Here is a 57,671-nt window from a genome sequence, read left to right on the forward strand (position 1 = left end):
AGAGTCGCCAAGTAATCAGACGTGCGATTCGTAAAAATCCGGATGCTGTTATTTGTGTAACAGGCTGTTATGCACAAACATCTCCTGCTGAAATTATGGCTATTCCTGGTGTGGATATTGTGGTTGGAACACAGGACCGTGTGAAGATGCTAGAATATATCGAACGTTTTAAGGAAGAAAGACAACCAATTAATGCGGTTGGTAATATTATGAAAAATCGTGTTTACGAGGAGTTAGATGTTCCTGCCTTTACAGACCGTACTCGTGCGTCTTTAAAGATTCAGGAAGGCTGCAATAACTTCTGTACGTTTTGTATCATTCCTTGGGCTCGTGGATTAATGAGATCTCGTGATCCAAAGGAAGTGATAAAACAAGCACAGCAACTAGTGGATGCTGGTTATAAGGAAATTGTATTAACTGGTATTCATACAGGTGGATATGGTGAAGATATGAAGGATTATAATCTTGCCATGTTATTAAAAGATTTAGAAAAAGAAGTGATCGGGCTTGAGAGACTAAGAATCTCTTCCATAGAAGCAAGTCAAATTACTGATGAAGTAATTCAAGTAATGAATGACTCTAACGTAATCGTTAGACATCTTCATATTCCATTGCAATCTGGTTCTAACACGGTATTAAAAAGAATGCGTCGTAAGTATACGATGGAATTCTTTGGCGAGCGCTTAAGTCGACTGAAGGAGGCCCTGCCAGGTCTTGCGGTCACTTCAGATGTGATCGTTGGTTTCCCTGGGGAAACAGAAGAAGAATTTATGGAAACTTATAATTTTATCAAAGAGCATAAATTCTCTGAACTGCATGTATTCCCATATTCTAAACGTACGGGTACACCTGCTGCTAGAATGGAAGATCAAGTGGATGAAGAAATTAAGAATGAACGTGTGCATCGATTAATATCATTATCTGATCAATTAGCTAAAGAGTATGCTTCACAATTTGAAGGGGAAGTACTCGAAGTGATTCCTGAAGAACGTTCAAAAAGCGGTGAAGGATTGTATGAAGGATATACAGATAATTATTTAAAGGTTATATTTAAAGGGTCAGAAGAAATGATTGGACAAATTGTAAAGGTGAAAATTACAAAAGCTGGGTACCCTTACAATGAAGGCCAATTTGTCCGTGTGCTTGATGAGTATGTTAGATCAGCAGAACAAGCAGCGATATAATGTTTGAATTGGAGTGTATATGATGAAAGAAATCGCGAAAATGATTGATCACACTTTGCTAAAAGCTGAAGCAACAAAAGCCCAAATTGAACAATTATGTGCTGAAGCAAAGGAATATCAATTTGCTTCTGTGTGTGTGAACCCAACGTGGGTGGCTTATGCTAGTGAGTTATTAAAGGGAACGGGTGTGGATGTTTGTACGGTCATCGGGTTTCCATTGGGAGCCAATACACCAGAAACAAAAGCATTTGAAACAACGAACGCCATTGAAAATGGTGCGACCGAGGTAGATATGGTTATCAATATCGGTGCGCTAAAAAATGGAGATGACTCTTTGGTTGAAAAAGATATTCAAGCGGTTGTTAACGCGGCAAAAGGAAAAGCTTTAACAAAGGTTATTATTGAAACATCTCTTTTAACAGAAGAGGAAAAAGTTCGTGCATGTAAGCTAGCTGTCAGTGCAGGTACTGATTTTGTCAAAACCTCTACAGGCTTTTCAACTGGTGGAGCAACGGTTGAGGACATTGCACTAATGCGTAAGACGGTTGGTCCTACAATTGGTGTAAAAGCTTCAGGTGGAGTAAGAAGTGCAGAAGACGCAAAAAATATGATTGAAGCTGGGGCAACTCGTATTGGAGCTAGCTCAGGCATTGCTATTGTAAAAGGATTAGTTTCAAATAGTGATTATTAAAAAATAAGAACATGCCAATTGGCATGTTTTTATTTTTTAGCATGTAATTTCGTAACAAATGTTGCAAAATGGCTGGCAAATGGAAGGACAAGTAAAGAAGAGATGACGTTAAATAGGACACTAATATGAGCTAGTTGTACATCGGGCTCTTGAGCTAAGCTACCTGCTATGCTTGCAAGATATGCGATGAATGGAAAAAAGGCAATCACGCCGATGACATTTAACCATATATGTGAATACGCACATAGACGAGCCTCCTTTCCCCCTCCGATACTTGCCACATACCCAGTGACACAGGTTCCTATATTCGCTCCAAGCATGACGGCTATACCAGCACCAATTGTAAGTAACTGACTCGAAAGGAACCCCATAATAATACCCGTCGTAGCAGAGCTTGAGTGAATAAGAGCTGTTATAATAGCCCCCACACCAACACTAAGTAAGTTGCTTTCATTCATATCAATAATCAATTGTTGGATGATTGGTAGACTAGATAAGGGCTTTGCTAGATATTTAAAGCCACTCATTGCCGAAAAAACCGTTGCCATTCCCAATAGTATCAAGCCAAAGGCATTTGCATTTTTATTTTTCGTGAAAATAAGGCAGGCTCCTAAAATAGCCATTGGTACAAGAAAAGAGTCGATTTGAAATGTGATAAATTCAGTAGTAAAGGTTGTGCCAATATTGGTTCCAAGTATGATCCCAATAGATTGGCGAAATGTTAACAGCCCAGCAGAAATCAACCCGATTGTCATGACCATGACAGCTGAGCTGCTTTGTAGAGCTCCCGTTATGATAATGGATGCTAAAAGGCCTTTCCAGGTGCGATCTGTTAATTTTACAAGCCATTTTTTTAGTGAATCCGCAGATAAATTAAATAATCCCGTTCGTAAAATGGTCATACCAAAAATAAATAATACAATAAAGATACAAAATAAAAGAACACTTAACATGCTTTTCCCTCCTCTTACATCTTTATTGCAAAGAGATGTGGGACATGCTAAGTATAAGTAGGAAAATATGATATTTTTAAAGTTTTATTCATAAATGGACAATAGCTAGTCGAATTACAGTTGACCTTGTTTCACTGTTATATTATAATTGCAAAGTACATGGAATTCCATGTTGTTTGTTGTAAGTGTGTTGTGTTCGGAGGGAGGGAAAGAGAATGTCTAAAACCGTTGTTCGTAAAAACGAATCGCTTGAAGATGCTCTTCGTCGCTTCAAACGTACTGTATCTAAGTCAGGTACTATACAAGAAGCTAGAAAGCGCGAATTCTACGAAAAGCCTAGCGTTAAGCGTAAGAAAAAGTCTGAAGCTGCTAGAAAACGTAAGTGGTAAGAGAGGGTGTGTAAATGAGTCTTCTCGAGCGTTTAAATAATGATATGAAGCAAGCGATGAAAAACAAAGAAAAAGATAAACTTTCCGTTATTCGGATGGTCAAAGCTTCGTTGCAAAATGAAGCTATTAAAACTGGCCAGGAATTATCCGAGGACGAAGAGTTAACTGTCCTTTCTCGCGAAGTAAAGCAACGCAAGGATTCCCTCCATGAATTTGAAAAAGCAGGTCGTGATGACCTAGTTGAGAAACTACGTACTGAATTATCGTATATAGTCGAATATATGCCAAAACAACTAACGGAAGAGGAACTTTCCGATATAGTGAAAGCGGCGATATTAGAAACAGGTGCTTCTACAAAGGCTGAGATGGGAAAAGTGATGGCAGTACTAATGCCTAAAGTAAAAGGTAAGGCTGACGGATCACTTGTTAATAAACTTGTACAACAACACCTTTCATAATAAACATGCTTTAAAGACTGCAGGGCTTCTGCAGTCTTTTTACATATACTTTGTATAAAGAAAATGATTAAGTTTTGAAACCTTCTTGCAGGATCAACCGTATACATACTATGCGTCAAGTGAGGAAGGAGGGAAATGGGTGAAGCTTTGTCGATGGATCATGGTCATTTCTTTTTTAATGGTAGGCATATTGTCAATCCTTCCGCTTAAAGGAGGAGCACAAGGCGAAACAGTGTATGTTGTACCTGTGGAAGAAACCGTTGAGAAAGGCCTTTACGCCTTCTTATCTCGAGCTGTAAAAGAGGCTGAAGAAGTAAATGCAAAGGCCATCATTTTTACAATCAATACACCAGGAGGCGCTGTTGATGCGGCAGGGAAAATAGGCCAATTACTGTCGGCAACGAGTATAAAAACCATTGCGTTTGTTGACAATCAAGCGTTATCAGCAGGTGCGTATATTTCACTCAATATGGATGAGATTTATATGGTGCCAAGTGGAACCATTGGTTCGGCTGCTGTCATTGACCAAGCTGGAAATGCAGCAGATGAAAAAGCGCAATCCTACTGGTTAAGTGCCATGAAAGCGGCAGCAGAACAAAGTGGACGGGATCCCATCTATGCACTAGCGATGGCTGATCGTGAAGTAGACATACCAGAGTATGGGGCACCAACTGGAAAGTTGTTAACATTGACTGCAGATCAGGCGGAGGAAGTAGGATATTCAGAAGGGACAGTTACTAGCTTAGAGGACCTACTTTCCGTGCTTAATTTATCTGACGCCAAGCTCATAGAAGTAGAAGAGAGCTTTGCAGAAAAAATCGCGCGTTTCATCACACACCCTGTTGTTGTTCCTATTTTGCTATCGATTGGCAGTCTTGGATTAATCCTTGAGTTATACTCACCAGGGTTTGGAATCCCAGGATTTATGGGTCTTTCTTCGTTGCTACTATTCTTCTACGGACATTTAGTGGCGGGATTAGCTGGTTTTGAAACATTGATCCTATTTGTTATAGGAATTGGACTCATATTGTTAGAGTTGTTTTTACCAGGTGGTATTGCAGGTATTTTCGGTCTTGCGGCCATATTGGCGAGTTTGTTTCTAGCCACAGATAATGTTGTCCATATGGGAATCTCGATTCTCATTGCATTAAGTATTTCTGTATTAGCATCGATCTTAATGGTAAAGGTGTTTGGTAAAAAGATGAAATTCTTTAGAAGAATAATCCTAACTGACTCCACTAAAAGCGAAGCCGGTTACGTTTCAAATAAAAATCGACCGGAGATTGTAGGGAAAGAGGGAATGACTCTCACAGCATTACGTCCAGCAGGTACCATTGTTTTAGATGATGAGCGCATTGATGTCGTTAGTGAGGGTAGTTTTATTGGAAAAGATAAGAGAGTCAAGATTGTAAAATCTGAAGGAGCTAGAATTGTGGTCAGAGAGATAAATGAACCATTGTCTAAGGAGGAAGAAGAATGATTTTAGGATCTGGAACGATATTTGTTCTTGTTTTAGTTGTATTAGGAATTGTTTTATTATCTGTATTACTTACGTTTGTACCAGTGATGCTCTGGATTTCAGCCCTTGCTGCAGGAGTTAAAGTAAGCATTTTTACACTGATTGGAATGAGATTACGTCGGGTTATTCCAAGTAGAGTAATCAATCCATTAATTAAGGCACATAAAGCAGGTTTGGATGTTACAACCAATCAGCTAGAAAGCCATTACTTAGCGGGTGGTAATGTAGATAGAGTGGTTAATGCATTGATTGCTGCACATCGTGCGAATATTGAATTATCTTTCGAACGAGCGGCTGCTATTGATTTAGCGGGTCGTGATGTACTAGAGGCTGTACAGATGAGTGTAAACCCTAAGGTGATTGAAACTCCATTTATCGCTGGTGTTGCAATGGATGGAATTGAGGTAAAAGCAAAAGCGAGAATTACCGTGCGTGCAAATATTGACCGTTTAGTCGGTGGTGCGGGTGAAGAAACGATTGTCGCTCGTGTTGGGGAAGGGATTGTTTCCACCATTGGTTCGTCTGACAATCATAAAAAAGTGTTAGAAAATCCAGATATGATATCACAAACCGTCCTATCTAAAGGTTTAGATGCGGGTACGGCATTTGAAATTCTGTCGATTGATATTGCGGACGTTGATATCGGAAAGAATATTGGTGCTGAATTACAAACAGAACAAGCGGAAGCAGATAAAAAGATCGCTCAAGCAAAAGCAGAGGAACGTAGAGCAATGGCAGTAGCTCAGGAACAGGAAATGAAAGCACGCGTTGAAGAAATGAGAGCAAAAGTAGTAGAAGCGGAAGCAAAGGTACCTCTTGCAATGTCAGAGGCGTTAACTTCCGGAAAAATTGGTGTGATGGATTATTTAAATATCCAAAACATTTCAGCTGACACGAGTATGAGAGATTCTATTGGTAAACCAGACGGAAATACGGATAAAAAATAATACAGTAATTGACGTAAAGCAAGGAGGTGTCCATCTTTGCAATTTCTATTGGAAAATCCCTTTATCCTAGTTGTATTGATCGGGATTATTTCCTCCTTCTATAAACAAATGAAGGGTCAGGGGGAAGACGACCGTCAAAAGCGTAAACAGCCAAAGCCTTTTCTTCCTGGGCAAACAAAAGAGAAATCAAAACCTTTCATCGACTTTGATTTTGGAGAACTTCAACAAAAGTTTGAACGTCCACAAAAGGAAAAGAAAGAACCTGTAGTAACACAAAGTTTAAGCACCAATCGAGTCCAAGAAGTAAGAAACACTTATCGAGAACAACAGTCTACTCCGGTTATGAAGGTAGACCGTCAAACAACGGGTAGATTAAATCAGCAGCCGAGAGCGGAAGTGGCAGTTAAATCAGATCATGACCTCCGTGTCTCGAGTCAGACTTTAAGGGATGCTGTTATTTGGTCAGAAATTTTGGGCCCACCTAAAGCAAAACAGGGATATCATCGAAAAAGAACGAATTCACACTACTAAAACAAGGCAGATTTGCTTAAAAAGTAGTGCTAGAACCCCCATTCATTTCATAAATATGAGATGAAAGGGGGTTCTTTTTTTATGGCTAAAAGGTGGGGGCAACGTGTAAGAAGCTGGATGACCCAAACAATGGATCTTCCACAAGATGTCATGATGGATTTACCCCGCATCACAATGATTGGTCAAATCCACATCTATATTGAGAACCACCGTGGCTTACTCACTTTCTCAGAGAAAGAACTAAGACTGCTTTTAAAGCAAGGGCAGTTGTTAATAAAGGGCAAGGCATTTGTCATTAAGACGATACTTCCAGAGGAAATTCTACTTGAAGGAAAAATTGAACACGTTATTTATCTTGAAGAATAAAAGTTTTAATTGAACTCGTCTGAAAGGTAAGGAGGCAGAATATGAAGAACCAATGGATTTACTACTATACGGGAATGGTATCTGTAAAGGTGACAGGAAAAGGCCTAGAAAGATTTATTAACACGCTAACAAGAGAGCAGGTTTCAATCTGGAGAGTAAAGCGTCATGGCGTAAACGCCATGAGCTTTGAAATAAAAGTGGAGGATGCCCACAAAATTAGGAAAGTTGTTAGGAACTCAGACTGTAAAATTGAGTTCCAGAGACGGACAGGCCTTCCTTTTTTGATAAAAAGGGCCATTAAAAATATTGGTTTTTTTATTGGTGCCTTTCTTTTTTTAATCGTTATTACCTTGCTTTCAAACATGGTATGGGGAATCGAAATTAAAGGAGCAGACCCAGCAACCGAATATAAGATACGAAAAACCCTTGATGAAATAGGAGTGAAAAAGGGGAAATTTCAATGGTCCTTAGGTACCCCAGATGCAATTCAAAAGTCGATTACAGATCGTATGGATGAGTTAACATGGATAGGAGTGGAGTTACAAGGGACAACCTACCACTTACAAGTAGTCGAAAAAAATGAACCTGAAAAACAACAGGAATACGGCCCACAAAATTTAGTAGCAAAAAAGAAAGCAACGGTTGTTGACTATTTTGTTGAAGAAGGGAAAACACTCGTTTCTCTCAATGAAGTCGTCTCTCCAGGAAAGGTTTTAGTGTCAGGTACGATTGGAAGAGAAGGAGAGGAGCAGCTCGTACCGGCAAGGGGAGAGGTTTTAGGTGAAACATGGTATTGGACAGAGGTTGAACTTCCTTTGTCAACGAGTTTCCAAGTGTACACGGGAAATGAAGTAAGAAAGCATGCAATAACTATAGGTGGATTTAACATTCCTATTTGGGGATTCACGAAGGTTGAGTACAAACAATCGGTTACAGAAGAAAATACGAAGCCAATTAAATTCCTAAAATGGAATTTGCCGATTTCTTACCATCAATCCACCATTCGTGAAAGTGAAAATGAGACAAGGGTATATACGGAAAAACAAGCATATACTGTCGCAAGAGAAATGGCTAGAAAAGATATAAAAAGTCTCCTACCTGAAGATGCTAAAATAAAAGGGGAAAAAGTTTTGCGCCAATTGGTCAAGAATGGTAAAGTTAACTTAATTATTCATTTTCAAGTGATTGAAAATATTGCAGAACCTCAACCAATTACTCAAGGAGACTCGGAATGACAGAAGAACTAAAAACGATTAGTGTAAATCTCGAAAATCCAAATGAAGCCATCGCTCTATTAGGTAATGCTGATGCAAATATTAAAATGATTGAGCAGGAATTGGGTGTATCGATTGTAACTAGAGGCGGAACCGTAAGTGTGTCAGGTTCAACTGAAAATGTTGAAATGGTTACAAGCATAATCAGCAATTTAATGTACGTTATTAGAAAAGGCATTAATATTAGCGGACGAGATGTCATGTATGCTATTCAAATGTCTAAAAAAGGTACATTGGAGTACTTTAAGGACATATATGAAGAAGAAATTACGAAAAATGCGAAAGGTAAGTCAATAAGAGTTAAAACTCTAGGTCAACAACAGTATTTAACAGCGATGAAGAAGCATGATCTCGTCTTCGGTATTGGTCCAGCTGGTACGGGAAAAACGTATTTAGCCGTGGTTATGGCAGTGAATGCATTGAAAAATGGAAATGTAAAACGAATAATCTTAACGAGACCAGCAGTAGAAGCGGGAGAAAGTCTTGGATTTTTACCAGGGGACTTAAAGGAAAAGGTTGACCCGTATTTACGTCCATTATATGATGCACTTCATGATATCTTAGGAACGGAGCATACACAGCGTATGATCGAACGCGGAACGATAGAAATTGCTCCTCTAGCTTATATGAGGGGAAGAACCTTAGATGATGCCTTTGTTATTTTAGATGAAGCACAAAACACAACCCAGGCACAGATGAAAATGTTCTTAACCCGACTTGGTTTCGGCTCTAAAATGGTCATTACCGGTGATCAAACACAAATTGACTTACCGAAAGGTGTGAAATCAGGTTTGATTACGGCAGAGTCCATTCTATCTTCGGTCAAGGGAATTTCCATTATTCACTTAGAACAAAGTGATGTTGTTAGACACCCTCTAGTAGGACGAATCATTCAAGCGTACGATAAGCAATCTAATGAGTAACCGTTCGAGTAGAAATCGAACGGTTTTTTCTTGTTTTTTGAAAAAGATGCATCTTCCCTGAAAAACTGTTATCATTTTACATATGTGGCATTTATTTTGTTTAGAGATAAGAATTGGAGGAGAGTCATAGTGGAAAAGATTCAACAACAGTTGATGAAAATTAGAGGCTTACTGGATCTACGAATTTTTCGGGTCTTGTTGTTCCTCGTCCTTGGCTTAGTCCTTTATGCCTCCATGTTTACCAATGTTAAGCCAGAAAAAATGGATTTACGCTTGTTTTCCATAGCGAATCAAACTGTAAGATCCCCAGTAACGATCTCTGATAAAGAGAGTACCGAAAAGAAAAGAGAAGAAGCTGAAGACAGTGTTCAAGATGTCTATTATATGAAAAAGGAAACAAATGAGAATCGAGTCGATTTAATCACCTCAATCTTCGATGCAGCAACGGAAGTAAAAAAGGAGCTGCAAGACCAAGTAAACGCTTCAGAAGGAATCTCTCAAGGGCAAGAAAGTGGGGATTCTGGTGCTCCATCAGACAATGAAGTTATCGACAAGATGAAGGGCAAGCTAACAGAGGAGGTTACAAGAAGTATTTCTGATTCTGTCTTGCTAGCACTTGTTCAGTCCTCCAAGGAAGAGCTATCCGTTGCCAAGGATGTGGCTATAACCGCTATCAATACGGTTATGAATCGGAGAATTCCAGCAGATGAAGTGGAAAATAGTAAGAGGCTTGTAGAAGAAGAACTGAAACTAACTTCCATGAGCAGTCAATTAAAAGCAGCTGTAATTGAATTAGGGCGATATGCTGTTGTTCAAAATGAATTTTTTGATTTAGAGGCTACTCAGGAGTTAAGAGAACAGGCGAAGGAAAGTGTTGAGCCCGTAAAGATATTACAAGGTCAAATCATTGTTGAGGAGAATCAGCTGATTAGTAGAGAAGTCTTCCGTCAGCTAGAGCTTGTCGGCCTCACAGACAATCAGCAATCAACATTGCCTTTTATCGGATTAGCACTTCTTGTTATGGTCATGATAATTGCTTTGTATTATTATTTTCATGAACTCAAAGTAAATGGAGATATGAAGCAAAATTACTTGCTTTTGTTTAGCATTATCTTTATTCTTTCAATCGTAATGTTAAAAGGAATTAGTCTTCTACAACAATTTGAGTTTTCAGATTTAGGTTATTTATTTCCTGCTGCCATGGCAGCCATGTTAATTAAAATTTTGGTGGACGATAGACTCGCGATTTTAACAACCATTATTTTAGCTCTCTGTGGAACCATTTTATTTAGTGAAAACATAACAAGCTCCCTCAATGTAAATATTGGTATCTACATCATTTGTAGTGGGTTAGCGAGCATTATGTTTTTAAGTAAACAAAATCAAAGGATGAAAATTCTACAGGCGGGAATGTTTGTTTCTCTAATAAATATCATCATTATTTTTGCTTTGTTATTTATTAACAATGGTCACTATAATGCAAAGGAATATACATTTTACTTTGGTGGTGCTTTTACATCGGGTATCATGGGTGCGATTCTAACCATCGGGCTCCTTCCATTTTTCGAGGCCGGATTTGGAATTCTTTCAACGATGAGATTGATTGAATTATCAAATCCAAATCATCCGCTTCTTAGAAAAATCCTTACGGAGGCACCAGGAACATATCATCACTCCATTATGGTAGCAAATCTTGCCGAGTCAGCATGCGAGGCAATCGGTGCAAACGGCTTACTAGCAAGGGTAGGGTGTTATTATCACGATATCGGAAAGACAAAGAGACCACAATTTTTCATTGAAAATCAAATGAATATTGAAAATCCTCATGATCGCTTGCCACCACAAACAAGCAAAAATATTATCGTGGCACATGCCACGGATGGTGCTGAACTATTAAGACAGTACAAAATGCCTAAGGAAATTGTTGATATTGCTGAGCAGCATCATGGCACTACATTACTCAAGTTCTTTTACCACAAGGCTAAACAAAATGGCAATGAGGTCCGGGAAGAGGACTATCGTTATCCAGGTCCCAAAGCTCAAAATAAGGAAATTGCTATAATCGGAATAGCCGATAGTGTGGAGGCGGCCGTTCGGTCTATGCAGCATCCCAATCCTGATCAAATAGAAAGTTTGGTTAAAAGTATTATTGCAGATCGATTACAGGATGGGCAGCTGAATGAATGTGACTTAACACTCAAGGAAATGGAGATTATTTCTAATACACTATGTGAAACGTTAAAGGGGATCTTCCATTCTCGAATTGAGTATCCAGAAATTACGAAACAGAAGGTGAAACAAGCATGAACTTAAGTATCGATTTTTTAGATGAAACAAATGAAATGACAGAAAAAGTGATTGAGCAAATGGAAGGGTTATTAAAATTAGCTCAAAAAAAATTACAAATTACAGAACCTTGTGAGCTATCCGTTACATTTGTTGATAATGACCGAATACAAGAAATTAACCGTGAGTACAGAGGAAAGGATAAGCCAACAGATGTAATTTCTTTTGCCTTAGAGGAACTCGGAGAGGGTGAAATCCAAATTAGCGGTGCAAATATGCCAAGAGTACTCGGAGATATCATTATTTCAATTGATAAAGCTCGAGAGCAGGCTACGGACTACGGGCATTCTGTTGAGCGAGAGTTAGGATTTTTAGCTGTCCATGGATTTCTTCATTTATTAGGTTATGATCATGAGACAGAAGCAGAGGAAAAGGAAATGTTTGATCTTCAACGGAGTATATTGGATGAGTACGGGCTCGGACGATAAAAGGAAATATAAAACGAAACATGTCCTATATTCTTTCCGGCATGCCCTATCCGGGTTTGGTAAGGCAGTAAAAGAGGAAAGGAATATGAAAATTCATCTTTTCTTTACAATGTTAGTTGTCTTACTTGGCTTTTTGCTACAAGTTTCTAAAATAGAGTGGGTGTTTCTCCTCTTATCAATAGGAGGAGTGATCTCTTTAGAACTAATTAATTCGAGTATAGAAAACGTAGTGGATTTAGTGACAGAGGATTTTCATCCACTAGCAAAAAAAGCAAAGGATATGGCAGCGGCGGCAGTCTTTATGTTTTCCATTGTAAGTATTATCATTGGTTTGATTATTTTTATACCAAGGCTATGGTAATAAGGAACCGAACCTGCTATCGGTTCCGTTTTTATTTGAAATCGCATTCAAGAAAGAGTAAAATAGGGAAACAAATTGAAGGAATTGATTAATATTTAGAAAATTCAATCTTCTTCATTACAATTTTGCTACAATCGATGAAATGTAGAACAAAATAGGGTAAAATAGGAGTATGCAGTCTCCTTGAAAGGAAGTATTAATTTGAGCAAGGAAGAAACTTTAATTAAAGAAGCAAAAATTGCAAGAGAAAAAGCTTATGTACCATATTCGAAGTTCCAAGTGGGAGCTGCCCTCTTAACGACTGATGGAAAAGTATATCATGGGTGTAATGTAGAAAATGCTGCTTTTAGCATGACCAATTGTGCGGAGAGAACCGCGTTTTTCAGTGCCTATGCTGGGGGAGATCGTCAGTTTGAGATGCTTGCCGTAGTTGCAGATACAGAAGGTCCTGTCTCTCCATGTGGAGCATGTCGTCAAGTTATTTCAGAGTTATGTCCTAAAGATATGAAAGTCATTTTAACAAATTTAAAAGGCGATACACAAGAATTAACTGTCGCAGAATTACTACCAGGAGCATTTTCACCGGAGGATTTAAATGAGTAATAATCAAAAGCAAGAACACAAATCAGGGTTTATCTCCATCATCGGCCGCCCAAATGTTGGGAAATCAACGTTCCTTAATCGGGTAATCGGACAAAAAATTGCTATTATGAGTGATAAACCACAAACTACAAGAAATAAAGTACAAGGTGTATTAACAACCAATGATGCACAATTAGTATTTATTGATACACCAGGAATTCATAAGCCTAAGCATAAGCTTGGAGACTTTATGATGAAGGTTGCACAAAACACATTAAAAGAAGTCGATATTGTTCTTTTTATGGTGAATGCAGAGGAAGGTTTTGGTCGTGGTGAAGAGTTTATTCTAGATAAATTCCAATCAATTAAAACACCTGTATTCCTCGTGATTAACAAAATTGATCTTGTTCATCCTGACCAACTCATGGAAATTATCGTGTCGTATAAAGAAAGATATCCTTTTGCAGAAATCATTCCTATCTCTGCGCTTGAAGGAAACAACCTAGAAGTCTTGCTTGATGTGATTAAGAAATATATACCTGAAGGACCTCAATATTATCCAGCTGACCAAGTAACCGATCATCCAGAGAGATTTATCGTGTCAGAGCTAATACGTGAGAAGGCATTACATTTAACAAGAGAAGAAATTCCTCATTCATTAGCGGTTGTTATTGAGAAAATGGAACGACTAGAAGACAAAGATGTTGTACACGTTATGGCAACCATTATTGTAGAACGTGATTCCCAAAAAGGAATCATTATTGGTAAACAAGGAAGCATGTTAAAGGAAGTTGGAAAACGTGCAAGACAGGATATTGAGAACTTGTTGGGAACAAAAGTATTTTTAGAATTATGGGTTAAGGTTCAGAAGGATTGGCGCAACAAAATGTCCCAACTGAGAGATTTTGGGTTCCGCGAGGACGAATATTGATTTACCATTTTTAGATTATTATTCATCTTTCTAGTTTATGCACCTTTTTTATTAACAATATTTTCGACTCATTATTTTTGGTAGACAAGGCTATGATAATGGTAACGATTTGGATTTATTGCTAGTCAACTATTTGAAAGGTGGGGGTTTTTGATGATGGATTTTACCTGGAAAGTTTTTTCGCAAACAGGTAACATTGACACTTATCTGCTCTTTAAGGAGTTAGAGAAGGAGAATCAAGACATACCCGGGAATCAGGATGATGATCTAGCAGAGGTTGAATTTCCATATCTCTAGGTTTGTCTCGTACTAGGATGGTGTTCTAGATGTTTCAAAAATGCGAAGGCATCGTCATTCGAACAAATCATTATGGTGAAACAAATAAAATAGTCACTCTATTCACACGTGAATGGGGGAAAATAGGGGTGATGGCACGCGGTGCAAAAAAGCCTAACAGCCGCTTAGCTGCCATCACTCAGCTTTTTACATACGGTCAATTCTTAGTGCAAACAAGCAGCGGACTAGGTAGCTTGCAGCAAGGTGAAATGCTTTCCTCAATGCGCTCAATCAAGGAGGATATCTTCCTAACCGCTTATGCAAGTTATGTTATTGATCTTACGGATAAAAGCACTGACGAAAAAAAGGCAAATCCTTTTTTATTTGAGATGCTATATCAAACGCTAAATTATATTAACGAAGGCTATGACCCAGAAATTATTGTTCATATTTTTGAAGTGAAAATGTTGAATACATTAGGGTTGTATCCCATCCTTAATCAATGTGCCGTTTGTGGAAGTACAGACGGTCATTTTTCATTTTCAATCAGAGAGGGCGGATTTATCTGTCATCGCTGTTTAGAAAAGGATCCATATCATTATAAAATCTCTCAATCAACAGTAAAATTACTTCGGTTATTTTATTTCATTGATATGAGTAGGTTAGGGAATATATCTGTGAAGCAAGAAACAAAGAATGAGTTGAAAAAAATTATTAATGCTTATTATGATGAATACTCTGGTTTACACTTAAAAACGAAAAAATTCCTAAATCAGATTAGTCAATTAGGAAGTATTGATTTTAAGAGTTGACAACGACCTTTGTTTCAGCTAAGATTCAAATTAAATTTAATATTTGCGTTGAAGGAAAGGAGTACTTAACTTTCTCTACTAAGAAGCGATCCTAGGACGGTGAAAGCTAGGAATAGAGTGTTAAGGAAGGGCGTTCCCGAGCAATTTCGGATTAAGGTGGCTGACGTTTTATAATCGTCGGCAAATAGGGTGGAACCGCGGGTAACTCTCGTCCCTATGCTCAAAAGGCATAGGAGGCGGGAGTTTTTTTGTTTCCCAAAAAATGATTATCTCTTATGCGACAAATTTTGGAGGTGTACGATGAATATTCAAGACATGATTTTAACTTTGCAAAAGCATTGGTCTGATCAAGGGTGTATTTTAATGCAAGCGTACGATGTGGAAAAGGGTGCAGGAACTATGAGCCCTTATACGTTCTTACGTGCGATTGGCCCTGAACCATGGAATGTAGCGTATGTGGAGCCATCAAGACGACCAGCGGATGGAAGATACGGTGAAAACCCTAATCGCTTGTATCAACATCACCAATTCCAAGTGATTATGAAACCTTCTCCTGACAATATTCAGGAACTATATCTTGATTCGTTGAAGGCGCTGGGAATTGATCCTCTTCAGCACGATATTCGTTTTGTAGAAGATAATTGGGAAAACCCATCGCTTGGTTGTGCAGGGCTAGGTTGGGAAGTATGGTTAGATGGCATGGAGATCACGCAATTTACCTATTTCCAACAGGTAGGGGGACTTGAATGTAAGCCTGTTTCCGTTGAAATCACTTATGGAATCGAGCGCCTTGCTTCTTATATTCAAGAAAAGGAAAATGTTTTTGATTTAGAGTGGACGAATGGATTTACCGTTCGTGATATATTCTTACAGCCTGAATATGAGCACTCAAAATATACTTTTGAAACATCCGATCCTGAAATGCTTTTTAATTTGTTTAACATTTATGAAAAAGAAGCACATCGTCAAATGAACGAGGGGCTTGTTCATCCCGCTTATGACTATGTCTTAAAATGCTCTCATGTATTTAATCTTCTGGATGCTAGAGGCGCCATTTCGGTTACTGAACGAACTGGATTTATCGGTAGATGTAGAAATCTAGCAAGAAAGGTAGCTAAAACGTTCTATGAAGAGAGAGAAAAGTTAGGATTCCCAATTCTTCAGCAAAAGGGGGAAGATACACATGAATAAGCAAGATTTATTACTAGAGATCGGGCTTGAGGAGATGCCAGCTCGTTTCGTGACAGGATCAATTGAACAATTAACATCAAAAATAGAGAAATGGTTAAAAGAGAAAAAGATTTCCTTTGATTCCATCACTCATTTTTCTACTCCAAGACGTCTAGCTGTCATTGCTTACGGTGTAAGTACGAGCCAAGAGGATGTAGAGGAAGAGGCAAAAGGGCCTGCTAAAAAGATTGCCATTGACCACGAAGGGAATTGGTCAAAAGCTGCTGTAGGATTTACTAAAGGGCAAGGAATGTCTGTTGAGGATATCTATTTTAAAGAGATTAATGGGGTTGAGTATGCCCATGTACGTAAGTTTACAAAGGGGCAAGCAACAAAAGAGATACTCCCAGAGATAGTACATATTATTACGGGACTAACATTCCCTAAAAATATGCGTTGGGCAAATGAAACGCTAAAATATATTCGTCCGATCAAATGGTTACTTGCTATATATGGAACAGAGATTATCCCTTTTTCAATCACAAATGTATCAACAAGCAATCGTACAAACGGGCATCGATTCTTAGGAAAAGAAATAGAAATCGGTACGCCAGAAGAGTATGTAACTAAACTTTTAGGTGAATTTGTTATTGCAAATGCAGAGGAAAGAAAAAATGCCATTCTCTCGCAAATTTCTAAGTTAGAAGAAGAGCAAGGATGGACGATACCTGTCGATGAGGAATTATTAGAGGAAGTAACGAATCTCGTTGAATATCCGACAGCTTTATATGGAAGATTTGAGGAAGAATTTTTAGAGCTTCCGGAAGAAGTTCTTATTACATCCATGAAAGAGCATCAGCGCTATTTCCCTGTTAAGAAAAAGGACGGAACACTTTTGCCGTTCTTTGTAACAGTAAGGAATGGGGATCATATGCATCTTGAAACAGTAGCAAAGGGAAATGAGAAGGTGCTTAGAGCAAGACTATCAGATGCAGCCTTTTTCTATAGAGAAGATCAAAAAATGAATATTTCCGATGCGCTAGCTAAGCTTGGCTCTATTGTATATCATGAGGAAATTGGTACTCTTTCTGAAAAGGTTGCACGAGTTCGTTCGCTAACCAATCAGTTAGCAGAGTTATTAACCTTTAATGAGGAAGATAAAAAGACAGCAGATCGTGCTGCTGAAATCAGTAAGTTTGATCTAGTCACTCATATGGTATATGAATTCCCAGAGCTTCAAGGTTTTATGGGTGAGAAGTATGCTAGACAAAAAGGTGAATCTGAAGCGGTTGCTGTCGCTATTAATGAACACTACATGCCAAGAAACGCGGAAGACTCTACTCCTAACTCAAATAGTGGAGCAATTCTTGCCGTAGCAGAGAAATTAGATACGATAGTTTCATTTTTTGCAATTGGCAATATCCCAAGCGGCTCACAAGATCCTTACGCATTAAGAAGACAAGCTTCAGGGATTGTTCAAATCTTAATTAATAAAGAATGGAATGTTTCACTAACGGATCTTCTCCGTCTCTCTATTCTTTCCATTAAGGAAAAGGGAATTGGAGAAAAAGATGAAGAAGAGTTACTACTTGAGCTTATAGGTTTCTTTAAGCTCCGCTTAAAGCATTATTTACAAGAACAAAGCATTCGTTATGACATCATTGATGCTGTATTAGAAAAGAACATTACAGCTTTACCAACTTTGGTCAAAAAAGCAGTTGTTCTGCAAACGAAAAAAGATGGTAGTGGGTTTAAAGAGACAGTTGAAGCTCTTAGCCGTGTCCTTACCATTTCGAACAAAGCAGTGGAAAATGAGGAAATCAATGAATCCCTGTTTGAAAATGAGTTCGAGACCACACTATATAATCAATATCGTGATGTGAAAGCTGCATTAGAATCAAATGAAGCTAGTGAGGAAGAGTTTTTCGACAAACTTGCATTTTTACAAGGGGCAATTAACGATTTCTTTGACCATACAATGGTCATGGCAGAGAATCAAGCGTTGAAAAACAACCGTTTAGCATTAATGTCACAGTTGGCAGAATTGATTGTTAGCTTTGCGAACGTGAAGGAAATTGTAACAAAATAATCTTTTTTAAAGAGGGCCTTCTTAATGGTGAAGGCTCTTTTTATCCTTATGTCTTTTCATTTATGAGAGATAGTATATAATAATTCTATATAAGTATGACATACATATGAGCCTAAAGGGCAATTAGGTGGTGAGTACAATCGAGCTAAATAAACGGCAAGAGCATATTTTGCAAATTGTGAAGGAAAATGGGCCGATAACTGGAGAGCATATTGCCGAAAGACTCAATCTAACGAGAGCTACACTTCGACCAGATCTAGCTATTTTAACAATGGCTGGATATTTGGATGCACGGCCACGGGTAGGTTATTTTTACACTGGGAAATCAGGCACTCAATTATTAACTGAGAACTTAAAGAAACTGTATGTGAAGGATTATCAGTCTATTCCTGTAGTTGTGAACGAAAACGTTTCTGTTTACGATGCGATCTGTACTATGTTTCTCGAAGATGTTGGGACATTATTTGTTGTCGATCAATCTTCATTGCTCACGGGCGTATTGTCGAGAAAAGATCTTCTTAGAGCAAGTATTGGAAAGCAGGAACTAACCACGTTACCGGTGCATATCATCATGACAAGAATGCCTAATGTTACGATGTGCGGAAAAGACGATCTTCTCATTGATGTGGCACATAAATTAATTGATAAGCAAATTGATGCATTGCCTGTTGTTAGGGAATCGGAAAGAGGTTTCGAAGTACTTGGCAGAATTACCAAAACAAACTTAACAAAGGCATTTGTCGCATTAGCAGAAGGAAATTAACGATCGAAAATGGAATTACTCGATACGCATAAGATTATTACAAATGATGTAGGAGATGAAGAAGTATGGGGAAAATGCCAATCGTCTACGTGGTATCTGATTCTGTAGGAGAAACTGCAGAGCTCGTGACAAAAGCAGCGATAAGCCAATTTGATGGACAAGAAGTCACAATCAAAAGGTTTCCATATGTAGAGGATAAATCAAATATTGACGAAGTGATTTCACTTGTGAAATTAGACGGTGGGATGGTTGCCTATACACTTGTTAAGCCAGATATGCGCGAGTATATGAGGGATACAGCGAAGGCGGAAGGAATTTATGCTTGTGATATTATTGGGCCTTTAATTGATCAAATTCAAGATATTTGTGGTAAACAGCCTTTATTTGAACCGGGTTTAGTTAGGAAGCTTGATGAGGATTATTTTAAAAAGGTGGAAGCGATTGAATTTGCCGTAAAGTATGATGATGGTCGGGACCCACGTGGAATCTTAAAGGCGGATATCGTCTTAGTAGGTGTTTCGAGAACCTCAAAAACCCCATTATCACAGTACCTGGCTCATAAACGTATTAAAGTGGCAAATGTTCCACTTGTTCCAGAGGTTGACCCACCTGAGGAATTGTTTAAAGTACCTTCAGAGAAATGTTTCGGATTAAAAATAAGCCCGGAAAAACTTAATAATATTAGGCGTGAAAGACTTCTTTCTTTAGGTTTAAATGATCGAGCAAGCTATGCGAATATCGAACGGATTAAAGAAGAAATCGAGTATTTTGATAAAATTGTCTCAAAAATTGGGTGTCATGTAATCGATGTAACCAACAAAGCTGTTGAAGAAACAGCTAATGTTATTTTAAACCGTTACTTAAAAAGAGGATAAATAAAAGAAATAGCGCATAAAATGATGTGCTATTTCTTTTTATTGTTTGGAGGGTATGATAAAAAAAGTGATGGAAAAATAGACTTTTATATACTATAATAAAAAATTGTGATAAAAATGTATCAGATTAGGTTTAGACTTCACTATGAACGAATAAACTATTTATTGTCAGAAGTCAAGATTCTCGTCCGAAAAAAATTCGACAAACGCTTTTCCACTAAGTTATTCCTCGAAATAAGAAGGAATATATGGAGTGATGTAGAATTAATAGTACATTAGGTTTACCAAAGGTTCTTGTAGATGCAGATTCCTGTCCAGTGAAGCAGGAAATTGTCGAAATCGCGTCGAATTTTTCATTAGAAGTAATTTTTGTCGCATCTTATAATCATATGAGTACCACAGAAGCTGCAGGAACATGGAAATATGTCGATACGGGTAAGGAGGAAGTTGACTTATATATCATGAACCATGTGGATAAAGGCGACTTTGTAGTCACCCAAGACATCGGATTAGCTTCGACACTCGTGAATAAAGGTGTTTATGTACTTTCTCCAAGAGGGAATGTATACGAAGAGAAAGATATTAATCTTGCTCTTGATATGAGGTATCTTGCCGCAAAAGCTAGGCGACAAGGGGTACACTCTAAAGGACCCAAACGTTTTGGTCAAAATGACCGAGATGATTTTGCGAAAAATTTTTATTGCATTTTGTCGAAATTTGCAGGAAATCTATAATTTATCGCGAATTACTCACTAATACCTGGAGTTGTTTTCATGGCAGAACGTATCCCTGAGGATAAAATTAATGAAATTCGCCAGGCGGTTGATATAGTGGACGTGGTTAGCGACTATGTTCAGCTGAAAAAACAAGGTCGAAATTATTTTGGACTTTGTCCGTTTCATGGAGAAAACTCTCCTTCCTTCTCTGTTTCTCCGGATAAACAAATTTATCATTGTTTCGGATGTGGAGCAGGTGGGAATGCATTTTCTTTCTTAATGGAACAAGAAGGTGTCTCATTTATAGAAGCGGCTGTTAAATTAGCTGAAAAAGGAAATGTTGAGCTACATATCGAATCGTCATCTCACACTACATCTAGGACGATCCCGAATGATTTTCAGCAGATGATTGACGCTCACGATTTATTACGTAAATTCTATCATCATTTGCTTGTAAACACAAAAGACGGTCAACATGCACTTGAGTACCTTTTATCGAGAGGCTTTACTATTGAAGCGATTAATAAATTTCAAATAGGTTATTCATTAAATTCGTGGGATTTTGTATACAAATTTCTCTCGAAACGAAACTACCCCCCTGAAGTGATGGAAAGGGCCGGGCTGGTTATTAAACGTGAACGTGATGGAACTTATTTTGATCGCTTCAGAGACCGCATAATGTTTCCTATATTGGACCACAAAGGCAATACAATTGCGTTTTCAGGAAGATCATTAGGGGCTGATGAGCCAAAATATTTAAATAGTCCTGAAACAGCAATTTTTAACAAAAGTAAAATTTTATATAATTTTCACCAAGCAAGGGCAAGCATTAAAAAAACGAATCAAATCGTATTATTTGAGGGGTTTGCTGATGTGATAGCTGCCGATCGATCGGGTGTACTCAATGGAGTGGCAACCATGGGAACATCATTGACAGACGATCATATTGTGTCGATCAGGCGGAGTGCTGAAGCAGTAACGATTTGTTACGATGGAGACAATGCTGGTATTGAAGCCGCTCACCGTGCTAGTCAGCTTCTTCATTCAGCGGGTATTCAGGTCCGTGTGGCGATATTGCCAGATGGAATGGACCCAGATGATTATATTCGCCAAAATGGTGAAGAGAAATTTCAAAACGAAATTATCTCTTCTAGTGTTACATTAATGAATTTTAAACTTCGATATTTAAGAAGAGGAAAGGATTTAAATAATGAAGGAATTCGCCTCCAATATATCGAAGAAGTATTAAAGGAAATAAGCCAACTAGAGAAGGTAGTAGAACGAGATCACTATTTAAGACAGCTAGCAAGTGAATTCTCACTTTCACTCGATGCATTAAAGCAACAGCAAAAACAATTTTTCTTTGCGAACAAAAAAGGAAATCGTGAGCAATACGTTCAAAAAAGAAATCAAGATGTGGTTATTAAACAATCTTCTAATCTAAGACCGGCTTATGAAACTGCAGAAAGACGTTTAATCGCTTATATGTTGAAGGATTCTGACATAGCATATAAAGTGCAGGATTTGTTAAACGGTACTCCCTTTAATATTGATGAACATCAAGCAATCATAACATACTTGTATGGTTACTATGAAAAGGGATTCCAACCGAATCCAAGTGATTTCCTAACATATATCAAAGATGAAAAGCTTAGACGTACAGTAGCAGATATTGGAATGATGTCTATTGGTGAAGAAATAAGTGACCAGGAGCTTTCCGATTACATTAAGCAGGTGTTTAATTATCAAAAGATGTTAAAAATAAAAGAAAAAGAAGCAGAAGAGAAAGAAGCAGAGAGACAAAAGGATCATGGTAGGGCAGCTGTGATTGCAATGGAAATTATCCAATTGCGCAAAACATTAAAAGCTTGAGATTGTTGTTTGACTTTGGAAGGAGGGGTACATATGGCTGAAAAATCGGCCCGTTCAAAAGAGGTTGATTCAGATTTGACCCTAGAACAAGTAAAAGACCAGTTAACAGAGGTTGGAAAGAAAACAGGGGTTCTAGCCTATGACGATATTGCAGAGAAATTGTCTAATTTTGATGTAGACTCAGATCAAATGGATGAGTTTTATGAATTTTTAGGTGAGCAAGGTGTAGAACTAGTTGGTGAATCCGAAGATGGAGATCCTAATATACAGGAGCTTGCTAAAGGTGAAGAAGAATTTGATTTAAATGATTTAAGCGTACCACCAGGAGTGAAAATCAATGATCCTGTTCGGATGTATTTAAAAGAAATCGGTCGAGTAGACCTATTGTCTGCCGAAGAGGAAATTTCACTTGCTAATCGTATTGAACAAGGTGACGAAGAAGCAAAGCGCCGATTAGCAGAAGCGAACCTACGTCTTGTAGTTAGTATTGCAAAACGTTATGTTGGTCGCGGTATGTTGTTCCTTGATTTGATTCAAGAAGGTAATATGGGATTAATCAAAGCGGTTGAGAAGTTTGATTATCGCAAAGGGTTTAAATTTAGTACGTATGCTACTTGGTGGATACGACAAGCAATTACTCGTGCGATTGCTGACCAAGCCAGAACAATTCGTATCCCCGTTCATATGGTGGAAACCATCAATAAATTAATTCGTGTTCAACGTCAGCTACTTCAGGATCTTGGACGTGAACCAACTCCAGAAGAAATTGGAGAAGACATGGACTTAACTCCAGATAAGGTTCGTGAAATCCTAAAAATTGCACAAGAACCAGTTTCATTAGAAACACCAATTGGTGAAGAAGATGACTCACATTTAGGTGATTTCATTGAAGATCAGGATGCTACATCACCTTCAGAGCATGCGGCTTATGAGTTGTTAAAAGAACAATTGGAAGATGTTCTGGATACTCTAACCGACCGTGAAGAAAATGTATTACGACTACGTTTTGGACTTGATGATGGCCGCACGAGAACTTTAGAAGAAGTTGGAAAAGTGTTTGGTGTCACAAGAGAACGTATAAGACAAATTGAAGCAAAAGCGTTAAGGAAGTTAAGACACCCTAGCCGTAGCAAGCGTTTGAAGGATTTCTTAGAATAAAATGATTGTCTAAAAATAGTTTACTTCTTACAATAGAGGTAAACTATTTTTATGTTCAGCAAGAGAAAGGACAAGATATGAGTGATAATCGAAAAGAAATCATTGTTAAAGAAATTTATTATTGGAAAGAAACGAAGCTATTACCGGAACAATATTGCAATTTTTTATTAGCTTTATATACAGAAGGTGAACAAGTTAACGGAAAGAAAGCTGGAAAAAGAAGCATCAAGAGCAAGTTTTTCCTCGCTTACACTTCGTTGCTACTGATTCCGATTGGTATATTTATATATTTTACTGAATTATCTTTCTTTTTGCAAACGACTCTTTATGCTTTATTGCTATTATTTGGATTTGGAGCTAGTTTTTATTTTTTTAGAAAAGCGACAGAATTTATTGTTCCAATGATTTCTACAGCCCTCATTGCTTTGTTATGCTCAGTAGATTTTGTCACTTATGCTTTTCCTAATAGCGCTGTAAGCCTCTATGCAATTATTATTTTAAACTGTATAGCTTGGTTTATTATCGGAAGAAAAGCAAAGTTATTGAGTTTTATAATTTCTTCCATATTAGGACTGCTATTACTAAGTGGGTCTATATTTATATAATGATTATTTACTTTAAAATTTAAAATGTTGAGAAAATTATTCATCTCCTTATATAATAAATATGAAAGCGATTTCATATTTAGGCTTAAGGAGGAGAAAAACGTGAATTTTGATTTAACATCAGAACAAAGCATGATCCTTCGAACCATTAGAGAATTTGCTAATGAAGAGGTTGCACCAGGTGCGCTAGAAAGAGACCTTCATAAGCAGTTCCCACATGAGGTGTTTCAAAAGCTTACAGAATTAGGTTTAATGGGGCTTCCATTTCCAGAAGAATACGGTGGTGGTGGGGCAGATACAATAAGCTTTGCCATAGTCACAGAGGAGCTAAGTAGAGCTTGTGCCTCGACTGGAATTACGTATTCAGCCCATATATCGCTAGGGGGTGCTCCCCTTTATTTATTTGGTACAGAAGAACAAAAAAGAAAATATTTAATCCCGATTTGTACAGGTGAGTCTTTTGGAGCCTTTGGGCTAACCGAACCTAATGCTGGTTCCGATGCTGGAGGTACCAAGACGAAAGCGAATGAGAATGATGGGAAGTTTGTTATAAATGGAAATAAATGTTATATTACAAATGCAAGCTATGCAAAGCATTTAGCTATTACCGCAGTAACTGGGGAACAAAATGGGAAAAAAGAAATAAGTGCTATTATTGTTCCAACGAATTCTCCTGGCTTTCAGGTCATCAACAACTATGAAAAAATGGGGCTTCATGCCTCTAATACTACCGAATTAATATTAGAAGATGTTCAGGTACCAACTGAGAATTTACTAGGAAAGCGTGGAGAGGGCTTTAAACAGTTCTTAATCACTCTTGATGGAGGAAGGATTGGCATCGGTGCAATGGCAGTAGGTATTGCTCAGGCGGCATACGAAAAGGCATTGAGCTATGCAAAGCAAAGGCAGCAATTTGGAAGATCATTGTCCCATTTCCAGGCGATCCAATTTAAGCTTGCAGACATGGCTATGAAGATTGAACTTGCTAGAAATATGGTTTATAAAGCTGCTTGGTTAAAAGACCAAGGACGTTCCTTTACGAAGGAAGCTTCCATTTGTAAGCTTTACGCATCGGAAATTTGTATGGAGGTTACTGATCAAGCCGTACAAATACACGGGGGATATGGGTATATGAAGGATTATCATGTGGAACGATATATGCGTGATGGAAAGTTAACTGAAATTGGTGAAGGTACTTCAGAAATTCAACGAATGGTAATTGCACGAGAAATTGGTTGTTAGCTTCATTCGTTTATGACAGACCTCACAAAAACTAGTGAGGTTTTGTCTAAAATGAGAACATAATGTGACAAAGTTTACTTTAGTACTTTTCCTTCTGCCCATTTTCAAGTAAAATAGATATTGTTTGCATTCTATATTTAAATAGTTTTTGATGTACTTACATAAGGGAGGGAAAAGCATGAATCGCAATCCGATCATTCCATTTGTCTTAATCATGGTTCTTGGTATTGCTGCGATGTTCCTTTTTTCGTTTAAAGGCTTAGGTGACAGTAAGGAACTAGCTGCAGAACAAGAAGGCGGTGGAGAACAGGCAGAAGAGGTTTCAAACAATCCTGAAGATATTTATAAGTCTGCGGGCTGTATAGGATGTCACGGGGATTCATACCAAGGGGGCGTAGGTCCAGCTTTAACAGGTGTTGGTGACAAACTGTCGAAAGAAGAAATTGAAGACATTCTTGTAAACGGAAAAGGCTCAATGCCATCAGGACTCGTTACTGCTGAGAATGCAGGAGCAATGGCTGATTGGTTAATGGAGCTTAAATAAGTAAGCGTTTTAAGTCCTTTGCATATGTAAAGGACTTTTTTTATACTGTATGTAATCAAATAAAGAGTTGGTGTATGTAAATGAATGTGGAAAGATTATCGAAAAGACTTAGCGCCGTTTCCAATTTTATTCCAGAGGGTGCGAAACTAGCTGATATAGGTTCTGATCATGCCTATCTTCCTTGTCATGTTGTGAAAGCAGGAAAAGTACCTTATGCAATAGCAGGTGAAGTGGTTGAAGGACCCTTTCAATCTGCGAGAAAACAAGTAGAAATGGAAGGATTAACGAAACAAATTGATGTACGAAAAGGAAATGGCCTTGAAGTAATTGGTGTAGGGGAAGTAGATTGCATTACCATTGCTGGTATGGGTGGTGCCCTCATTGCTACTATTCTTGAAGAGGGAAAGGAAAAGCTTAAGGGTGTAAAGAGACTTGTGCTTCAACCGAATATTAGTGCTATTTCAATACGATTGTGGCTTCTAGGAAATGGATGGAGCCTTATAGATGAAGCTATTTTAGAAGAAGATGGAAAGATTTATGAGATCTTAGTTGCTGAAAAAGGAGATCCCAAATCTGTTTATACGGAGAAGATGGAAAATCAATTGCTTTTCGGACCGTATTTAAGTAAAGAAAAGAACGAGGCTTTTATTGATAAATGGACGGCTGAATGGAATAATTGGGACCGTATTTTAAAACAGATGAGTCAGTCTAGCCAAACAACAGAAAAAATAGAAAAGAAAATGGAAATACAGAAGAAAATTTCAATGGTAAAGGAGGTTCTAGGAGAATGAAAACCGTAAATGGGCATGAAATTATTAGTCTCTTTGAACAATTTTCACCAAAGAATCTAGCGTTAGAAGGAGATAAGATAGGTTTACAAATTGGAAGACTAAATAAGAAAATTTCAAATGTGATGATCGCACTAGATGTACTAGAAGAAGTAGTAGATGAAGCGATACATAATAATGTTCAATTAATCATTGCTCATCATCCACTCATTTATCGTCCTTTACAAAAGCTCGTGACAGATACAGCAACAGGTCGAATTATAGAAAAATTAATCAAGCATGATATCGCAGTATATGCAGCTCACACGAATTTGGACGTTGCTGAAGGCGGAGTCAATGATATGCTGGCAGACGCACTGAAATTATCAAACACTGAGGTCCTGGTACCAACCTTCGATTCTGAATTACTTAAACTCGTTGTCTATGTGCCAATTGGGTATGAGGAAGCGATAAAAAATGCATTAGGAAATGCGGGAGCAGGTTCAATAGGGCCATACTCTCACTGTTCCTTTACATCTGAAGGAAAAGGAGAGTTTATTCCTTTAGAAGGGGCCGAACCTTTTTATGGGGCGATAGGAAAAGTGGAGCAAGTGGAAGAAGCTAGAATTGAGACGGTGTTTCCTGCTCATCTAGAAAAAAAGGTCCTATCAGCGATGATGAAAGCACATCCATACGAAGAAGTAGCGTATGATGTGTACCGATTAAAGAATCAAGCAAAGTCACTTGGTTTGGGTAAGATAGGGAGCGTCCAAGAAACAACCCTCCGTGAATTCGCAAATTTTGTGAAAGTAGCCCTAGATGTGCCTGCCGTTCGAGTTGTTGGGGACTTAAATTCTAAGGTGAAAAAAGTTGCTGTACTTGGTGGAGATGGGAATAAATATATTCAATCGGCAAACTTCAAAGGTGCAGATGTATATGTAACGGGTGATATGTACTATCACGTTGCTCATGATGCCATGATGCTTGGGTTAAATATTATTGATCCAGGTCACAATGTCGAAAAGGTGATGAAACAGGGCGTGGCAAACAAGCTCACAGAAATGTGTAAGGAAAAAAAATATGAAGTAAATATTTTCGCTTCAACCATTCATACGGATCCTTTTCAATTTGTATAAGCAACAAAAAAGCCAAGACATCGGTTGGCGGTCAGGTTAAGGACCTGAGCTGATAAATAGATGGAGAAATTCCGGTTAATTAGTAATTCTTAATAAAAAAGGCTTAAATAGGCGGAGGGATTCCGCCTATTGGCTCGGAAAATTCGAAAATAAGCGATTTTGCTTTGCATAAGCGGAAAAACTCCCCTTATTCCCCCAATAAGAGGCTCCATTTTGCATATAACCGGAAATTCTCCGCTTATTTTGCGATTAAGGACAAAACATCTTATTTATTAAGGAGTGAGTTTCACTTGGAAAAATCAAAGAAAACCTCATTTTGATGCATTACAGTGAAGAATGTCACAGGTAAGTGAGGTTTTATATTTTTTTTGTATTAATAAATAAACTCGCCAATTTATACTATGGCGAGTTTTACTTTTTTATAGACTGTCATTTAGGTAAGTATTTTAAGAAAGCATTTCTTTTACATTTTTCCGTGGCTTTTTGGTAATATTAATTTTTTACTTTAGGTAATATTTTGTGAAGTGGCACTTTTTTCTCTCGGTTCCATGTGGATTCATCGAAAGGATTAAATTGTTCGATAAAGGCAATGACTTCTTTTGTAATAGGAGTAGGTGTTGATGCTCCAGAAGTTACCCCTACGGTTTGGGCATCTTTAATCCAATCAATATCTAATTCTGATATATCGCTAATCCGATAAGCTTTTGTCCCTGCGATTTCTTCGGAAACTTGCGCCAGACGATTGGAGTTATTACTTTTTGGATCACCAACAACAATCACCACATCCGCCTGACCTGCTTGTTCAGCAACCGCTTCTTGACGAACTTGTGTAGCCATACAGATTTCCTTATGAAATTCAGCATGTGGGTATTTCTTTTCAATTTTCTCCATAATATGGCCAACGTCCCATTGACTCATTGTGGTTTGATTCGTGACAAGTATTTTGTCGGCATGAATGGCTAATAAATCAACATCTGCTTCCGTCTCTACAAGGTGAACAATATCAGGAGCTACTCCAAGCGCACCTTCTGGTTCCGGATGTCCTTTTTTACCAATATAGATTACTTGGTAACCTTCATCTCTCTTTGCTTCAATCAGCTGATGGGTGCTTGTTACATCTGGACAAGTAGCATCGATTGTAACAAGACCTTTTTTCTTTGCTAACTCTCTGACTTCTGGTGATATACCGTGGGCAGTAAATATAACAGTCCCTTGTTCTACTTGTTCTAATATTTGTTTTCGGTTAGGGCCGTCTAGTGTAATAATCCCTTCTTCAGCAAAAGCATCGGTAACGTGCTTGTTGTGTACAATCATTCCTAATATATATATAGGCCGTGGCAGAGATTTATCAAGTGCTGCATTTCTTGCGATGACCATTGCATCAACAACACCGTAGCAATAGCCACGGGGTGATATTTTTATAACTTTCATTGAGTTGGCTCTCCCCTTTAAGCATGCTTATTCTATCATTATATAAGAAGTGTCATGATTATACAAAGAAGAGAAATAGGAATATGCTCTGGACATATTCCTTTATACATATATTTTAGGTACTGATTTTCCTTGTAATCTTGGTGATACCTGTTCTTCAATCTCTATGGAATGTGTATCATTTTCAGTACTGACTGAGCTCGGACGTTTTTGTCTTGTTTTTGTTTTCGTTTCCGATTTTGCCTCAGTGTTGGTGGACTCTACGCTTTCCTCATCCTTAGTTTCCTCATCCGAACTCGCAGCATTTAAACCACGGTAAAGTTTCCACATGGCTGGTAGGTTTTTAACAATTGGACCATATTGCTGTACCATCGGTCCGATTTGCTGAGCGGTTTGTAATACCCGTTGCGTATTATTCAAGAAACCCGTTATTGCTGTGGGGTCTGCTAGTGATTTTAACAGCCCGCCACCTGCAGCTGGGGCAGTAGAGCGAGAAGCATTGCCAAACATTTGCATTCCGGCTTGTGCGCCTTGAGATTTACCCTTACCAAGTAACTTAGACAGTAAACCTCCTCCGCTATTTCTTGTCGGACCTCTCATTCCTCTTGGAGCATTTCCCCCCATATGGGCTCTGTTCATCCCCATATTCCCCATTCTTACTGGGGGCATCATTGGTCTCATTTGGTTCCGTCCAAATCCGAGCATAGGTTGAGGCATTCCTCCACGCACAGGAAACGGTTGTCTTGGTGGCATACGAACACCCTCCTTTCATAATTTTCCCTCTTATACCCTATGCAAGAAAGAGATATTTGGTCTAGGTGAATGATGATAAGTTAGGAACTGGTTTGAAAATACTGTAATTCGTAAAACATAATCATATGGGAAATGAACTGTAGGTGGCACTTTATGAAGAACTTTATTATAATTACATGATGGGTATGGACATCCTTACCAAAACTGAAGGAGCTTTAATAATGACGAAAACAAAATTTTCAACGTATCAACTTAAACCATTTATAAACAAGGCGATTGAAGCCATTGGATTTTATGAACCAACTGAAATTCAGGAAAGATTGATTCCGACTGTACTTAAAGGTGAAAGTGCAATTGGTCAATCTCAAACAGGGACTGGGAAAACACATTCGTATGTATTACCGGTACTCCATAAAATCAATCCTAATAAACAAGAGGTACAAGCTGTAATCACTGCACCAACTAGAGAGCTTGCTTCACAAATATACCAAGAGGTTTTAAAGGTTACTGAGCATGCGGAAGAGGGCGAAGAGATCACAAGTCGTCTATTTATCGGAGGAACAGACAAAGTTCGTGCCATTGAAAAATTAAAAACTCAACCACATATCGTTGTAGGGACTCCAGGACGAATTAATGATTTAGTAAAGGAACAAGCCCTTTTTGTACATACAGCAAGCATGTATGTAGTCGATGAGGCTGATTTAATGCTTGATATGGGATTTTTAGAAGACGTTGACCAAATTGGAGCAAGAATGCCAGAAAAGCTTCAAATGCTTGTTTTTTCAGCCACCATTCCAGAAAAGCTAAAACCTTTTCTAAAGAAGTATATGGAAAATCCTAAGTATATTCATATTGAACCAAAGCAGTTAACTGCAGCGAAGATTGAACATATTCTTCTTCCATCAAGACATCGTGAAAAGTCAAATCTTGTGTATGAGGCGCTGAAGTTGTATAACCCTTATTTAGCGATTGTCTTTACGAATACAAAGAAAAAAGCCGAGGAAGTCGCTACAGCACTTACTCAAAGAGGGTTAAAAGTTGGTAGAATTCATGGAGATTTAAGTCCCCGTGAACGTAAGCGGATGATGAAGCAAATCACGGATTTGGAATTTCAATATATTGTAGCTACCGATTTAGCTGCAAGGGGAATTGACATTCCAGGGATTAGCCATGTGATTAACTATGAGCTTCCAACTGACTTAGATTTTTATGTACACCGTGTTGGTAGAACAGCTAGAGCGGGGAATTCGGGAATAGCTCTCACAGTTTATGAGCCATCTGATGAAGATGCATTAAATAGGCTTGAAAAACTGGGGATTGAATTTAAGCATATTGATATTAAAAAAGGTGAACTCTCCGAGCTTGAAGATCGTAACAGACGAAAAAAGAGAACAAAGCAGACTGATGAGGTAGATAAGTTAGCGAAGTCTTTTGTTAAAAAACCGTCAAAGGTGAAGCCGGGCTATAAGAAGAAGATGCAGTTTGAAATGGATAAAATTAAGAAAAGACAGAACCGATTGAAAAAGAAATAAGAGGTAGGAGAGTGGAGAAATGCTGAAATTAGGTTCACATGTTTCAATGAGTGGGAAAAGTATGTTGCTAGCATCTAGTGAAGAAGCAATCTCATACGGTGCGAATACTTTCATGATCTACACAGGTGCTCCTCAAAATACTCGAAGAAAGAAAATAGAAGATTTAAACATCGAAGCAGGTCAAAAACATATGGAGCAAAATGGAATCAATTTAGAAGATATTGTTGTGCATGCTCCATATATTATTAATATTGGAAATACTACCAACCCAGATACATTTGACCTTGGTGTCCGATTTTTAAAATCAGAAATCGAACGTACAGAGGCGATCGGTGCAAGGCAAATTGTTCTGCATCCAGGAGCTCATGTAGGAGCAGGGGAAGAGGCTGGAATCAAGAAGATCATTGAGGGTCTTAATGAGGTTCTAACTGGAAATGAGCAACTTCAGATTGCTTTAGAAACAATGGCTGGCAAAGGATCTGAATGCGGAAAAAGCTTCGAAGAATTAGCGATGATCATAGACGGTGTCAAACATAATGAAAAGCTTTCTATTTGCTTTGATACTTGTCATATTCATGATGCGGGCTATAACATTGTTGATGATTTTGACGGAGTTCTTAACGAGTTTGATAAAACCATTGGTATTGATCGCTTAAAGGTCCTTCATATTAATGATAGTAAGAATGATCGTGGTTCAAGAAAAGATAGACATGAGAATATTGGATATGGAAAGATTGGATTTGAAGCACTTTCTTATATTGTGCATCATCCGCAGCTAATAAGTATTCCAAAAATCCTTGAAACACCGTTTGTTGGGGAAGATAAGAATAATAAAAAAGCACCATACAAACAAGAAATTGACATGTTAACTTCAAAAGTATTTAACGAAAACCTACTCGAACATATAATGGCATAAAAAAGAGAAGGCTCATTGAAAAATGAGCCTCTGTTTAATTATTTCGTGAATTGTGTAACCAATTGACTGACGGCTTTTGCCGTTGCAGGACTCGTTAATCTTTCAATTTCCTTTAACAGTTTCGCTCTTTCTGAAGTATTAAAAATATCTACTTGTCTTCCCTTAAGATGGGAAGCAATTTTTTTGGCTTCATTAACGGTAATAGTAACTCCAAATTGTTTGGCGTATTTCAGTAATTCTTCTGTCGTAATTGTGTTTATTTTGTGATTAACAATGGATTGAAAGATACTCACGAATTCACCACTCCCTGATGTTAATCTATGTTGCTAGCTAATAAAAGGTGTAAACAAAGGGGGCACGAAGTACTTCCTTTACATCGTTTCATTTCTCATGTATACTACTTTTTGTAAATCGGAATGATTCTGATAATATTAGGTGGTTAAAATGGAAAATATTATAAATGTAAATAAACTGACTTATAAGTACGAAAAGGAAAATGTACTTGAAGATATTCATTTTTCAGTTCCTCGTGGAGCATTTTTGGGACTTGTTGGCCCTAATGGTTCAGGAAAGTCAACTTTATTAAAAATAATCTTAGGCTTATTAAAGCTTCAAAAGGGAGAAGTCGAATTATTTGGAACAGCCATTGAGCAGTTTAAAGATTGGCATCGAATCGGCTTTGTTTCACAAAAAGCAAATTCCTTTAATTCGGGATTCCCCGCAACAGTATACGAAGTGGTTTCAAGTGGGTTAACCAAAAAAGTAGGATTGTTTAAAAGGCATAAGGAAGAGGATAAAGAAAAGATACGAGCTGCGATTGATTCTGTGGGGCTAACGGAAAAAATAGGAAGCAATATCGGTGAGTTGTCAGGAGGACAACAGCAAAGAGTTTTTATCGCTCGTGCCTTAGTAAGTGACCCAGACTTACTTATCTTAGATGAGCCCACAGTTGGTGTTGATGCAAAAAATGTCCAATCCTTTTACGAAATGCTTACAGAGCTTAATCAAGATCGAGGGATAACATTAATTTTAGTCACTCATGATATCGGTACGATTACAGATAAAGTGACCCATGTTGCTTGCTTAAATAAGCATATGCACTTTCATGGTGATACAGAGGAGTTTGAAAAACAAAATATGTCTGACCTATATGGACATGATGTTCAAGTTCTTATGCATGAACATGACCAACACCATCACCATCACCATGTTCATCATCACGGAGGGGAAAATCGGTGATTGAAGCGATATTTAAATATGAATTTTTACAAAATGCATTTCTCACAGGTGCAATCATTGGAATAATTGCGCCTTTACTTGGTGTCTATATTGTAGTTAGAAGACTTTCTCTAATAGCCGATGCTTTAAGCCATGTTACATTAGCTGGTATAGCGGCAAGCTTGCTTCTTGAAAAAAGGCTTTTGTTCACTACGGGATTAAATCCGATCTATTTAGGAATGACCTTTTCTGTAATTGGTTCTTTGTTTATCGAAAAGCTTAGAACTGTATATAAACATTATCAAGAGCTCGCTATCCCCATTATTTTGTCTAGTGGTATTGGCTTAGGTGTTATTTTCATTTCATTAGCCGATGGATTCAATACAGATTTATATAGTTATTTATTCGGTAGCGTGAGTGCAGTCAGTCGAACAGACTTAGTCATTATCATTATCATCAGTGTGATTGTGGTAGCTTTCATTACGCTTTTATATAAGGAATTATTTCTTCTTTCATTTGACGAAGAACACGCAAAAGCTTCAGGTATAGCCGTGAAGTCCCTTCATTTCTTTTTCATTGTTTTAGTTGCACTAGTCATTGCAGCTTCGATGAGAATTGTTGGAATTTTACTAGTATCTTCGCTCATGACTCTCCCTGTAGCTGCAAGTATTCGGATTGCAAAAGGATTTAAACAAACCATCCTACTTTCTATGGTTTTCGGAGAAGTTTCTGTACTTGGTGGGCTGACCATTTCTTATTATCTTGATTTGGCACCGGGTGGAACGATTGTAGTTATTGCTGTATTGATTCTCATTCTTGTTATATTATTAAAGAAAATGTACCAATGGAAACATGAGGTGAGAGAATGAATGTAACGGAAGCTCTTGATTTATTAAAAAATAAAGGCTACAAGCATACAGGAAAAAGAGAAGATATGCTTGGTCTTTTTGCTAACAGTAATAAATATTTAACGGCTAAGGATGTACTTGATCGGATGAAGGATCATTACCCTGGGTTGAGCTTTGATACGATTTATCGTAATCTTTCTTTATTTGTGGATCTGGGTATTTTTGAAATGACGGAATTATCAGGAGAAAAACATTTTCGTTATTCTTGTGAAAGTAAACACCATCACCATCATTTTATTTGCTTGGACTGTGGAAAAACGAAGGAAATTGATACTTGCCCTATGAATAGTTTGCAGGAAAGCTTGAAGGACTATGATATATCTGGCCATAAATTTGAAATTTATGGCCGATGCCCAGAATGTACGGTGAATTGAGTACTTAACAATTGAACCATTTCTCAACCCAATTATTGGCTTCCTTCCAATTAAAAACTCTTTTTACTTCATTTGGAAGGGAGCCTTGATTATAGGGCGTATCAAATAGAAGTACCGGTATATGGCAGTTCTTTGCAATTTCAATGGCATTTTCATATTTATCCTCAAAAAAGATTTCTACTCCGTACTTTTTTGCTGCATCAACTTTTTCATGTGATCCGATAAGTTCTAAATGATCGTAGTTGATTCCATGGTTAATAAACCACTCTTTAGTCACCTCCAACACGTTTTCCCCACGAGCACTAATGAATATTAATTCGTGGTGTTTGCCCCATTCTAATAATACTTCTTTTGCTCCCGTAGCTAATGGAGACAAAGTAAAGATGTCTGCCTCTTTTTTATCATACCAATTGGTAAATACTTTATCTGGAATATCCACTACTTTTAGTAAATCATAATCAGTTAAATCTGAGAGTGTTAATTGTAATTGAAAGGCTTCATTAATAAAAGGAACAATGGCTGCAGGGCAGGTGATTGTTCCATCAATATCAAATCCTAATTTTCTTTTTTTCATGTAGTACTTCCCCATTTCGTTATATTCCATCATTGAAAATAGCCGAATTAGAAATGATTAACAACATAATTGTTGTGTAAAAGCAAATAATAATACTGCTCCTATCAAAGGAAAGCGAGGGATCAATATGGCAGATCAAGAACGCAACAACGAAGGATCATTCGATTACCTTCGTACGAGCGACAATGTTGGTGAAACAAATAAATACCAACCTGCAGATTATTTAGAAGAAACCTCAGCTGAAATTGCTGCACCAACTACTTTTAACAGGGAAAGAACAACAAATAATGTTGGTGAGACGATGAAAAGCGGTACAGGCATAGGGTTTGCTGCTTTAATCATTTCTATCCTTTCATTGTTTGTTGCACCCATTTTGTTTGGAGCAGTTGGAATTGTATTAGGGTTTATCGCCCGAAGACGTGGAGCAACCGGCCTTGGTAGCTGGGCTATCGGGATTGGAGCGATTTCCATCATTGTGGGTATGTTTATACTACCATTTTTTTAACCGCTACAGATAAAAGAAGAGGCTCCGGCGATTACGCCAGAGCCTCTTTCCTTTTATGATTGCAGTGCTTCCTGATCACGTTTTGCTTGAAATTCTGCAGCAATTTGATCGATTTCCTTTTTAAGCTCTTCAACCATTGTCGCTTCAGGAACTTTACGGACAATTTCTCCTTTACGGAATAAAAGGCCTTCTCCTCGAGCTCCTGCTATGCCAATATCGGCTTCTCTTGCTTCACCAGGACCATTTACCGCACAGCCCAATACTGCCACTTTAATGGGTACTTTAATCTGCTGAATGTACTCCTCTACCTCGTTTGCGATCGAAATTAAGTCAATTTCAATTCTTCCACATGTTGGACAAGAAATAAGTGTTGCCGCATTTGAAGATAATCCAAATGATTTTAATAATTCACGGGCAACCTTAACCTCTTCTACTGGGTCAGCACTTAGTGAAATTCGAACCGTGTTACCAATTCCTTTGCTTAAGATCGCTCCCAAACCTGCTGCGCTTTTTACAGTACCTGCAAACAAAGTACCTGATTCAGTAATTCCAAGATGTAAAGGATAATCGAACGCTCTTGCTGCTTTATCATAGGCTTCAATAGCTAGATTCACATCGGATGCCTTCATGCTGACGATGATATCGTGAAAGTCAAGATCTTCTAAAATTTTGATATGGTGCAAGGCACTTTCTACCATACCGTCAGCTGTTGGATATCCATATTTCTCTAATATTCTTTTCTCTAACGAACCAGCATTGACACCAATTCTAATTGGAATTCCTTTTTCTTTAGCTGCTTTAACAACTGCCTCCACTTTTTCGCGACGGCCAATATTACCGGGATTAATACGAATTTTATCCGCTCCTCCCTCAATAGCTTTTAGAGCGAGTTTGTAATCAAAGTGGATATCAACCACTAGAGGAATATTAATTCTTTTTTTAATTTCAGAAATGGCGTTAGCGGCTCTTTCATCAGGGCAAGCGACACGCACAATTTGACAACCGGCTTCTTCTAGCCTCTTTATTTCAGCAACCGTGGCGTCAACATCATGTGTTTTTGTGGTAGTCATACTTTGAATGACAACTTCATTATTTCCACCAATGGTTAAAGGTCCGACTTTTATGGGACGAGTTTTTGTACGATGTATAATTTCACTCAACAGTGATTCTCTCCTTTTGAAAAAAAGATCTAAATTAATCTTAGTACTTTCCTATTGAACATTGTAACAATGAACGTGAAAGGTGACAAGAATCTTGATGCCGTGAAAAAGTCTCCATTATTGTTAGTTGCTATCGGACTTGCTGTAATCAGGAAATAGGTATGACTTTCCGGCTTGAATTTCCTCAGGTTTTTTTCCTTTATTTAATATAATAAAATCATTTACTACTTTTTCAATTGGAACTGGTATCGATCCTTTTAGTTGAGACTCTATAATTGAAAGAACTGTATCTCCCTGTTCTACAGTTTTACTAAAAGTTACAAGAACAGTTTCATCTATTTGATTTACTTTAGAATCTACTTCAATGGATTCTATCGTTTCATTGGTTGTGTTTGGTATCGTACCTATGCTTAAGTCAACATATATGATATACAAAATAAGAGTAACTAGTAGAGAAACGAAGAGACGTTTCATGGACGATTCTCCTTATTAGTAGAGTTACTCTATTTATATGCAGTAGATAGATTAGTAGTACAAATAAAAAAAGAAAAACGCGTAATATCGCGTTTTTCTCTTTTATTGCTTAACTTTCTGAGGAATTTCTCGTACTGTTAGATACAACATAATGATAGAAACGAACCAATTAATGAGGAAACCGTTAGGAACGGTTGTTTGAAAAGCTTCCATTATCGTAAAGAAAATAGTAGGGAGAGTTACACTATAAGCTGATAGTCTCCATAATTGTCGATATGGTAGATTACGACTAGTTACATTCTTAATAAATAGACCGAACAATGCAAGAATGGTAATTTCAATAAATTTAATGCCGCTTGAAAAAATATAAATGGTCAATGCAAGGACAGGAATAATAACTGCCAATAAACCGTCCACGGAATGGATCACTTCCAAGGTACTGTCCTTCGTAATATTTAAGTCGGATAAAGTTGAATAGTCGTAAGTATCGAGCGTTCCTCCTGCAATGAGAACAAACTCATTTTGAAGAAGCGCAAAGGCATTCTCATAGCCCTCTAAATCATTCTCACTAACTTCACCAGTAGAATCAAAAATGATGGTAAAATCTGTATCTTCAATATAGATCGGTTCTTCTTGGTCTGCTATGAGTTCACCATTTTCTATTGAAAAATCCGGAAGTTCATTATCTACTGTGTGGGCGGCTGTCTCAATTCCATTATTTATAGCTGAGCTTACATAGCTAATAGTTGGGATAACAGAAATTAGAGTTAGTAGAAAAACAAAAAGAATGGTTTTTCCAATACCTTGGAATCTTGTTTTAGCAATGTCTTTAGGAGAGTAGAGACTTTTAAATAACTGCTGAAATATGTTCATGACACATGACACACACCTTTCTATGTAATCCTTCATTATTTTATCGTGATATGGCTTTCTTGTCCAAGTAAACACGATTGGTGAAAAAATAGGGTTGTGTTTTGTAACATAATTGTAACATTACTATCCTTTTGTTAAGGCATTGTAAATTTAAAGATAATAATATTTACTTTTCTCTTTACGTTACACATAATGATTAAGGGGTTTTTAAGAATAATGTCGAAAAAATGTAGTAGGGGTTGAAATACTTGGAATTGAATATCCAGCAAATGATTTTTGAGTTTTTAGGTGGCCTTGGAATTTTCTTATTTGGTATCAAGTTTATGGGGGATGGCTTGCAAAAGTCGGCAGGAGATAAATTAAGAGATATTCTTGATCGATTTACAACCAATCCTTTTATGGGTGTGTTAGCAGGTATTATTGTTACAGTGCTCATCCAAAGTAGTTCTGGTACTACAGTCATTACCGTTGGATTAGTTAGTGCCGGTTTTATGACATTGCGACAAGCAATTGGTGTCATCATGGGGGCAAATATTGGTACCACTGTTACCGCATTTATCATTGGTATTGATATTGGTGAATATGCGCTTCCAATTATTGCTCTTGGTTCAATCCTTATATTCTTCTTTAAAAGCAATAAAACAACAAGCATTGGACAGATTGTTTTTGGTTTCGGTGCATTATTTTATGGATTAGAGTTAATGAGTGGTGGGATGAAGCCGCTTAGGAGCTTAGAGGCCTTTCACGAATTAACCGTTAATATGAGTTCTAATCCTATTTTAGGTGTTGTGATTGGAACAGTATTTACCGTTATTGTACAAAGTTCTAGTGCAACGATTGGAATTTTACAAGGTCTATATGCTGAAAATCTGATTAATATTGATGCAGCACTTCCTGTTTTGTTTGGAGATAATATTGGAACAACGATAACAGCTGTTTTAGCATCCATCGGGGCCTCCGTTGCAGCAAGACGAGCGGCTGCCACTCATGTACTATTTAATCTCATCGGTACAGCCATCTTTATGATTTTATTGATTCCTTTTACAAAAATTATTACATCTTTACAAGGTGCTTTAAATTTAAATGAAGAAATGACCATTGCTTTTGCTCATGGTATCTTCAATACAACAAATACAATTATTCAATTTCCGTTTATTGGATTACTTGCGCTTATTGTAATTAAACTAATACCCGGTGATGACTCTCTGATTGATTATAAATCGAAGCATCTAGACCCTAACTTCATTAAGCAGTCTCCTTCTATTGCTTTAGGACAAGCAAAGGAAGAAGTGTTAAGAATGGGCCAATTCGCCATTAAAGGGTTAGAGGAAACAAGTAATTTTGTTAATACGAAGCAAAACAAGCATGCAGAATCAGCGTATCAGTTAGAAAGTGCAATAAATAATCTCGACCGAAAAATTACCGATTATCTAGTGCAACTAGCTACCAGCCCACTCTCAACAAATGATTCAGAAGAGCATACAACGTTAATGGATACGGTTCGTGATATTGAGAGAATAGGCGACCATTTCGAAAATATTGTTGAGCTTGTTGAATATCAAAATTCAAATAAAGTAAAAATTACAGAGAGTGCAATGAAAGATTTAGAAGATATGTTTGCTTTAACCATCTCGACTGTTCAAGAAGCGCTTCAATCACTTGACCATAAAGATTTGGATGCAGCTCGTCATGTAGTTGAAAAAGAAAATCAAATTGATAAAATGGAAAGAACTCTTCGTAAGCAGCATATCCTTCGTTTGAATGAAGGAAAGTGCTCCGGTTCTGCAGGGATTGTGTTTGTTGATATTATTAGCAATCTAGAGCGAATTGGTGATCATGCTGTAAATATTGCAGAAGCAGTTCTTGGAGTAAGACATTCTTAAAAAACAAGGGATCCTCCCTTGTTTTTTTGTACAGAGGTGACAAGGTGGAACTCGTGTATTGGCTTATCATTGTGTTGTTTTTTCTAGTTTCTTTCGTAGGTTTGATTTATCCGATCATTCCAGGTGTGTTATTTCTGGTGGGCGGTTTTATCGTTTATGGCTTATTATTCTCCTTTGAACCTTTTAATTGGTTATTTTGGAGTATTCAAAGCTTATTTGTCCTCTTATTATTTGGTGCAGATTATTTAGCGAATATGGTTGGTGTGAAAAAATTTGGTGGCTCTAAAGCAGGAATATGGGGAAGTACAATTGGCTTATTAGTAGTTCCGTTTATTATCCCGATACTAGGTATTATTTTGGGGCCCTTTATTGGTGCGGTTATTGCAGAGCTTCTTATAAATAAAAGGGGCTTGAGTGAGTCACTAAGGGTTGGTGTTGGGTCAGTCGTTGGGTTTATTAGTAGCGTGATTACAAAAGGGATTATTCAACTATTTATGATCCTATATTTTATCTTAGTAGTACTTTAAGAAAGAAGAGAAAAGAGCTTATGAGCCCTTTTCTCTTTTAGTTTAAGCCACAGATTTCATGTGGACAGTTTTGACAATCAACTTCTTGTTTTAAATAGGCTAAATTCTTCACAGTAAATTTCTGTTGATCATACGAAATAACTTCTAGTTCCCTGAGTTCCTTTAACATGCGCTGAATAACTTCTCTTGTTCCATACGTAAGACTTGCGAGTTCCTGGTGGGTGAGTGGTAAGTCAATTAAAATTCCCTTTTCAGTCATGACTCCGTAACTATTACAAAGTCGAATTAAGATACTATAAAGTCCACCTTTTTTCCCATTCATAATAAGGTCCTGGCACTTCATCTGAGCTTTTAAATATCTTGTGCTAAGCCAAGAAGTCAATGCACTCATGACACGAGGAGAACTCATAGCAAACTTTTCGAATTCTTCTCTTTTGATGATAAGGAACTCGCAATCTGAAATGGTTTTTGCAAAAAAGTGATAAATCGGATTTGTTTTAAATAATTGGTATTCTATGATTAATTCTTCTCCATTAAGAATTTTTATAATAAATTCTTTCCCTCTCATATGAACTCTTCCAAGAGATACACTTCCCTGTAAAAGAATATAAATATGACTGACTGAATCTCTTTCATTAAATATGGTTGAACCTGATTTTATTTTCTGAATATCTTCTTTATCTATAAATTCTTGTATGAGTAAGCTATATAATGAAACATTTATTTCATTCATGTAATACCCGCCCTTTCCTCTCCTCTCTTTGATTTAATAAAAATACATAAAGAGTGTCAATAACGTAGTGTCCTTTAAAAAGAACAATCCACAACAGCTATGACTTAAATCATTGACATGACGCTAATTTATACAATTTTGACAAATTATCGAAACATCAGAAATGGTATGATGAAAAGGAAGAGATACCACCTAGTTTTGCGAATATTTCTCTCCAAAAAGGGTAATGTAAATCTGTTGGCTTAAGCTTAATATTTGAACAAAGTTGCCAAGTTTGGTAATCTTAAGTTAATAACTTTAGGAATATCCAAATGTTAAAAATGAAAGGGTTTTTCTAAAGAAAAAATCATTATACATATTTAGGAGGAGTTATTCATGGCATTCGAATTACCGCAATTACCTTATGCTTACGACGCTCTAGAACCACATATCGACAAGGAAACAATGAACATTCACCACTCAAAGCATCACAACACATACGTAACGAACTTGAATAATGCTTTAGCTGGAAATGAAGAATTGCTTTCAAAATCTGTTGAAGAAGTAATTGCTAATCTTGATGCAGTACCAGAAGCTGCTCGCACTGCAGTTCGTAACAACGGTGGTGGTCACGCTAACCACACATTATTCTGGCAAATTCTATCTCCAAATGGGGGAGGAGAACCTACGGGTGATCTTCTAGCTGCAATCAATGCAAAGTTTGGAAATCTAGAAAGCTTGAAAGAGGAATTCGCAAAAGCTGCTACAACTCGTTTTGGTTCTGGTTGGGCATGGCTTGCAGTAAATAACGGAGAACTAGAAGTGACAAGCACACCAAATCAAGACTCTCCATTAATGGAAGGGAAAACGCCAATCCTTGGTCTTGATGTGTGGGAGCACGCTTACTACTTAAAATTCCAGAACCGTCGTCCAGACTATATCAATACTTTCTGGAACGTTGTAAATTGGGATGAAGTTGCAAAGAGATACGCTGAAGCAAAATAAATAAACAAGTAACGACGTGGATAATTCCACGTCGTTTTTGTTTATTTTGTACATAATTAAGGTGAGCTTGATGAAAACTACCCTTAGATACGAAGGGGAGTTTCTATTCATGAGTAAAGTGAAAAAATTAATTGGTGACATCGATCTGACAAAGGATTTGCTTTTACTTTTGTTAATCGGAGGTCTGTATTCCTTAAGTGTTGCTTTATCCAATACTTTTGTAAATATTTATTTATGGAAACAATCCGGTGATTTTAAAGATTTAGCTATTTATAACCTCTCAGTTGTTGTTCTCCAACCTCTAACTTTTATCCTAGCAGGCAGATGGGCTAAAAAGATTGACCGAGTAATCGTTTTGCGTATAGGTGTCATTTTTTTAGCTGTTTTCTACCTAACGGTTTTAACAATAGGAACCAATGCTTCACAATTTTTAATTGTGTTAGGAGGATTACTAGGGATTGGTTATGGTTTTTACTGGCTTGCTTTTAATGTATTAACCTTTGAAGTTACGGAACCAGAAACAAGAGATTTCTTTAATGGCTTTTTGGGAATTCTGTCTTCTGTTGGAGGAATGATTGGCCCTATTGCCGCAGGAACTGTGATTTCTAAACTAGAGAAATTTACAGGGTATTCCGTTATTTTTGCTACTTCCTTAGGATTGTTTTCCGTTGCGGTTATTCTAAGTTTTTTCTTGAAGAGAAGGCCTGCAAATGGAAGATACATGTTTTTAAGGATTTTAAAAGAGAGAAAAAACAACTTTAATTGGAGGCAAATTACAAACGCACATTTTGTTCAGGGAGTTAGAGAAGGAACGTTTGTTTTTGTAATTTCAGTATTTGTTTTTATAACTACTGGAAGTGAAATGGCACTCGGGACCTTTGGATTAGTGAATTCAGGAATTGCTTTTGTTGGATACTATTTTGCTTCACGTTGGATTAAAAAACAACATCGAAAAAAGGCCATTCTTTTTGGTGGCATACTATTGTATTTAGCTATTTTGTTATTAGTATTTAACCTCACTTATACAAAGCTTTTAATTTATGCTTCGATTATCGCCATTGCTTATCCGATGCTATTGGTACCTTATTTATCAATGACCTACGATGTAATCGGTAAGGGCTGGAATGCTGCAGAAATGAGAATTGAATATATTGTGGTCAGAGAAATTTTTCTGAATTCGGGAAGAATTGTCTCTATCCTTATTTTTTTAATGGCTGTATCATTTTTTGACCCAAAGGAAAGTATACCAATCCTATTATTATTGATCGGATCGGGACATAGTCTAATCTATTTTTTTGTTAGGAAAATTGAATTTAATTGATCAAGAGCCGCCTCTCCTATTAAATTTGGGAGGGGCACTGAAATGAGGTGGAGACATGCATCAGGAAAAGAAGAAAAGAAAGAAGAGAAAGCAGCTACCTGTCCGGTTAAATATGCTGTTTTTTTTCGTGTTTTTGCTCTTTTCCATTCTTGTACTTCGTCTTGGCTTTATTCAAATTGTCTATGGAGAAGATTATCGTAGGGAGATAGAAAGAACAGAGGATGTTACCGTTAATCATCCGGTTCCAAGAGGTCGCATGTACGATAGAAATTTTAGAATGATTGTTGATAATTCTCCTCAAAAAGCAATCGCTTATATAAATCAAGGACATGGACCAAAAGAGATGTTACTGGTTGCAGAGAGATTAGCTTCAATTATCACAATGGATTTCAGCAGAATTTCCGATCGCGACAAAAAAGAATATTGGATGATGCGTTTTCCTGATGAAGCAGAAACCAAGGTACAGGAAAATGAAAGGAAAGTATTAAAAAAAGGACTAACCACCCAGGAGTGGAATAAAAAGATTTACCAATTAACGTTAGAACGAATAACGCAAAGTGATATCGAACAATTCAAAGATCATGATTTGGAGATCATATCCATATGGAAGGAATTAAGAAACAGTACGGAATTTACTCCGCAAGTGATTAAAAATAAAGATGTTTCAGATAAAGAGTTTGCAGAAGTTAGTGAAAGCTTGCAATCTTTACCTGGTATAGAAACGATTACGGATTGGGAAAGAGTGTATAAATTTAACAATACGTTAAAAACAGTCCTTGGAAAAGTAACTGACACAAAGGAAGGAATACCGAGAGATCATCTGGATTATTACGTTGCAAGAGAGTATAACCGCAATGACCGGGTAGGAAAAAGTTATATTGAATATCAGTACGAGGACGTCCTTAGTGGGCAAAAATCAAAAATTAAGAAGGTAACTAATAAATCTGGAGAGATAATTGAGTCAGAGACTATATCTGAAGGTGAACAAGGCAATGACCTTATATTAAGTATTGATATGGAGTTGCAACTAGCTGTCGAAAAAATAATTGAAGACGTGCTTATGAAAACAAAGGCAAACAAGGATACCGAGTTTTTAGACCGAGCATTTGTTGTCTTAATGGATCCTCGTACAGGTGAAGTTTTAACAATGGCTGGAAAGTTATTGGTCGAGAATGATGAGGGGAAATATGAAGCAGAAGATTTTTCATTAGGAAATATTACTACTTCCTACAATGTTGGTTCAACTGTAAAAGGGGCAACGATTTTGACAGGTTATCAACGGGGGGTGATAAAGCCGAGAACCGTACTGGTTGATGCCCCAATGAAAATAAAAGGAACACCTGTGAAAAAATCTTGGCAGAACTTTGGTCCGATAGATGATGTATACGCGCTCAGAAGATCTTCCAATGTGTATATGTTCCATACGGCAATAAAAATTGGAAAAGGTCATTATGCATACGATAAACCTTTAATTCTAGAACCGAATACCTTTCATATTGTTCGCGATTCTTTCGGGCAATTTGGTCTCGGTACTAGAACGGGAATTGATCTTCCCAATGAAACAATCGGATATAAAGGGACAAGCACAAAGCCTGGGTTTTTATTGGATTTAGTGATTGGGCAATATGATACATACACACCTATGCAGCTTGCCCAATACGTAAGTACAATCGCAAATGGGGGGAATCGGCTACAGCCAAGAATGGTGAAGGAGATACGGCAAACGAATTTTCAAAATATACAGGCTCCTGGGACACTCGTCAGGGAAATAAAACCCAAAATATTAAATCGAATTGATGTTAATGAGGCGAATATTAAGAGGGTTCAAGAGGGCTTTCGCCAAGTCATGCAGCATCCATTAGGAACGGCTTATAAAGAATTTAAGGATGCTGCTTATTCGCCAGCTGGAAAAACCGGAACCGCACAGGCGTTTTATGACGGGCCTTCAAGACATTTATATAAAGAGCCGCCAGCGGTGATGAATTTAAGCTTAGTGGCGTATGCACCTTCCAATAATCCAGAGATTTCGATGGCAGTTGTTGTCCCGTGGGTATATACAGGGGAAAAAGGACCCTCTCCTAATTTGGAAATAGGGAGAAAAGTATTAGATGCGTACTTTCGATTAAAGAAAGCAAAGTAGTTCTATGCCCAAATTCCGACAGGTTTACACACATTTCTACTTAATTTACAAAACCTTTACAATCGATTAAAACCCCTTTAACAGTTCAGTATTATTGTATTACTTGTAGGACAGAATAAAACAACCTTTAATTCTTAGGAGGAATTACCGAATGAAAAATCTCAAGAAACTCAGCTTACTTCTAATGCTTGCAGCTGTTATGTCCATTATTGCTGCTTGTGGTGGCGGAGAAGAAGCTACTGAAGGTACAGAAGGTACTAGCGAAACAGCTGAATTAGAAGGATCTGTAGTAATTGATGGTTCAGGTACAGTTTACCCTTTCATGGTTGAAATGGCTGAACAATATATGACAAATGCTCAAGAGAATGTTTCAGTTGAAGTTGGACGTGCAGGTACTTCTGCTGGTTTCAAGAAATTTTTAGTTGAGAATGGTACAGACTTTAATGATGCTTCTCGTCAAATCAAGGAAGAAGAAGCTACAACTGCTGAAGACTTAGGAATTGAAGTTCAAGAAATGAAAGTTGCTTTAGATGGATTAACATTTGTAATCAATCCAGATAACGATTGGGCAACTGAACTTACTCAAGATGAAGTGAAACAAATTTTCTTAGGCGAAAAGAAAAACTGGTCTGACATTCGCCCTGAATTCCCGAATGAGCCAATTGTAACAATGGGTCCTAATGAAAATCACGGAACATATGAATACTTCTGGGAAAAGATTCTTGAAGAGCAAGACCTAGTAGAAGGTGTGAACCTTCAACAAGACTATTCAACGCTTGTAGACTTAGTTTCTAAAGAAAAGAACGCGATTGCTTTCTTCGGTTACGGATACTATGAGAACAACAAAGATAAAATTAAAGCTGTTAAGGTTGATTTTGGTAACGGTGCGGTTGAGCCAACATTAGAAACTATCGGTGAAGGTGAAGAGTTTGGATATTCTGCATTCACTCGTCCGGTATTCACATACTTAAATGTAAACTTGGCAAAAGAAAAGCCACAAGTATTGGATTATGCAATCTACACAATGGAAAATGCTCAAGAGGTTGCTAAAAACACTGGATTTGCTCCATTACCAGACGAAGAAGTGGAAGCAACAATCAGTACTCTTGAAGGATTAAAATAATAAACAAGGTATTCAGATTCCAATCTGAGGTACTAAGAAGATGAGATGGGTTCATTCTCATCTTCTTAGCTGTTTAAAATTAGAATAAAATGAGTCATTCTTTACATGATAAGGATGATAGGGTTTGGATGAAAGGGGTTTTATCCTTGGAAAAAGATGTATCAAGGGAAACAAATACTTTAAGTGTTCGAGAGATGATTGCCAAAAACAAGCGAACTGTTAGTTCAGCTAGTATTTTAGAGGGGTTAATGCCTAAAATACTTCTTACAATTGCTATTATTTCTATTTTAACAACTATAGGTATTGTACTAACTTTATTAACAGAGACCATCGCCTTCTTTAGAGAGGTGTCTTTCGTTCAGTTTTTTACAAGTACTGTCCTAAAGCCATTAGGGGAAAGTGCACAGTTCGGGGTTTTGCCATTATTAACTGCAACGGTTATTTCTTCGACTATAGCCATGCTAGTAGCGATTCCGATTGGATTAATGACAGCTGTCTATTTAAGTGAGTATGCGTCGGATAGAGTTAGAAAATTACTAAAACCAATGTTAGAAATTCTTGCGGGTATTCCGACGATTGTATATGGTTTCTTTGCTTTTACATTTGTTACTCCCCTATTAACAAAATTAATACCGACACTTCAGCCTACTAATATCCTCAGTCCTGGTATAGTTATGGGGATCATGATTATCCCGATGGTTGCCTCTTTGTCAGAAGATGCGATGAGCTCCGTGCCTAATGCAATGAGGGAAGGAGCCTTAGGATTAGGGTCGACAAAATTCGAAGTAACCTGGAAGGTAGTCGTTCCTGCTGCTATATCTGGAATTGTTGCTTCATTTGTTCTCGGAATTTCCCGTGCAATTGGTGAAACGATGATCGTAACGATAGCAAGTGGAAGTAACAAAGTCTTCACTTTTGATATTACTCAATCTATGCAAACAATGACTGCATATATAGTAGAAGTTACAGGAGGAGATGCTCCTGCAGGTTCTACCCTTTATTACAGTCTTTACGCAGTGGCAATGACTTTATTTGTTTTTACACTAGTTATGAATTTAATTGCCCAATATATCTCTCGTAAATTTAGGGAGGAATATTAAGATGAAATACGTTGATACAACTCAAGTTCAAAAAAAAATGTCATCTCGTCTACTTACCAATCGGATAGCAAAAACTTTGTTTCTTTTAGCTACCCTATTTGGACTACTTGTTTTGGTGGTATTAATTTATCGAGTAGTTGCACAGAGCCTTGGATGGATTGATTTTGATTTCTTAAATAACAGACTTTCTACAAACCCAGAGAGAGCCGGAATTAAAGGTGCGATAATGGGTACCTTGTGGCTAATGCTAGTGGTTGCACCAGTGACATTAATCTTAGGTGTAGGGACTGCCATTTATCTAGAAGAGTATGCAAAAAAAGGGCGTTTACAAGCATTTATCCAAATGAATATATCTAATCTAGCTGGTGTTCCGTCAATCGTTTTTGGAATTTTGGGATTAACGATCTTTGTTAGAGGATTAAATTTAGGGGCGGTTGTTTTAGCCGGAGGATTTACAATGGCTCTATTAGTACTTCCTGTAGTAGTCGTTGCGAGTCAAGAAGCTATCCGTGCGGTTCCACAGTTCTTAAGGGAAGCGTCTTATGGAATGGGAGCGACGAAATGGCAAACGATTAAGAACGTAGTTTTACCTGCAGCGCTACCTGGGATATTAACCGGTGTTATTTTAGCCTTATCCCGTGCAATTGGTGAAACAGCACCACTTGTAGTAATTGGTATTCCAGCATTTATTATTCCACTTCCTGAAGGTCTGTTAGATAAATTTACCGTCATGCCGCTACAAATTTATTACTGGACCATTGATTCAGCTTTAGTGGATGAATATGCAAACCTAGCTGCTGCAACGATTGTTGTTCTATTATTGGTTTTATTCATAATGAACTCTATAGCGGTGTTAATAAGAAACAAATTTCAAAGAAGATTTTAATTGGGTGGAGGGGTTTTACGATGGTCGTTTCAACATACAGTGAAAATAAAACAGCAGAAGAGTCTAGTGGTAATAAGAGTGTAAACAAAGAGAGTAAAAAGAATCATGCATATCAAACGAAGGATTTAAATCTTTGGTACGGTACAGACCATGCATTAAAGAACATTAACCTTGATATAAATGAGAGGGAAGTAACAGCTATCATTGGTCCTTCAGGATGTGGGAAGTCAACGTTTATTAAAACGTTAAATCGAATGGTGGAACTCATTCCAGTGGTGAAGATTTCAGGAGATATTTTGTATCGAGAAAGAAGTATACTAGACAAATCATATAAAGTGGAAGATTTACGAACAAATGTGGGAATGGTATTCCAAAAGCCAAATCCTTTCCCAAAATCGATTTATGAAAATATAGCATATGGACCAAAAATTCATGGAATTCGCAATAAAAAAGTACTTGATGAGATCGTTGAAAAGAGTTTGCGCGGTGCTGCAATATGGGATGAAGTAAAGGATCGTTTGAATGAAAATGCGTATGGTCTATCAGGTGGTCAGCAACAACGTCTTTGTATTGCACGCTGTTTAGCAATCGAGCCAGATGTTATTTTAATGGATGAACCTACGTCAGCCCTTGACCCTATATCGACTCTTAAAGTAGAACAATTAGTTCAAGAGCTTAAAAAGGATTATAGTATCATTATTGTTACTCATAACATGCAGCAAGCTGCTCGTATTTCGGATAAAACGGCATTTTTCTTAAATGGAGAAGTTGTTGAATTTGACGATACGAATAAAATATTCTCAACTCCTTCTGATCAACGTACAGAAGACTATATTACTGGTCGCTTCGGATAATATTCACACAAAACAAACGATTTAATTGTTAACAATACCAATCGGAGATGAAAGGAAGACAAATATGGTTGTACGTGAAAAATTTCATTTTGATCTTAAGGAACTTCAGAATAAGCTGATTGAGCTCGGTGAGTTTGCCGATCAAGCATTAAGCGAATCAATTAAAGCATTAGAAACAAAAAACGTGGAACTTGCAATTGAGATTATGGAGAATGATACGAGAGCGGATGTCTTGTATGAAGAAATTAACGACTTTGCTATTCTTTTAATCGCAAAGCAACAGCCTGTGGCGATTGACTTGCGTCGAATTATTGTTGCCATTAAAATCGCAACAGACATCGAGCGGATTGCCGATTTTGCTGTAAACGTAGCTAAATCAGCTATTCGAATTGGTAGTGAGGAACATGTAAAGCCGATTGTCCGAATTAGAGAAATGTACGAAGCAACATCTAAAATGTTAAAGCTTTCGTTAGAATCTTTCATCGAAGAAGATGTGCAAAAAGCAAAACAAGTGGCGGATATGGATGATGAGGTTGATCATTTATACGGTCAAACGATTCAGGAACTATTAAGAATCAATCAGGAAAAGCCGGAATTTTTAGCGCAAATTACACAACTATCGTTTACTTGCCGTTATCTAGAAAGAGCGGCAGATCATGTGACCAATATAGCTGAACACACGTTTTACCTTGTTAAAGGTAGACACTATGACTTAAATGAATAAAATAAAAAGCTGAAGAGAATTCATCTTCAGCTTTTTGTTATGATTTTTGCAAGTTGTTCGTAAGTCATATCGCTTTTTACGACAAACTCACCTAGTTGAACCTTTGTATGATAACCAGATTTGATTAAGTATTGCTCGAAATCAAAAGCATCCGTGATTATTCCTGCGTCCTTTAAAAGTGTGGCAATTTCACTTGATTGCATTCCACTAATAATAGTAAGCTTGTACTCCTTAACAGCTTCTGCAGGCTGTTCCTCTTCTTTTGCTGCCTCTTCTTTTGTTGTATTCGTTTGTTCGGTCTCTTTTGTTTCTTCCTTAGTTGGTGTTGCTTCAGCGTCTTTTGCCTTTGCTTCTAACTCTTCATAGGCTTTTTGCTCAACCACTTTATATCCTTTATCTTCTACTTGAGCAATTAACTCTTTATTGCTTAATTTTGAAGCTGCTCCATGGTCTCCAGAAAGATAATAATACGACCCAAATATACAAGTTGATAAGAGGAGACCAAAAGCGAATGCTCTTAGGTGAATCTTATTCATAGGTTTCTCCCCTCATAGAAAATTCATTTAAGATCATCTCAACATCCTCTATAGGAAGAGAAGATTGCTTTGCGATTTGTTCAATCGAGAGACCTTGTTGGGAAAGTGACCAAACTTGATTCTTTAATATTGCATGAACTTCTCTTTTTTGAGAAGCCGTACTAGAGAAGTCTGAATCGGGTACTAGAAGTTCCTCTTCAAGAATCTTTATTTTTCTCTTCATCTGGTATAGCTCTTGAATTTGGTTTAGGGATAACTGATCAATTTCACTCTTAAGCTCTTTCATCGGATCCTTAACAAAAAAGGATAGGACAAAGAGTAGGATTGATACAACCAATAAACTTAGTAAAACATATTCCATTTCTTTCACCTCTTAAAAATCAATAAAAACATTGTATCACTATATACGACAATTTTCGAATCAAAGTAAGAAGATAAGTGGGTTTTGTCGAGGAAAATGAGAAAAAAAGGTCGAAATGACTAGTTTTACTTACAAGACTTGTAAATTTAAAAAATAATTCTTCCTATAAAGTCGGTGGGACGTGGATAAGCAGATTACGACAAAATGTGTTTATTGTGAGAGAAACGTATCAATGCTACGATGAAACTAACAAATAGGTATTTTTAAATAAAGAGAACATATACTGTTAATTTCTAATTTCTTGAGGTGCATAATGACGATTGTTTCTAATACATTGGCTAAAATAAAAGAAAAGGATGGGATATACACTCAATTTATTGCTAAAGACAAGCTTTTCGTATGTTGGTATACATCACCGCTAAAATTGGATGTTATACAGCGTTTTTTTAAACAGTCTATAGAAGGTCAGGTTGTAAGAGTGTATGACGTGACCAAACAATTACGAAATAATAAGTCAACTTGTCCTTACCTAGATATTAGAGTGCCCTTACAACGAAACGATTGGACCTTAAAAGGATTAAAGGAAAACAAGGTATATTTACTGGAATTAGGGTTTTTTTTGGAAGATCAATACTTCCCAGTTCAAAGGTCTGAGTTGATTCAAATTGAACAAACGGACTTCATTGGAGAACAAAAATCACTGCGTTTGGTATTAAGAAATTCACGTGGCTGGAATGAATATGTAAGTACATACAGCTACTATGAAAATGTGAAGGAAAGTGAGTGGGAGCGTGAACAATAAGAAAATTCTTATGCTTTCTTGGGAGTACCCTCCTAATGTGGTTGGAGGCTTGTCCAGACATGTGGAAGGATTAGCTAAAGCATTAACATCCATTGGCTTTCAGATCCATATCCTAACGACTTGGATTGAGGAACTTCCTATGTATGAAAGAATAGGAAATATAGAAATTTTTAGAGTAGTTCCTTTAAATGAGGGAGACTCCAGTTTTATTCGTTGGGTGGGAGGTTTAAATTTATCCATAATACATCAAGCTATGGAACTTATGGAGGAACATGAATATTCTTTAATTCATGCGCATGATTGGCTCGTAGGCGCTGCTGCAGTGACATTAAAAGAGAACCGACAATTACCTCTAGTTACTACAATTCATGCTACTGAACATGGTAGGAACGAAGGCATATATACTGAGATGCAAAAGAAGATTTATGAACAAGAGAAAGAGCTCATCCTTCATTCAGATAAAGTCATTATTTGTAGCACATCTATGAAAGAAGAAGTACTTCACATTTTTGATATAGAGCCCCATAAAATTGTCATGATTCCCAATGGAATAGATACAAGCATTGCCAACATTACTTATAGTAAGGAAGTATTGGATAAATTTCCTATCCATCCAGAGAAAAAAATGGTGTTTTCAATTGGTAGAATGGTAAAGGAAAAAGGGTTCCATACCCTCATTGAAGCAGCCAAAGAAATGGAAATAAGTCGGCCTGATGTTTACTTTGTGATTGCAGGGAAAGGTCCAATGCTCCAAGAGTTCAGACATCGAGTGGAAATACTCGGGCTGAAAAATATTTATTTTATTGGTTTTGTTACAGATGCTGAGAGAGAAGCTCTTTTTAAGCAATGTTATTTTGCTGTTTTTCCAAGTTTGTATGAGCCGTTTGGGATCGTCGCGCTAGAAGCTATGGCCTATTCGAAACCAACGATTGTATCGAATGTTGGAGGTCTAAAGAGCATTATCCATCATCTAAACACGGGTTTATTAATGAGTAGCAATAATACAAAGAGTTTTATTGAGCAGGCAACGATTCTTTTAGACAATGAAGAACTTGCAGTTCAATTAGGTGAGAGTGGGAAAAGAATGGTTGAGGCTATGTATAGCTGGAAAAGAATTGCGGAGGAAACACATCGAGTTTTTGAAGAAACAGTTTTGCAGATAAGGTTATAGATAAGTTCGTTCAAACAAAGGATGTAGGGGAGAGATAAGAATGAAGGGCGTGATTTTGGCTGGCGGGAAAGGGTCCCGGATGTCGCCACTTACATTGTTAACTCCAAAACCTCTCGTACCCATAATGAATATTCCTGTAATTGATCTTTGTATTTCATGGTTAAAATCACAGGGAGTTACTGAAATAGCCATAACTATCCATCATCTAGCGACGAAAATACAAAAACATTGTGGTGACGGGAGCAAATATGGAGTAAAACTTGTTTATTTTTATGAGACAAACCCAATGGGTACTGCAGGTGGTCTTAAAGCTTTAAAGAAGTTTATTGATGGAACATTTATTGTCATATCTTCAGATGTGGTTAATCAATTTGATCTTCATAAGGCTGTTACATTCCATTATGAGTCAAGAAGTGACCTTACGGTAGTCACAACCACGATGTCACACCCAGAGCATTATGGGATCGTTATTAAGGATAACAAAGGAAAAGTTCGTTGCTTTTTAGAAAAGCCACCTCAGCATTTAATCTTCAGTGATCAAATTAATACAGGAATTTATATTATTGAACCAACCATACTAAACTATATTCCATGCGACCGTCCATTTGATTTTAGCCATGATTTATTTCCTCTGTTACTACAGAAGAATGTTTCTCTATACAGCTTTAGTTTGGAGGGCTATTGGATTGATATTGGTCAAATTCATACATACCACCAAGTTCATCGAGATTACTTGTCACCATTCTTGGGATGGGAAGTAAAAAGAGGATACAAGCAGATTAAAAAGGGTGTGTGGGTTGGCCCGAACTGTGAGATTGATCCATTATGTAGAATGGAAGGACCGGTTCTTATTGGTGAAGGTTCTAAACTTGGTCCAAACACAATCATCGGTACGAACACAGTCATCGGTAATAATTGTGTTATTGAAAGTGACTGTTTCTTAGAAGATTGTATTCTATGGGACGGAGTTCAAATTAAAAAGGATTCTCACATTGTAAATTGTGTCATTGCTTCATATGTTGTGGTTGAAGAGGGAGCAAGTATGGTTGATAATATGTTGGTTTTTGGAAAGAAAGAGATACAGAGTAAAGCAAGTAGAAGTGTCACTTCCCAACCTGTAGATTTCTTTGAAAGTGGGCCCAACTATGAGCATGAAGATCTTCCGGGTAGTGAATACAGCATGGAGAAACTTGAAACCAAAATTCCATTTGATGCAATAGTGACCGTAACGAAAATTCACTGTCCATCAAATTTAAAGAGTAAAATGGTAAGAATACTTATTGAGAGTATGCTTGAAAATACGAAGGAAATAGACATTAAAGAAGGAATCAAGCTCCACTTGAGTGATAATCGTTGGGTATATATTTTTCCGTTCGAAATGGAAGAGTATATTACCATCTATACACATGCGGAGAGTATCGAAGTTGCTAGAGCGATGGCCTATGAATGCCGTAACCAAATAACGATCTATCAAGGGGTGTAAAATGATAACAAATACGTATTTGTCAATGGAAAAGGATTCAGTTGAACACACTCCTAATATGAGAAAACAGTTTTCAACTATTCCAGGTGTTTGGATAGGTGGTAATATGCATTGGATTTCAAATGGCCATGAAAAATTAATTTCTTCAGAGTCGATTTCCATTCATGTTAAAGAAGAAAGTATCCATTCAAAAGTTCGTTTGTTCCAAGTATATGTCAGAAATCATAATGAAGTGGAAAAGAACATGAAGCTAGTCTTTATGAGCCGTCATCACGAGGTAGCGACCGAGCACCTCTCATTTGTATCGCCCCTTGAAAAAGTAATATTTCATCTTTCAGGTGAAAAAATGTTCCTAGTAAATGGGCAGTCTGAAGAAGGAACCATTCAGCAAACCGTTCAGCCTCTTTGGAATATTCCTACTGAACAAATATGGGCTGATCAAAAAAAAGGAATCTTGAAATATCAACCGTTGGGAAAGGGAGCTGCTGCAAGTATCTTTACACTCGATCTATCCATCCCTGCTCAAACTTTAAGAAAAGGTACCGCATGGGTGATTCAAGGAACGGAGAAGAATTTGCTTCTACATCTTAATGATACAATTTTAAAAAAACACACTAGCATTTCAAAATAAATAATGGTATTATAGAAAAGTCGTATGAACAAATAACGAACAAGTCTGAACAGATAGAGTTTGGAGGGATAAATATGCGTGTGAACATTACATTAGCTTGCACTGAAACTGGTGATCGTAACTATATCACTACAAAAAATAAGCGCAATAACCCAGATCGTATCGAGCTGAAAAAATATTGCCCAAGATTAAAGCGAGTTACTTTACACCGTGAAACAAAATAAGCAGTAGGGTCATTCCCACTGCTTTTTTTTGTGTTTACATACAAATATTCAGATACCAGGGGGAATTTCATTGACTAGTAAAAGGTTCCTTCGCTCTAGCCTTCAACAAGATCTTCAGCAAAAGCCGCAACAACAATATGAAATCCAATCCGCTCAGATTGCTACCCGTTTATTCAAAACAGAGGAGTGGAAGGATGCTACTACTATTGCAATTACCATTTCGAGAACACCTGAAGTAGATACATACCCCATCATCCGTGAAGCCTGGCAAACAGGGAAAACGATTGTTGTTCCAAAATGTCACAAAGAGACGAGTACAATGACTTTTCATGGTATTCAATCTTTTGAACAACTAGAATCTGTCTTTTTTGGTCTACTAGAACCGATTGTCAGTCAAACGGTTGAAGTTCATAAAAGTAAAATAAATTTAGTGATTGTTCCTGGCTTAGGATATACAACAAATGGCTACCGTATAGGTTTCGGTGGTGGTTATTATGATCGATTTCTAAGTGATTATGAAGGTAAGACCATCTCTTTGGCTTTTCCAGAACAAATCAAACCTACCCTTCCGTTAGAACCACATGATGTTCCAGTAAAAAAGCTAATTACCCCAGAGGAGGTTATTAGTATTGATTGAATATATCCTAATGCCTTCCTTTATCATTTTGGCATCTCTTCTTGGGTATGCCTTACGATTTTTGACAAAGTCAGGAAGTGTTACAGCCGTATTTGTCGGTCTACTTATTTGCTTTGGCTTAGGGATAGAAGGATTGATTTTATTAGGGATATTTTTTGCTTCATCAAGTCTTTGGTCTGTATACAAAAGAAAAGACAAGATACTAGTAGAAGAGAAGCACGAGAAGGGTTCTAGGCGGGATTATCAACAAGTGTTGGCCAATGGTGGCATGGCGGCACTAATAAGCGTTTTGTATGGATTCTTTCAAACCAATAGTTTACTTTTAGCATTTTGTGTTTTTATTGCTACTTCTAACTCTGATACTTGGGCATCGGAAATTGGGACGTTAAGTAAAAAACGCCCTTACTCTGTTCGAACATTTACAGTTGTCGAAAGAGGTACGTCGGGAGCAGTCAGTCTGTTAGGGACAATAGCAGCAATCGTAGGAGCCGTAGTGATTGCGTTTTCATCTTACGTCCTATTCCACTTACAAATATCTGAATTTTGGGTGATTTTCCTTTTTGGGTTTCTCGGCAATGTTATAGATACTTTCCTCGGTGCATATGTACAAGCATTGTATAAGTGTTCACGCTGTGGAGTGGAAACCGAGAAAATGGTTCATTGCCAAAGAAAAACTACCTTAATTAGAGGAAGAAAATTCTTTAATAATGACGTTGTTAACTTTATATCTGGCTTTGCTCCTGCCATTGCGATATTGTTAATGTATTAGGTCATGAAAATAATCAATTGTGGAAACCATAAGTAATGAACTAAGGAGGGAATGGAATGAAAAATCATGTTAATCGTGTAGCTCTAATTGGAACAGGTGCTGTAGGCTCGAGCTATGCATTTGCATTGTTAAACCAAGGGGTAACGGAAGAGCTAG

General features: G+C 37.4%; 63 protein-coding genes, 1 pseudogene and 1 other annotated feature (2 of these 65 only partly in view). Of the genes and pseudogenes, 53 read left to right on the plus strand and 11 right to left on the minus strand.

Going from position 1 to position 57,671, the window contains the following annotated elements; genetic code table 11:
• Both mtaB and deoC read left to right on the plus strand, forming a co-directional pair.
• On the plus strand, positions 1-1,184 hold the 3' portion of the coding sequence (gene mtaB, locus M3175_RS02190; RefSeq protein WP_251514170.1) for a tRNA (N(6)-L-threonylcarbamoyladenosine(37)-C(2))-methylthiotransferase MtaB. Its footprint begins 166 nt before the window's first position; the window shows 1,184 of its 1,350 coding nt (coding positions 167-1,350); its start codon lies beyond the left edge, outside the window; the stop codon is at positions 1,182-1,184.
• 19 nt (positions 1,185-1,203) lie between these two features.
• On the plus strand, positions 1,204-1,875 hold the full coding sequence (gene deoC / locus M3175_RS02195; RefSeq protein ID WP_251514172.1) for a deoxyribose-phosphate aldolase: 672 nt from the start codon (positions 1,204-1,206) through the stop codon (positions 1,873-1,875).
• Between the two features lie 29 nt (positions 1,876-1,904).
• Here deoC and M3175_RS02200 read toward each other — a convergent pair whose 3' ends face one another.
• Positions 1,905-2,828: a Na/Pi symporter gene (locus M3175_RS02200; protein ID WP_251514174.1), complete on the minus strand. Its 924-nt coding sequence runs from the start codon at positions 2,826-2,828 to the stop codon at positions 1,905-1,907.
• Between the two features lie 215 nt (positions 2,829-3,043).
• Between M3175_RS02200 and rpsU the strand changes: the two genes are divergently transcribed.
• The 27 genes from rpsU to M3175_RS02335 all read left to right on the plus strand — a co-directional run bounded on the left by rpsU (position 3,044) and on the right by M3175_RS02335 (position 27,908).
• Positions 3,044-3,217: a 30S ribosomal protein S21 gene (gene rpsU / locus M3175_RS02205; RefSeq protein ID WP_019154564.1), complete on the plus strand. Its 174-nt coding sequence runs from the start codon at positions 3,044-3,046 to the stop codon at positions 3,215-3,217.
• 14 nt (positions 3,218-3,231) lie between these two features.
• Positions 3,232-3,675 carry a GatB/YqeY domain-containing protein gene (locus M3175_RS02210; RefSeq protein WP_251514175.1) on the plus strand — a complete coding sequence of 148 codons (444 nt, stop codon included), beginning with the start codon at positions 3,232-3,234 and terminating at the stop codon, positions 3,673-3,675.
• A 160-nt stretch (positions 3,676-3,835) separates the two neighbouring features.
• On the plus strand, positions 3,836-5,155 hold the full coding sequence (locus M3175_RS02215; RefSeq protein WP_371321655.1) for an NfeD family protein: 1,320 nt from the start codon (positions 3,836-3,838) through the stop codon (positions 5,153-5,155).
• Positions 5,152-6,141 (plus strand): flotillin-like protein FloA, encoded by a 990-nt coding sequence (gene floA, locus M3175_RS02220; RefSeq protein WP_251514182.1) that lies wholly within the window; start codon positions 5,152-5,154, stop codon positions 6,139-6,141. Before M3175_RS02215 ends, floA begins: the two co-directional genes overlap by 4 nt.
• Positions 6,142-6,177: 36 nt before the next feature.
• Positions 6,178-6,672 carry a YqfB family membrane protein gene (locus M3175_RS02225; protein WP_251514184.1) on the plus strand — a complete coding sequence of 165 codons (495 nt, stop codon included), beginning with the start codon at positions 6,178-6,180 and terminating at the stop codon, positions 6,670-6,672.
• Positions 6,673-6,753: 81 nt separating this feature from the next.
• Positions 6,754-7,038, plus strand: a complete 285-nt coding sequence (gene yqfC, locus M3175_RS02230) for a sporulation protein YqfC (protein ID WP_251514186.1) — start codon at positions 6,754-6,756, stop codon at positions 7,036-7,038.
• Between the two features lie 41 nt (positions 7,039-7,079).
• On the plus strand, positions 7,080-8,273 hold the full coding sequence (gene yqfD, locus M3175_RS02235; RefSeq protein WP_251514188.1) for a sporulation protein YqfD: 1,194 nt from the start codon (positions 7,080-7,082) through the stop codon (positions 8,271-8,273).
• A complete protein-coding gene (locus M3175_RS02240; protein ID WP_251514190.1) occupies positions 8,270-9,235 on the plus strand; it encodes a PhoH family protein in 966 nt (321 codons plus the stop codon). Before yqfD ends, M3175_RS02240 begins: the two co-directional genes overlap by 4 nt.
• Before the next feature lie 129 nt (positions 9,236-9,364).
• Positions 9,365-11,542, plus strand: a complete 2,178-nt coding sequence (locus M3175_RS02245; RefSeq protein WP_251514191.1) for an HD family phosphohydrolase — start codon at positions 9,365-9,367, stop codon at positions 11,540-11,542.
• A complete protein-coding gene (ybeY, locus tag M3175_RS02250; protein WP_251514193.1) occupies positions 11,539-12,009 on the plus strand; it encodes an rRNA maturation RNase YbeY in 471 nt (156 codons plus the stop codon). The genes M3175_RS02245 and ybeY overlap by 4 nt, the downstream gene beginning before the upstream one ends.
• Positions 11,987-12,370 (plus strand): diacylglycerol kinase family protein, encoded by a 384-nt coding sequence (locus M3175_RS02255; protein ID WP_251514195.1) that lies wholly within the window; start codon positions 11,987-11,989, stop codon positions 12,368-12,370. The genes ybeY and M3175_RS02255 overlap by 23 nt, the downstream gene beginning before the upstream one ends.
• A gap of 201 nt (positions 12,371-12,571) precedes the next feature.
• On the plus strand, positions 12,572-12,973 hold the full coding sequence (locus tag M3175_RS02260) for a cytidine deaminase (protein WP_251514197.1): 402 nt from the start codon (positions 12,572-12,574) through the stop codon (positions 12,971-12,973).
• Entirely contained in the window at positions 12,966-13,883 is a 918-nt protein-coding gene (era, locus tag M3175_RS02265; RefSeq protein WP_251514214.1) for a GTPase Era, read from the plus strand. The genes M3175_RS02260 and era overlap by 8 nt, the downstream gene beginning before the upstream one ends.
• 153 nt (positions 13,884-14,036) lie before the next feature.
• Positions 14,037-14,180: a YqzL family protein gene (locus M3175_RS02270; RefSeq protein ID WP_251514239.1), complete on the plus strand. Its 144-nt coding sequence runs from the start codon at positions 14,037-14,039 to the stop codon at positions 14,178-14,180.
• A gap of 29 nt (positions 14,181-14,209) precedes the next feature.
• Positions 14,210-14,971, plus strand: coding sequence for a DNA repair protein RecO (recO, locus tag M3175_RS02275; RefSeq protein ID WP_251514241.1), 762 nt, complete (start codon positions 14,210-14,212; stop codon positions 14,969-14,971).
• A gap of 39 nt (positions 14,972-15,010) precedes the next feature.
• Positions 15,011-15,190, plus strand: a binding site (T-box leader).
• Between the two features lie 81 nt (positions 15,191-15,271).
• Positions 15,272-16,162, plus strand: coding sequence for a glycine--tRNA ligase subunit alpha (gene glyQ, locus M3175_RS02280; protein WP_119709167.1), 891 nt, complete (start codon positions 15,272-15,274; stop codon positions 16,160-16,162).
• Positions 16,155-18,230, plus strand: coding sequence for a glycine--tRNA ligase subunit beta (glyS, locus tag M3175_RS02285; RefSeq protein WP_251514242.1), 2,076 nt, complete (start codon positions 16,155-16,157; stop codon positions 18,228-18,230). The genes glyQ and glyS overlap by 8 nt, the downstream gene beginning before the upstream one ends.
• A 130-nt stretch (positions 18,231-18,360) precedes the next feature.
• Positions 18,361-18,993 (plus strand): transcriptional regulator CcpN, encoded by a 633-nt coding sequence (gene ccpN / locus M3175_RS02290; RefSeq protein ID WP_162927788.1) that lies wholly within the window; start codon positions 18,361-18,363, stop codon positions 18,991-18,993.
• A 65-nt stretch (positions 18,994-19,058) separates the two neighbouring features.
• The gene (locus tag M3175_RS02295; protein ID WP_251514244.1) at positions 19,059-19,868 is read left to right on the plus strand and encodes a pyruvate, water dikinase regulatory protein; all 810 of its coding nucleotides are present in this window, start codon (positions 19,059-19,061) and stop codon (positions 19,866-19,868) included.
• 263 nt (positions 19,869-20,131) lie between these two features.
• Positions 20,132-20,602, plus strand: a complete 471-nt coding sequence (locus M3175_RS02300) for a YaiI/YqxD family protein (RefSeq protein WP_371321656.1) — start codon at positions 20,132-20,134, stop codon at positions 20,600-20,602.
• Positions 20,603-20,641: 39 nt separating this feature from the next.
• On the plus strand, positions 20,642-22,456 hold the full coding sequence (dnaG, locus tag M3175_RS02305; RefSeq protein ID WP_251514247.1) for a DNA primase: 1,815 nt from the start codon (positions 20,642-20,644) through the stop codon (positions 22,454-22,456).
• 33 nt (positions 22,457-22,489) lie between these two features.
• Entirely contained in the window at positions 22,490-23,614 is a 1,125-nt protein-coding gene (gene rpoD / locus M3175_RS02310; RefSeq protein ID WP_251514249.1) for an RNA polymerase sigma factor RpoD, read from the plus strand.
• Positions 23,615-23,619: 5 nt separating this feature from the next.
• Positions 23,620-24,219, plus strand: coding sequence for a hypothetical protein (locus tag M3175_RS02315; RefSeq protein ID WP_251514251.1), 600 nt, complete (start codon positions 23,620-23,622; stop codon positions 24,217-24,219).
• A gap of 102 nt (positions 24,220-24,321) precedes the next feature.
• Positions 24,322-25,461 carry an acyl-CoA dehydrogenase family protein gene (locus M3175_RS02320; protein WP_251514253.1) on the plus strand — a complete coding sequence of 380 codons (1,140 nt, stop codon included), beginning with the start codon at positions 24,322-24,324 and terminating at the stop codon, positions 25,459-25,461.
• Positions 25,462-25,639: 178 nt separating this feature from the next.
• Positions 25,640-26,005 (plus strand): cytochrome c550, encoded by a 366-nt coding sequence (gene cccA, locus M3175_RS02325; protein ID WP_119709159.1) that lies wholly within the window; start codon positions 25,640-25,642, stop codon positions 26,003-26,005.
• Between the two features lie 80 nt (positions 26,006-26,085).
• Positions 26,086-26,796 (plus strand): tRNA (adenine(22)-N(1))-methyltransferase, encoded by a 711-nt coding sequence (locus M3175_RS02330; protein WP_251514255.1) that lies wholly within the window; start codon positions 26,086-26,088, stop codon positions 26,794-26,796.
• The gene (locus M3175_RS02335) at positions 26,793-27,908 is read left to right on the plus strand and encodes a Nif3-like dinuclear metal center hexameric protein (protein WP_251514256.1); all 1,116 of its coding nucleotides are present in this window, start codon (positions 26,793-26,795) and stop codon (positions 27,906-27,908) included. Before M3175_RS02330 ends, M3175_RS02335 begins: the two co-directional genes overlap by 4 nt.
• A gap of 492 nt (positions 27,909-28,400) precedes the next feature.
• Here the strand turns inward: M3175_RS02335 and M3175_RS02340 are convergent, their stop codons facing one another.
• Together M3175_RS02340 and vrrA are read right to left on the minus strand one after the other, a co-directional pair.
• Positions 28,401-29,339: a 4-hydroxy-3-methylbut-2-enyl diphosphate reductase gene (locus tag M3175_RS02340; RefSeq protein WP_251514257.1), complete on the minus strand. Its 939-nt coding sequence runs from the start codon at positions 29,337-29,339 to the stop codon at positions 28,401-28,403.
• Positions 29,340-29,441: 102 nt separating this feature from the next.
• Positions 29,442-30,092, minus strand: a complete 651-nt coding sequence (vrrA, locus tag M3175_RS02345) for a VrrA/YqfQ family protein (protein ID WP_251514258.1) — start codon at positions 30,090-30,092, stop codon at positions 29,442-29,444.
• A gap of 221 nt (positions 30,093-30,313) precedes the next feature.
• Here vrrA and M3175_RS02350 point away from each other — a divergent pair, with 221 nt between their 5' ends.
• Both M3175_RS02350 and M3175_RS02355 read left to right on the plus strand, forming a co-directional pair.
• Positions 30,314-31,624: a DEAD/DEAH box helicase gene (locus tag M3175_RS02350; RefSeq protein ID WP_251514259.1), complete on the plus strand. Its 1,311-nt coding sequence runs from the start codon at positions 30,314-30,316 to the stop codon at positions 31,622-31,624.
• 19 nt (positions 31,625-31,643) lie between these two features.
• Positions 31,644-32,540: a deoxyribonuclease IV gene (locus M3175_RS02355; RefSeq protein ID WP_251514260.1), complete on the plus strand. Its 897-nt coding sequence runs from the start codon at positions 31,644-31,646 to the stop codon at positions 32,538-32,540.
• Positions 32,541-32,578: 38 nt separating this feature from the next.
• Here M3175_RS02355 and M3175_RS02360 read toward each other — a convergent pair whose 3' ends face one another.
• Positions 32,579-32,833, minus strand: a complete 255-nt coding sequence (locus tag M3175_RS02360) for a DUF2624 domain-containing protein (RefSeq protein WP_251514261.1) — start codon at positions 32,831-32,833, stop codon at positions 32,579-32,581.
• A 151-nt stretch (positions 32,834-32,984) separates the two neighbouring features.
• On the opposite strand from M3175_RS02360, the gene M3175_RS02365 reads away from it, so the two are divergent.
• Genes M3175_RS02365 through M3175_RS02375 form a run of 3 tightly spaced genes read left to right on the plus strand, consistent with a single transcriptional unit; the run spans position 32,985 to position 35,040 of the window.
• Positions 32,985-33,779 (plus strand): metal ABC transporter ATP-binding protein, encoded by a 795-nt coding sequence (locus tag M3175_RS02365; RefSeq protein WP_251514262.1) that lies wholly within the window; start codon positions 32,985-32,987, stop codon positions 33,777-33,779.
• Entirely contained in the window at positions 33,776-34,627 is an 852-nt protein-coding gene (locus M3175_RS02370; protein ID WP_251514263.1) for a metal ABC transporter permease, read from the plus strand. The genes M3175_RS02365 and M3175_RS02370 overlap by 4 nt, the downstream gene beginning before the upstream one ends.
• Positions 34,624-35,040, plus strand: coding sequence for a Fur family transcriptional regulator (locus M3175_RS02375; RefSeq protein ID WP_251514264.1), 417 nt, complete (start codon positions 34,624-34,626; stop codon positions 35,038-35,040). Before M3175_RS02370 ends, M3175_RS02375 begins: the two co-directional genes overlap by 4 nt.
• Positions 35,041-35,044: 4 nt before the next feature.
• Here M3175_RS02375 and M3175_RS02380 read toward each other — a convergent pair whose 3' ends face one another.
• Positions 35,045-35,614, minus strand: a complete 570-nt coding sequence (locus tag M3175_RS02380) for a hypothetical protein (RefSeq protein WP_251514265.1) — start codon at positions 35,612-35,614, stop codon at positions 35,045-35,047.
• Positions 35,615-35,741: 127 nt separating this feature from the next.
• Between M3175_RS02380 and M3175_RS02385 the strand changes: the two genes are divergently transcribed.
• Positions 35,742-36,119: a hypothetical protein gene (locus M3175_RS02385; RefSeq protein ID WP_251514267.1), complete on the plus strand. Its 378-nt coding sequence runs from the start codon at positions 35,742-35,744 to the stop codon at positions 36,117-36,119.
• Positions 36,120-36,172: 53 nt separating this feature from the next.
• Here M3175_RS02385 and ispG read toward each other — a convergent pair whose 3' ends face one another.
• From ispG to M3175_RS02400, 3 genes are all read right to left on the minus strand, one after another.
• Positions 36,173-37,270 carry a flavodoxin-dependent (E)-4-hydroxy-3-methylbut-2-enyl-diphosphate synthase gene (gene ispG, locus M3175_RS02390; protein ID WP_251515250.1) on the minus strand — a complete coding sequence of 366 codons (1,098 nt, stop codon included), beginning with the start codon at positions 37,268-37,270 and terminating at the stop codon, positions 36,173-36,175.
• A 132-nt stretch (positions 37,271-37,402) separates the two neighbouring features.
• Positions 37,403-37,753 carry a protein YqfZ gene (gene yqfZ, locus M3175_RS02395; protein WP_251514268.1) on the minus strand — a complete coding sequence of 117 codons (351 nt, stop codon included), beginning with the start codon at positions 37,751-37,753 and terminating at the stop codon, positions 37,403-37,405.
• Positions 37,754-37,855: 102 nt separating this feature from the next.
• The gene (locus M3175_RS02400; RefSeq protein ID WP_251514269.1) at positions 37,856-38,626 is read right to left on the minus strand and encodes a DUF1189 domain-containing protein; all 771 of its coding nucleotides are present in this window, start codon (positions 38,624-38,626) and stop codon (positions 37,856-37,858) included.
• Between the two features lie 269 nt (positions 38,627-38,895).
• Between M3175_RS02400 and M3175_RS02405 the strand changes: the two genes are divergently transcribed.
• Both M3175_RS02405 and M3175_RS02410 read left to right on the plus strand, forming a co-directional pair.
• Positions 38,896-40,509: a Na/Pi cotransporter family protein gene (locus tag M3175_RS02405; RefSeq protein WP_371321657.1), complete on the plus strand. Its 1,614-nt coding sequence runs from the start codon at positions 38,896-38,898 to the stop codon at positions 40,507-40,509.
• 44 nt (positions 40,510-40,553) lie between these two features.
• Positions 40,554-41,036, plus strand: coding sequence for a DUF456 domain-containing protein (locus tag M3175_RS02410; protein ID WP_251514271.1), 483 nt, complete (start codon positions 40,554-40,556; stop codon positions 41,034-41,036).
• Positions 41,037-41,073: 37 nt separating this feature from the next.
• On the opposite strand, the gene M3175_RS02415 is transcribed toward M3175_RS02410, so the two are convergent.
• Positions 41,074-41,769, minus strand: coding sequence for a Crp/Fnr family transcriptional regulator (locus tag M3175_RS02415; protein ID WP_251514272.1), 696 nt, complete (start codon positions 41,767-41,769; stop codon positions 41,074-41,076).
• Positions 41,770-42,144: 375 nt separating this feature from the next.
• On the opposite strand from M3175_RS02415, the gene M3175_RS02420 reads away from it, so the two are divergent.
• The 8 genes and pseudogenes from M3175_RS02420 to phoU all read left to right on the plus strand — a co-directional run bounded on the left by M3175_RS02420 (position 42,145) and on the right by phoU (position 50,901).
• Positions 42,145-42,753 (plus strand): superoxide dismutase, encoded by a 609-nt coding sequence (locus M3175_RS02420; protein WP_251514273.1) that lies wholly within the window; start codon positions 42,145-42,147, stop codon positions 42,751-42,753.
• Between the two features lie 109 nt (positions 42,754-42,862).
• Positions 42,863-44,074, plus strand: a complete 1,212-nt coding sequence (locus M3175_RS02425; protein ID WP_251514274.1) for an MFS transporter — start codon at positions 42,863-42,865, stop codon at positions 44,072-44,074.
• A 55-nt stretch (positions 44,075-44,129) separates the two neighbouring features.
• Positions 44,130-46,214 carry a peptidoglycan D,D-transpeptidase FtsI family protein gene (locus M3175_RS02430; RefSeq protein ID WP_251514275.1) on the plus strand — a complete coding sequence of 695 codons (2,085 nt, stop codon included), beginning with the start codon at positions 44,130-44,132 and terminating at the stop codon, positions 46,212-46,214.
• Between the two features lie 151 nt (positions 46,215-46,365).
• Positions 46,366-47,337, plus strand: coding sequence for a PstS family phosphate ABC transporter substrate-binding protein (locus M3175_RS02435; RefSeq protein WP_251514276.1), 972 nt, complete (start codon positions 46,366-46,368; stop codon positions 47,335-47,337).
• A gap of 128 nt (positions 47,338-47,465) precedes the next feature.
• Positions 47,466-48,437: a phosphate ABC transporter permease subunit PstC gene (gene pstC / locus M3175_RS02440; protein ID WP_251514277.1), complete on the plus strand. Its 972-nt coding sequence runs from the start codon at positions 47,466-47,468 to the stop codon at positions 48,435-48,437.
• A gap of 1 nt (position 48,438) precedes the next feature.
• Entirely contained in the window at positions 48,439-49,323 is an 885-nt protein-coding gene (gene pstA / locus M3175_RS02445; protein ID WP_251514278.1) for a phosphate ABC transporter permease PstA, read from the plus strand.
• Between the two features lie 116 nt (positions 49,324-49,439).
• Positions 49,440-50,177, plus strand: a pseudogene (gene pstB / locus M3175_RS02450) (phosphate ABC transporter ATP-binding protein PstB); the annotation flags it as partial.
• A gap of 64 nt (positions 50,178-50,241) precedes the next feature.
• Positions 50,242-50,901 carry a phosphate signaling complex protein PhoU gene (gene phoU / locus M3175_RS02455; protein WP_251514280.1) on the plus strand — a complete coding sequence of 220 codons (660 nt, stop codon included), beginning with the start codon at positions 50,242-50,244 and terminating at the stop codon, positions 50,899-50,901.
• A 26-nt stretch (positions 50,902-50,927) separates the two neighbouring features.
• Here the strand turns inward: phoU and M3175_RS02460 are convergent, their stop codons facing one another.
• Both M3175_RS02460 and M3175_RS02465 read right to left on the minus strand, forming a co-directional pair.
• Positions 50,928-51,437 carry a hypothetical protein gene (locus tag M3175_RS02460; protein WP_251514281.1) on the minus strand — a complete coding sequence of 170 codons (510 nt, stop codon included), beginning with the start codon at positions 51,435-51,437 and terminating at the stop codon, positions 50,928-50,930.
• The gene (locus M3175_RS02465) at positions 51,430-51,798 is read right to left on the minus strand and encodes a hypothetical protein (RefSeq protein WP_251514282.1); all 369 of its coding nucleotides are present in this window, start codon (positions 51,796-51,798) and stop codon (positions 51,430-51,432) included. Before M3175_RS02465 ends, M3175_RS02460 begins: the two co-directional genes overlap by 8 nt.
• Positions 51,799-52,111: 313 nt before the next feature.
• Between M3175_RS02465 and M3175_RS02470 the strand changes: the two genes are divergently transcribed.
• The 8 genes from M3175_RS02470 to M3175_RS02505 all read left to right on the plus strand — a co-directional run.
• The gene (locus M3175_RS02470) at positions 52,112-52,600 is read left to right on the plus strand and encodes a DUF4912 domain-containing protein (protein ID WP_251514283.1); all 489 of its coding nucleotides are present in this window, start codon (positions 52,112-52,114) and stop codon (positions 52,598-52,600) included.
• Positions 52,590-53,771 (plus strand): glycosyltransferase family 4 protein, encoded by a 1,182-nt coding sequence (locus tag M3175_RS02475; protein WP_251514284.1) that lies wholly within the window; start codon positions 52,590-52,592, stop codon positions 53,769-53,771. The genes M3175_RS02470 and M3175_RS02475 overlap by 11 nt, the downstream gene beginning before the upstream one ends.
• 40 nt (positions 53,772-53,811) lie before the next feature.
• Positions 53,812-55,254, plus strand: coding sequence for a nucleotidyltransferase family protein (locus M3175_RS02480; RefSeq protein ID WP_251514285.1), 1,443 nt, complete (start codon positions 53,812-53,814; stop codon positions 55,252-55,254).
• A 1-nt stretch (position 55,255) separates the two neighbouring features.
• Entirely contained in the window at positions 55,256-55,885 is a 630-nt protein-coding gene (locus M3175_RS02485) for a hypothetical protein (protein WP_251514286.1), read from the plus strand.
• A 74-nt stretch (positions 55,886-55,959) separates the two neighbouring features.
• The gene (rpmG, locus tag M3175_RS02490; protein ID WP_066049658.1) at positions 55,960-56,109 is read left to right on the plus strand and encodes a 50S ribosomal protein L33; all 150 of its coding nucleotides are present in this window, start codon (positions 55,960-55,962) and stop codon (positions 56,107-56,109) included.
• A gap of 70 nt (positions 56,110-56,179) precedes the next feature.
• On the plus strand, positions 56,180-56,746 hold the full coding sequence (locus M3175_RS02495; protein ID WP_251514287.1) for a 5-formyltetrahydrofolate cyclo-ligase: 567 nt from the start codon (positions 56,180-56,182) through the stop codon (positions 56,744-56,746).
• Complete coding sequence (locus tag M3175_RS02500) at positions 56,739-57,515, plus strand: DUF92 domain-containing protein (RefSeq protein ID WP_251514288.1); 777 nt, start codon at positions 56,739-56,741, stop codon at positions 57,513-57,515. The genes M3175_RS02495 and M3175_RS02500 overlap by 8 nt, the downstream gene beginning before the upstream one ends.
• A gap of 56 nt (positions 57,516-57,571) precedes the next feature.
• Positions 57,572-57,671, plus strand: the 5' portion of a protein-coding gene (locus M3175_RS02505) for an L-lactate dehydrogenase (RefSeq protein ID WP_251514290.1). 857 nt of this gene lie beyond the right edge of the window; 100 of the gene's 957 nt are visible here — the first part of the coding sequence; its start codon is at positions 57,572-57,574; its stop codon lies beyond the right edge, outside the window.

This window comes from Robertmurraya korlensis, assembly GCF_023715225.1.
GTDB lineage: Bacteria > Bacillota > Bacilli > Bacillales > Cytobacillaceae > Robertmurraya_A.

Bases quoted from the DNA above. Each gene is read 5' to 3' on its own strand.
- M3175_RS02255 (WP_251514195.1), top strand. From the start codon at position 11,987: ATGAGTACGGGCTCGGACGATAAAAGGAAATATAAAACGAAACATGTC.
- M3175_RS02365 (WP_251514262.1), top strand. From the start codon at position 32,985: ATGGAAAATATTATAAATGTAAATAAACTGACTTATAAGTACGAAAAG.
- M3175_RS02425 (WP_251514274.1), top strand. From the start codon at position 42,863: ATGAGTAAAGTGAAAAAATTAATTGGTGACATCGATCTGACAAAGGAT.
- dnaG (WP_251514247.1), top strand. From the start codon at position 20,642: ATGGCAGAACGTATCCCTGAGGATAAAATTAATGAAATTCGCCAGGCG.
- floA (WP_251514182.1), top strand. From the start codon at position 5,152: ATGATTTTAGGATCTGGAACGATATTTGTTCTTGTTTTAGTTGTATTA.
- glyS (WP_251514242.1), top strand. From the start codon at position 16,155: ATGAATAAGCAAGATTTATTACTAGAGATCGGGCTTGAGGAGATGCCA.
- M3175_RS02355 (WP_251514260.1), top strand. From the start codon at position 31,644: ATGCTGAAATTAGGTTCACATGTTTCAATGAGTGGGAAAAGTATGTTG.
- recO (WP_251514241.1), top strand. From the start codon at position 14,210: ATGTTTCAAAAATGCGAAGGCATCGTCATTCGAACAAATCATTATGGT.
- era (WP_251514214.1), top strand. From the start codon at position 12,966: ATGAGTAATAATCAAAAGCAAGAACACAAATCAGGGTTTATCTCCATC.
- cccA (WP_119709159.1), top strand. From the start codon at position 25,640: ATGAATCGCAATCCGATCATTCCATTTGTCTTAATCATGGTTCTTGGT.
- deoC (WP_251514172.1), top strand. From the start codon at position 1,204: ATGATGAAAGAAATCGCGAAAATGATTGATCACACTTTGCTAAAAGCT.
- vrrA (WP_251514258.1), bottom strand. From the start codon at position 30,092: ATGCCACCAAGACAACCGTTTCCTGTGCGTGGAGGAATGCCTCAACCT.
- M3175_RS02200 (WP_251514174.1), bottom strand. From the start codon at position 2,828: ATGTTAAGTGTTCTTTTATTTTGTATCTTTATTGTATTATTTATTTTT.
- M3175_RS02400 (WP_251514269.1), bottom strand. From the start codon at position 38,626: ATGAACATATTTCAGCAGTTATTTAAAAGTCTCTACTCTCCTAAAGAC.
- glyQ (WP_119709167.1), top strand. From the start codon at position 15,272: ATGAATATTCAAGACATGATTTTAACTTTGCAAAAGCATTGGTCTGAT.
- M3175_RS02240 (WP_251514190.1), top strand. From the start codon at position 8,270: ATGACAGAAGAACTAAAAACGATTAGTGTAAATCTCGAAAATCCAAAT.
- M3175_RS02415 (WP_251514272.1), bottom strand. From the start codon at position 41,769: ATGAATGAAATAAATGTTTCATTATATAGCTTACTCATACAAGAATTT.
- rpsU (WP_019154564.1), top strand. From the start codon at position 3,044: ATGTCTAAAACCGTTGTTCGTAAAAACGAATCGCTTGAAGATGCTCTT.
- M3175_RS02430 (WP_251514275.1), top strand. From the start codon at position 44,130: ATGCATCAGGAAAAGAAGAAAAGAAAGAAGAGAAAGCAGCTACCTGTC.
- M3175_RS02465 (WP_251514282.1), bottom strand. From the start codon at position 51,798: ATGGAATATGTTTTACTAAGTTTATTGGTTGTATCAATCCTACTCTTT.
- M3175_RS02375 (WP_251514264.1), top strand. From the start codon at position 34,624: ATGAATGTAACGGAAGCTCTTGATTTATTAAAAAATAAAGGCTACAAG.
- M3175_RS02215 (WP_371321655.1), top strand. From the start codon at position 3,836: ATGGTCATTTCTTTTTTAATGGTAGGCATATTGTCAATCCTTCCGCTT.
- pstA (WP_251514278.1), top strand. From the start codon at position 48,439: ATGAAATACGTTGATACAACTCAAGTTCAAAAAAAAATGTCATCTCGT.
- yqfC (WP_251514186.1), top strand. From the start codon at position 6,754: ATGGCTAAAAGGTGGGGGCAACGTGTAAGAAGCTGGATGACCCAAACA.
- M3175_RS02270 (WP_251514239.1), top strand. From the start codon at position 14,037: ATGATGGATTTTACCTGGAAAGTTTTTTCGCAAACAGGTAACATTGAC.
- M3175_RS02405 (WP_371321657.1), top strand. From the start codon at position 38,896: ATGATTTTTGAGTTTTTAGGTGGCCTTGGAATTTTCTTATTTGGTATC.
- M3175_RS02485 (WP_251514286.1), top strand. From the start codon at position 55,256: ATGATAACAAATACGTATTTGTCAATGGAAAAGGATTCAGTTGAACAC.
- M3175_RS02380 (WP_251514265.1), bottom strand. From the start codon at position 35,614: ATGAAAAAAAGAAAATTAGGATTTGATATTGATGGAACAATCACCTGC.
- M3175_RS02385 (WP_251514267.1), top strand. From the start codon at position 35,742: ATGGCAGATCAAGAACGCAACAACGAAGGATCATTCGATTACCTTCGT.
- M3175_RS02480 (WP_251514285.1), top strand. From the start codon at position 53,812: ATGAAGGGCGTGATTTTGGCTGGCGGGAAAGGGTCCCGGATGTCGCCA.
- yqfZ (WP_251514268.1), bottom strand. From the start codon at position 37,753: ATGAAACGTCTCTTCGTTTCTCTACTAGTTACTCTTATTTTGTATATC.
- M3175_RS02295 (WP_251514244.1), top strand. From the start codon at position 19,059: ATGGGGAAAATGCCAATCGTCTACGTGGTATCTGATTCTGTAGGAGAA.
- rpoD (WP_251514249.1), top strand. From the start codon at position 22,490: ATGGCTGAAAAATCGGCCCGTTCAAAAGAGGTTGATTCAGATTTGACC.
- yqfD (WP_251514188.1), top strand. From the start codon at position 7,080: ATGAAGAACCAATGGATTTACTACTATACGGGAATGGTATCTGTAAAG.
- rpmG (WP_066049658.1), top strand. From the start codon at position 55,960: ATGCGTGTGAACATTACATTAGCTTGCACTGAAACTGGTGATCGTAAC.
- M3175_RS02435 (WP_251514276.1), top strand. From the start codon at position 46,366: ATGAAAAATCTCAAGAAACTCAGCTTACTTCTAATGCTTGCAGCTGTT.
- pstC (WP_251514277.1), top strand. From the start codon at position 47,466: ATGAAAGGGGTTTTATCCTTGGAAAAAGATGTATCAAGGGAAACAAAT.
- M3175_RS02210 (WP_251514175.1), top strand. From the start codon at position 3,232: ATGAGTCTTCTCGAGCGTTTAAATAATGATATGAAGCAAGCGATGAAA.
- ybeY (WP_251514193.1), top strand. From the start codon at position 11,539: ATGAACTTAAGTATCGATTTTTTAGATGAAACAAATGAAATGACAGAA.
- M3175_RS02470 (WP_251514283.1), top strand. From the start codon at position 52,112: ATGACGATTGTTTCTAATACATTGGCTAAAATAAAAGAAAAGGATGGG.
- M3175_RS02330 (WP_251514255.1), top strand. From the start codon at position 26,086: ATGAATGTGGAAAGATTATCGAAAAGACTTAGCGCCGTTTCCAATTTT.
- M3175_RS02460 (WP_251514281.1), bottom strand. From the start codon at position 51,437: ATGAATAAGATTCACCTAAGAGCATTCGCTTTTGGTCTCCTCTTATCA.
- M3175_RS02350 (WP_251514259.1), top strand. From the start codon at position 30,314: ATGACGAAAACAAAATTTTCAACGTATCAACTTAAACCATTTATAAAC.
- M3175_RS02335 (WP_251514256.1), top strand. From the start codon at position 26,793: ATGAAAACCGTAAATGGGCATGAAATTATTAGTCTCTTTGAACAATTT.
- M3175_RS02420 (WP_251514273.1), top strand. From the start codon at position 42,145: ATGGCATTCGAATTACCGCAATTACCTTATGCTTACGACGCTCTAGAA.
- phoU (WP_251514280.1), top strand. From the start codon at position 50,242: ATGGTTGTACGTGAAAAATTTCATTTTGATCTTAAGGAACTTCAGAAT.
- M3175_RS02340 (WP_251514257.1), bottom strand. From the start codon at position 29,339: ATGAAAGTTATAAAAATATCACCCCGTGGCTATTGCTACGGTGTTGTT.